The sequence below is a fragment of the Halopseudomonas xinjiangensis genome, assembly GCF_900104945.1.
In the GTDB taxonomy this organism is placed as follows: domain Bacteria; phylum Pseudomonadota; class Gammaproteobacteria; order Pseudomonadales; family Pseudomonadaceae; genus Halopseudomonas; species Halopseudomonas xinjiangensis.
Genome location: NZ_LT629736.1, coordinates 2,061,353 through 2,119,023 on the forward strand (window position 1 = coordinate 2,061,353; position 57,671 = coordinate 2,119,023).

Genomic DNA, 57,671 nt, shown 5'->3' on the forward strand with positions numbered 1-57,671 from the left:
GCCGGGCCTGCGCTCTGCCGCCGACGCCGACCTGCGCATCGCCGTTGCAGGTGAGCAATGGTGGTGGCGGGTGCGCTATCAGCCGGAGGGTTCAGAGGCGATAGAGCTGGCCAATGAAATCCGGCTACCGGTCGGCAGCAAGGTGGTGTTCGAGCTGAGTAGTCCCGACGTGATCCACTCGTTCTGGATTCCATCACTGGGCGGGAAGATGGACATGATCCCCGGTCGGGTCAACGAGCTGGTGCTGGAGCCAACCCGGACCGGCGTGTTCCGCGGCGTCTGTGCAGAATATTGCGGCAGCTCGCATGCGCTGATGGAATTCGAAGCCGTAGTCATGCCGGTGGAGGAGTTCGATGCCTGGCTCGCCGCGCAAGCTCAGCCAGCCCAGCCACCGCGGACCGAGAATGGCCGCAAGGGCGAGGCAGCGTTCGAGCGCAACGGCTGCGGCGCCTGCCACAGTATCCGCGGCACCGACGCCGACGGCATGCTTGGACCAGACCTCACTCATGTGGGAAGTCGACTGTCGCTGGCCGCGGGCACGCTCGGCGTGGACGTAGCCGACTTTGAACGCTGGATAGCCCAGACCCACCGAATCAAGCCGGACGCGCACATGCCGGCATTCGACATGCTGCCCGAAGCCGAACTGCGCAACATGGCGCACTATTTGAGCGAGCTGAAATGAGCGATCGCATCGAAGCCCTGCCTCCATACGACCCGGCGCGCGCCCGGGCTCAGGCGGCCCGACTGGCCGAAACCTGGAAAACGCCGACCGGCTGGCGCTACTGGTCTGCCGTGAATAATACTGAGGTCGGCCTCTGGTACACCGGTGTCGCCTTCATATTCTTCTTGTTCGCCGGGGTGCTCGCGCTGTTGATGCGCACCCAACTTGCTGTCCCCGATAACGACCTGCTGTCCGCGCAGACGTACAATCAGATGTTCACGCTGCATGGCTCAGTAATGATGTTTCTCTTCGGCGTGCCGATCTTCGAGGCGTTCTCGATCCTGGTCCTCCCGCAGATGCTCGGGGCACGCGATCTGCCCTTCCCGCGGCTATCGGCGTTCGGCTTCTGGTGTTTCCTGATTGGCGGCGTGTTCGTTTGTGGCTCGATCTTTTTCGGCGTGGCGCCGGATGGCGGCTGGTTCATGTATCCGCCATTGACGACCAAATACTCGGAAGGTCTCGGCCCCGACATATGGCTGCTGGGCCTGTCGTTCATCGAGGTGGCGTCCATTGCCGCGGCCGTCGAGCTGATCGTCGGTGTGCTCAAGACGCGCCCGCCGGGCATGCGCATCAACCTGATTCCGCTGTATTCCTGGTACATCCTCGTCGTCGCCGCGATGATTCTGTTCGCCTTCCCGCCGTTGATCGCGGGAGATCTGCTGTTCGAGATGGAGCGCGCCTTCGACTGGCCGTTTTTCGACGAGACCCGCGGCGGGGACCCGCTCCTGTGGCAGCACCTGTTCTGGATCTTTGGCCATCCCGAGGTGTACATCATCTTCCTTCCGGCGGTCGCGCTGGTAGCGATGATCGTGCCTACCGCGGCGCAGCGGCCGATCGTTGGCTATGGCTGGATCGTACTGGCTGCCGTCGGCACCGGGTTCATCAGTTTCGGGCTTTGGGTGCACCATATGTTCACCACGGGGATGCCGGCCATTTCGCTGGCGTTTTTCTCGGCTGCGTCCGAGGCCGTGGCCATCCCTACTGGCGTTCAGATCTTCTGTTTCCTGGCGACAGCGCTGGCCGGGCGCTTCGTCAGCTCGGTGCCGATGCTGTTCGTCTCCGGCGCGCTGGCGATATTCGTTCTCGGCGGTCTGACTGGCGTCATGGTTGCGCTGGCACCCTTCGATTTCCAGGCGCATGACACGTACTTCATCGTCGCCCACCTGCATTACGTACTCATCGGTGGCGTGCTGTTTCCAGTAGTCGCCGGCATGTACTACTTCTACCCGCTGATCAGCGACAAGCTGCTCTCCGATCGGCTCGGGCGGATCGGCTTCTGGCTGATGTTCATCGGCTTCAACGTGGGCTTTCTGCCGATGCACTTCACCGGCTTGCTGGGCATGCCACGACGCGTCTATACCTACGGCGCCGACCAGGGCTTCGATGTGCTGAACATGGTTTCTACCGTCGGTGCCTACATACTCGCGGCCGGGGTGGCATTTATCGTGTGGGACGTGATCAGGCCGAAAGGCAAGCAGCCGTACAGCCCGCGCAACCCGTGGAATGCCGGCACGCTCGAGTGGCTGGCTGAAGTCCCCGGAATGCCATGGGGCGCTCGTTCGATTCCGATCATTCGCAGCCGTTATCCGCTGTGGGACCAGCCGAACCTCATGCGCGAAGTCGACGAGGGTCGCTACTATCTGCCCGACGCTGAGGAAGGCAAGCGTGAAACCCTGATCACCAGCATCATCGACGCCGTCCCGATTCAGTGTCTGCGCGTGCCGGGGCCGACCTTCAAGGCGATCTGGGCAGCGATATTCACCGGCGGACTGTTCATCTTCGCAACCTATCACTGGTACGTTGCCGCGCTGATCAGCGGCGCGCTGGCGCTATGCACCATCCTTCTCTGGTTGTGGACCGACACCGCTGTCATCCACGAGAAGGACAGCAAGAACGTCGGCCTGGGCGTCACCCTGCCGGTCTACGCATCCGGGCCACAATCGGTCGGCTGGTGGGCGATGTTTATCACGATGATCGGCGACATGAGTGCGTTCGCCAGCCTGGTGTTCGGCTATTTCTTCTTCTGGACCAGCCATGGCGATTTCCCGCCAGCGGACGGGCCCGATCCCGGCACCGTCTGGCTGTTGGCGGGCCTTGCGCTGATCCTGGCGTCCTGGTCGCTGACGCTGCTCAGCCGCCGGCTCAACCGGACCGATCATCCAATCGGGTTCTACCTGAGCCTGGGGGTCGCCGCCCTGTGCACCGTGGCCGGTGCGGCGGCGCTGTGGGCCGGCCCGCACTTCGCCGGGCTTGACCCGACCCGGGATGTGTATCCGGCCACCGTCTGGGTATTGATTCTGTGGTGCCTGCTGCACCTTGGGGTTGGCCTGATCATGCAGCTGTACTGCCTCGCTCGCCGCCTGGCCGGACGCATGACCGCCCGGCATGACATCGATATCCAGAACGTCGGCCTGTATTGGCACTTCATGGCAATCACCGTGGGCGTGACCGTTGCGGTCATCGCCGGCTTCCCGGAGGTAGCATGACCGACCAGACCAATCTTCCAGCGGAGGATGTTCCCGAAGCGCCACCCGAGTCGCGTGAATCGCTATGGCTGATCACATTCGGACCTGGGATCTGGGCGCTGCACTTCGTGCTCTCCTACGTCACGGCCGCTATCTGGTGCGCAAAAATCGGACGCGCAGGCATGCTCGGCGACGTGCGGCTGATCATTGCCGGCTACACGGTCGTGGCTCTGATCGGCATCGCCCTCACCGGCCTGCGCGGCTGGAAATTGCACAGTTTTGGCACCGCTACCGCTCCGCATGACTTCGATACCCCCGAAGACCGGCACCGCTTCCTGGGCTTCGCCACGCTGTTGCTGTGCGGGCTGAGCTTCGTCTCGACCATCTTCGTCATGCTCTGTGTGGTATTCATAAGGAGCTGCGCGTGACAGGCCGTGCTGTGATCGGACTGGCTGGCCTGGGCGTGCTCGCGTTGTGCTGGCTCGGGCCGTTGCCGGAACTGGCAAACCAGTCGTTTTCCGCGCACATGCTTATGCACGTGCTGGTCATCGCCCTGGCCGCACCGTTGATAGCAGTAGGGCTCGCTGCGACCGGCTTCGATATCGGCAGCCGTATACCCTGGCTGGGTTCGCCGGTACTGGCCTCGCTGATCGAGCTGGTCGTGGTCTGGGCCTGGCACACGCCGCGCCTGCATCACCTGGCACGCATGCACGACAGCTTGATGGTGGCAGAACAGCTCAGTTATCTGCTGGTTGGGCTGCTGATCTGGCTATCGGCGTTCGGTGGCCCGAAGCAGGACAGCACGCGAATAGCTGCTGGCGTAGCCGGTCTGCTGCTGACCTCGATGCACATGACCCTGCTCGGGGTGCTGCTGGCCACCGCCGACCGGGCGCTGTTCGCGCACACTGCATCTCCCTGGTTCGGCTTGAGTGTGTTGCAGGATCAGCAGACTGGCGGTGTGATCATGCTGGTGTTCGGTGGTGTCGCCTATCTCGTCGGGGCGCTCTACCTGCTCACCCGTTTGCTGAAGGATGAAGGCCATGCTACGCAGCTTCCTTGAGCGCTTCTTCGACTGGCTCGGAGGCAGTCTGTTCAGGCGGCTGGCGCTCGGCGTTGCGCTGGTATTACTGATGCTGGGAGCTGGTGCGTTGGCACTGACTTCTGCCGGACTGGTCTCGATCAGCGCCAGCTCAGGGCACTGGCCGGTCACCAGCTGGTTTCTGCATTACAGCATGCGTCGCGCGGTTTCGACCCAGTCGCTGGGCATCGAGGTGCCCGAGAATCTGGCCGACCCGGCGTTGATCTTCAAAGGTGCGGGTCATTTCGAAACTGGCTGCCTGGTCTGCCACGGCGCGCCGGGACGCGGGCAATCGCTGATCGCTCAGCAGATGACCCCCGAGCCACCGTATCTTCCTTCGCGGATCAGCCGCTGGGAGCCACAGGAGCTGTTCTGGATAGTCCGGCATGGTATCAAGTTCACCGCCATGCCCGCCTGGCCCGCACTGAAACGCGATGACGAGGTATGGGCGGTTGTCGCGTTTCTGCAACAACTGCCGGAGATGTCGCCCGAACGCTATCGGCAACTGGCCTTCGGCGAACGAGCCGAGAACCCTGCGGCGGTCGCCCCAGAACACCTGCGTTCCCTGTCCGATCCCCTTGGCCCGGTGCTGGCAGACTGCGCGCGCTGCCATGGCCCTGACGGCGGAGGTCGGGCCACGGGCGCCTTCCCGATCCTCGCCGGGCAGAACCAGGCGTACCTGCTGGCCAGCCTGAAAGCCTACGCCAGCGGCAGCCGCGCCAGTGGCGTGATGCAACCCATAGCAGCCGGGCTGGACGATGAAGTGCTCGGACAGCTGGCCGAGTATTATGCCCAGCTACCTCCGGTCACCAGTCGCGACGAGGCACAACCTGACCTGGAAGCCGTCGCCCGCGGCAGCGAACTTGCTGCGATCGGTGCCAAGGAACAAAAGGTGCCATCGTGCATTCATTGCCATGGCCCGTCGGAGGCACAGCGCAATCGAATGTACCCGGTTTTGGCTGGTCAGTATCCGGACTACCTTGCATTGCAGTTGCAGTTGTTCGCAGCGGGCGAGCGCGGCGGTACCGAGTACGCTGAAATCATGCATAGCGCCGCGCAGCGCCTGACGCCCGATCAGATGCGTGACCTTGCTCAATTCTACGCTTCGCTCGAACGTGCGAACCGGCCCGAGCAAGGCAACAACGACGCGCAGGAGCCCTGACCACCGTGGTCGAAATCATCGTCGATATCGTCGCCAGCACCGGTTACATCGGGGTGTTTCTGCTGATGTTCGTCGAGAATAGTTTTCCGCCCCTCCCGTCGGAGCTGATCACGCCGCCGGCGGACTTCTCTGCCGCCAAGGGTGAATGGAATTTCTTCGGGGTCGTTGCGGCCGGCACGGCCGGCTTGATCGTTGGGGCGCTTCCCTGATACTACGCCGGAGCGCGTCTGGGCAAAGCTCGATTGATGCATTCGCCGAGCACCACGGCTACTGGTTGACCATGTGTCCGGCGGATACCGAAAAGGCCAACGACTGTTTCAGCCGCCACGGCAAGGCTGCCGTATGCTTTGGCCGGCTGCTCCCGACCATTCGCGCACTCATCTCAGTGCCGGCGGGCCTCGCCCGGATGCCAATGGTTGGCTTCATAGCCTATTCGACGGTCGGCTCGCTGCAGTGGACCGCCCTGCTCGCGCTCGGGGGCTACGTCCTTGAGGCGCAGTATGAAAAGGTCACCGATTATCTCGACCCGATATCCGTAGCCGTAATAGCTCTTATCGTCATCACCTACATCTACCGGCTGGTTCGTCTGAAGCGGCGTTAACGGAGTGACGTCCATATAGGCATTGGCGCGCTCGTTCATACCATCTCCAGAGAGTGCTTGCGGGTAGGTGGTGGATAGGCAGCGTCGATCAGCGCCAGATCGCCCTCGTCGAGCCGGATCCGGTCGGCCGCAGCATTCTGCCGCAAGTGCTCCAGGTTCACGGCCTTGGGAATGGTAATGACACCCGGATGGCGCAGTGCCCAGGCCAGGGCCACCTGAGCAGAGGTCGCAGCGTGTCGCTCGGCTATCTGTTGTAACGCCACCTCGTGCAGCAGCAACCCACCCTGCCCGATCGGACAGTAAGCCATGAGCGGCATAGTGTTGCGCGCTTGCCAGGGGAGCAGGTCATACTCGATACCGCGTGCCTCCGGGTTGTAGAGCACCTGATTGGTGGCGCATTCCGGCTCATCGAGCTCTTCGAAATCGGCGACGTCGAAGTTCGACACGCCCCAGCGGCGAATCTTGCCTTGCTCGCGCAGCCGCTCGAAGCCTTCCACCGTCTCGCTTAGAGGGTACTGGCCGCGCCAGTGCAGCAGATAGAGATCGATGGTGTCCGTGCCCAGGCGGCGCAGGCTTCGCTCGCACGCGGCCTGGACCCCATCGACACTCGCGTTGTGCGGATAGACCTTGCTGACCAGATAGACCTCGTCCCGCCGGCCGCGAATCGCTTCGCCGACCACCTCTTCGGCGCCACCCTCGGCATACATCTCAGCGGTATCGATCAGCGTCATGCCGAGGCCCAGGCCTTCACGCAGAGCTCTGACCTCGGCCTGACGCTGTGCCGGTTTTTCGCCCATGTACCAGGTGCCCTGGCCTATGCGAGGTACGCTTGCCCCGCCCAGTTCGATCGTCTGCATGACTGTGTTCCGCCGCTTGGATGCTGATGTGACAGCCTGCTGACCGCCGCGGTTCAGTCTGCCTGCTCAGCCCAGGGCCTGACGCAGCCCGGCCCGCTCGACAATGTCAGGCAGCCTGTCGAAGTCGAAGTTGGCTCCGGAGTTGATCGCTGCCAGCACCGCCCCCTTGCACTGCGTGCGCTGCACATAGCGTTTCAGCCCCGCTACGGCCAATGCGCCGGACGGCTCCACGAGCGATCGGGTGTCCTCGAATATGTCGCGAATCGCCTCGCATATCTCCGCGGTATCGACGGTAATGACGTCATCGACCAGGTGGCGGCACAGTTCGAAGTTGTGCTTGCCGATTTGCGCAACGGCGACCCCATCGGCAAAGCGGCCCACGCGAGGCAGGACGACGCGTTCGCCCGCGGCGAGAGCGGCTTGCAGGCAATTCGAATCGTCCGGCTCGACGCCGGCGATCTGTACCTCCGGTCGCAGATGCTTCAGGTACGCCGCCACACCGGCGATGAGGCTGCCGCCACCTACCGGAACGAACACCGCGTCGAGGCGTCCAGGTTGCTGGCGCAGCAACTCCATGCCTACCGTGCCCTGCCCGGCAATCACATCGGGGTCATCGTAAGGCGGGATGAACTCCAGCTGCTGCTCCGTAGCCAGCAACAGCGCATGGGCCAGGGCATCGGAAAACGCCTCGCCATGCAGAATGACCTGGGCCCCGCGAGCGCGTACAGCTTCTACCTTGATCCGCGCCGTCGTAAGCGGCATGACGATCTGCGCCCGTATCCCGAGGCGCTGCGCCGCCAGCGCCAGCCCCTGCGCATGATTGCCTGCAGACGCCGCGATCACGCCACGGTTACGGACAGCCGCATCCAGCCGAACGACACGGTTGTACGCGCCGCGGATCTTGAAGGAATACACCGGCTGCAGATCCTCGCGTTTGAGGAGGATCTGGTTGCCGAGGCGGGAGGACAGTCGCGCGGCGGGCTGAAGCGGCGTTTCAATGGCGACATCGTAGACCGGCGCAGCGAGGATACGGGTCACGTAGTCCTTGATCAGCTCATCGCGTGGAAGCGATGATGCCGACGGTGTCGCCTTCGCTCGGGTGGGAGGTCGGTCGGGTTCGTCGACCGTATCAACTGCTGGGGCTTGCATGTTCGGCTCTCCTGGCTCTGTTGTTCTGCCTGGAAGACGAAGCATGAAAAAACCCGCCTTCCAGGCGGGTTTGGGGACGTAGGCTAACCCGCCAAAGCTCGAATGGCGGTCATAATCATCGATGCGTGTAACGATGCCGGATTAGTCATACGTCCGACCTTACGGCCGTGCGCATCGGCGCGTCAAGCATGACGTCACACAGGAGTGGTCCATGAACAATGCCGATCCGGAACAGCTGGCCCAGCAGGTGCGGCATCGCTCATTGCGGGTAAGAATCATGCTTTTTCCGGAGGTCGAGATCCTCGACTTCGCCGGGCCCTATGAAGTGTTTTCCGTTGCGTCGCGCGTGGCACAGCGTGACGGGTTGCTGCCTCACCCCGCTTTCGTGGTCGAAGCCGTGTCGGGCAGCAGATCGACTGTCAGCGCCCGGCATGGCCTCGGCATGGTGCCGGACGTCGACTTCGACGATGCCGCGGCGGCCGATGTCTTGATCGTGCCGGGCGGAGTGGTCGCTCAGCCATTGAACGATCCCGCCTCACTCGGCTGGTTGCAGCGGGCCTGCAGCGAAGCGGGCATTGTCGCCTCGGTGTGTACCGGCGCCTTCCTGCTGGCGCGAATCGGCCTGCTGACCAACCAGCGGGTGACGACCCACTGGGAAGACATTCCCGGCCTGCGGTCGGCCTATCCCGAGCTGGACGTGGTGGAGTCCGTCCCCTTCGTCGACCTGGGCAATCTACTCACCTCGGCAGGCATCTCCGCCGGCATCGACATGAGCCTGCATCTGGTCGGTCGGATCCTCGGGCCGAAGGCGGCCAAGGCCACCGCACGGCAAATGCAGTATGCGTGGGAGGACAGCTAGCATGCCGGGCCCTGCACAATCTGCCGTCGAGGGGCACGGGCCCACACGAGTGATCCTCGCGGGGATCTGCGCCCTGATCCTGACCGTCGGGCTTGCTCGCTTCGCCTACACCCCTCTGCTGCCGGTCATGCGCGATGGGGCCGGGCTCAGCGACCTCGCTGGCGGCTGGCTGGCGACGTTCAATTACCTGGGCTATATCACCGGCGCCTTGATCGCAGCGACCACCAGCAGCCTGCAACGCAAGTTCGTGATGTATCGCATCGGGCTGGTGTTGGGGGTGCTGACCACTGCGGCTATGGGTCTGACCGATAACGTGTACTGGTGGACCCTTTGGCGTTACCTCGCCGGGTTGTCGAGCACGGCTGGGCTGCTGCTGGCATCCGGACTGGCACTCAATTGGCTGATCCGCCATCAGTACAAACCGGAGCTGGGTGTGCACTTCGCCGGGCTGGGCATCGGTATCGCCGTTTCCGGCGTCGCTGTCGGCCTGATGATCGGGCGGCTCGACTGGGCGGAGCAATGGCTGGGGCTGGGCTTGCTGGGCCTGGTGTTCGCCGTCCCGGCCTGGCTATGGCTGCCCGCGCCAGCTCCGGTGACTACCGACCAGCAGCAAGGCATCCCCATGGACCCGGTTCCTGACCGACGCTGGATGCGGCTGTTCATCGCGGCCTATTTCTGCGCAGGCGCCGGCTATGTGGTGAGCGCTACCTTCATCGTGGCCATTGTCGAACGGCTGCCGATCTTTTCCGGCTGGGGAAGCTGGATGTGGGTTCTGGTCGGCCTCGCCGCAGCGCCCTCGACCTTTCTCTGGGACCGTATCGCCACTCTCACAGGCGGGCTTCGCGCATTGATGCTGGCATACGCCCTGCAGATCGTGTCGATCGTGTTGCCGGCGGTGAGCGAAGGCAGCGCAGCCAACCTGCTCGCTGCAGTGCTGTACGGCAACACTTTCGTTGGCATCGTCAGCCTGACCCTGTCGATCATCGGTCGACGTTTTCCGGCCAATCCAGCCAAGGCCATGGCTCGACTGACGATCAGCTACGGGATCGCTCAGATCGTCGTCCCGGCCATCGCCGGATATATCGCCAGCGCGACAGGGAGCTACCACGGCGCCCTGTGGTTGGCGGCAGCGATGATGGTTCTCGGGATCGGGGCGCTGATGGCTGCCCAGCGTAGAGAGAATGCGCTTCAAAGGCATTAGCCCGGCCTGGTTGTGACCTGCTGGCGGAACTGTCGCGGCGTCACACCCAACCAGCGGCGAAAGGTGCGGCTGAAGTTGCTGGTGTCCTGATAACCGAGCCGTTCGGCGATCGACTCGATGCTGTGACTGGTCTGGCTGAGCAACCAGCACGCCTGATCGCTGCGCACCTCGTCCAGCAGCGACTGATACCGCACCCCTTCGGCCTGCAGATGCCTGATCAGCGTGCGCGGCGCCATGTGTTCGGCGCACGCCATCTCTTCCAGCGCAGGGAACCGCCGACCGCACTCGAGCAGCCGGCGTTTTATCCGCTCGCTCAGCGTGCCGCCGCGTGCCAGCCGCTCCAATTGATTGTCGCAGTCTCGCAGCGCCTGTCGGTGAGCCTCAACGTCGGCAGCCAGACACGGCGTGTTCAGGTAGCCCTCGGGAAGCACGATGCGCAGACAGGGACTGGCGAAGCGGACGTGGACGGCTACTGATGAGAAAGCCTCTGACCAGTCCGGCTGCGCCAACGGCCATTCCAGCGTGATCAGATCCCGTGGGGGCTGGCCAGTGATGGTTTCCAGCAGACGCAAAATGGCAGTAGTGAAGTGGCCGAGCAGATAGACCCGCGTCTCGGCGCTGATCAGGTATTCGTTAAGAATCAGGCTGGGCCGGGTAGAGGTATCGACACGAAACGCAGCCAGGTCCTGGCGCAGGGCCGCATAACGCTCGATCGTGGTGAAGGCGCCGCCCACATCGACCGCGCTGATCGCCGCGTACCCGGCGGCTCCGTGGGCGGAGACATCCGTGTGCCGACCGACATCGAAGCCCAGCCAGGGGCAGGCACTGAGTTGGACTGCGTGAACGATCAGACGCTGAATCTGCTCGGCACTCAAAAAGCTGTTGTCGTGATGCAGTGAATGCCAGTCCAGTCGCGTGTCAGCAATAGCCTGAGCCTCGCTGAAGCCACGCCGCCGCAGCTCGGCGCACACCAGCCGCGCATACACAGGATGAATGGACGGGCTCAGCCATCTCGGTTCGGGCAACATCGACTCACCTCGAGACACTTTCGCTGGCACATTATGACGATTATCTGCCCGTTGCAACGGTAGCTGCGCTGGCTACGCCGGCGCATCATCGGCTCGACGATGCCAAAAACAACAAAAGGGGTCGGCTATGACTACCACTGCGTCACCCATGCCTGAAGCGACCTACGTCGATCGCAAGCGCTATCTATGGCTGTTCTCACTACTGGTACCGATGACGGCCCTCACCGGCCCCCTGCTGTACATGTTCGTATCGCCAAAGATCCTCTGGCTGTGGTTACCCACGGTGTTCAGCTACGTAGTCATTCCTGTGCTGGACTTCATCATTGGTGAAGATCTGAGCAATCCTCCCGAAGAGGCAGTGCCCGCGCTCGAGGCCGATTCCTACTACCGATACGTTACCTATGCCCTGGTGCCCGTGCTGTGGGCAAGCTTCCTTGTGAGCGTGTATTTCCTCGGGACGCATGAGCTGCCCTGGTACGGCGTGCTCGCGGTGATCATGTCCGCCGGCGGCACCCTGGGCTACGGACTGAATCTGGGACACGAGCTGGGCCACAAGAAAAGCGGGCTGGAGCGCTGGCTGGCCAAGATCACCCTGGCGCTGGGCTTCTACGGTCATTTTTTCGTCGAACACAACCGCGGTCACCACCGCGATGTGGCGACGCCGGCAGACCCCGCCTCGGCGCGCATGGGCGAAAGCATCTACCGGTTCGTCTTCCGCGAGCTTCCGGGAGCCTTCTTTCGCGCGTGGGATCTGGAGGCCGAGCGCATGGAGCGCTGCGGCAAGTCGGTCTGGAGCCTGGATAACGAGGTAATCCAGCCGGCGTTGATAAGCATCGCTCTGTACGCTGCTCTGATCGCCATCTTCGGGCTGGAAATGCTCCCGATTCTTCTGCTGATCGCCTTCTGGGGCGCGTTTCAGCTGACACAAGCCAATTACATCGAGCACTACGGCCTGCTACGCAAGCAATTGGCCAACGGCCGGTTCGAGCGTTGCCAGCCCCACCACTCGTGGAACAGCAACCACCTATTCTCCAACTGGGCGCTGTTTCATCTGCAACGGCACTCTGATCACCATGCGCACCCTACCCGCCGCTACCAGTCCTTGCGCGATTTCCCCGATCTGCCGCGGCTACCCAACGGCTACTTCGGCATGTATCTGCTGGCCTATGTACCGCCGCTCTGGTTTCACGTCATGGATAAACGTTTGCTCGATGCGGTGGGTCGCGACCCATCGAGGATCAATTTCGAGCAGGCCAAGCGCCGCAAACTAATGCGTCGTTACCGGTTGGATGACACCTCAGCAGAGGCCTGAGCATGAGTCGCTATCGATGTCCGGAATGCGGGTATCAGTACGACGAGGCCGAAGGTGACTCCTTTCTTGGCTACCCGCCTGGGACAGCATGGGAAGCCTTGCCTGAAGACTTCGTCTGCCCGGATTGCGCGGTGACTAGTAAGGAGGGGTTCGAGCTTCCAGGGTAGCGTCATCCGCGTGTGCAACGGGCTGATCGAGCGCCTGCCCGTCGCCCAAGGCCTCGCTTAGACGGCTCGCGGCACCGGCGTCCGGCGGCGCGGGTAGAGATTTTCCGCAGAGAAGAACAGATCGACCAGTCTTGACCGATGGCGTAACCAGATGACACCCAGGCAGGCGGCGAACACCATCAGCAGATACAGCGGGAACACGTACAAGGGATTGAAGCCAGCGAAGCGCTCCAGCAGCAAGGGAAATGCAATACCCACCGGTACGTGGACCATGTACAACACCAGCGAGTTGCGGCCCAGATAGGCGAGGCTCGGAGCTACCGACCACCGCTGCGCATGGATCGCCAGATTGATCATCATCGGAATCGCCGCAGCAGTGATGATGCAATACGTCAGATTATGTTTGGCGATCGGGGCCAGCCCCAAGGCTACCGCCAGCAGACACAGACCAATGACTCCCAGCCCCATCCAGGTGAGCTGAATGCGGTGCGCAGCGATCCACCGCGGACAATCGGAAGTACGGTTGGCAAAAGCACCGGCCATGAAGAACATGAACAGCGCTGTAAAATATCCGTAATCGAAGGCGTAGCCGATCAGATACAGCGTGACGGAGAAGAGTGCAGCCACCAGCAGACCGCTCTTGAACAGAAAAAAGCCGACAGCGTAATAGATTGCCAGGTAGTGCAAGAACCACAGGTGATGCCAGGGGTCATGGACCAGCGCACTGAACAGGTCGATTTCGGACGGCAGGCCGAGCAAGGCTTCCCGCGCCTGGTACAGCAGATAGAGGATCAGGGTCCAGATCACGAAGGGATAAATCAGATTGTTCAGCTTGCCCCGGGCATAGCGGCCGAGGCCCTTGTCGATCGAACCGGCAAGCAACATTCCCGACAGGAAAAACAGCACGGGCATACGTATCGGCGCGATCAGCTCGCTGACCTCCTTCAGGAACGCGAAGGTTTCCGGGTACTTTTCGTACATGTACACCACGCAGTGGTGCACGACGACAAGCGATATCGCAAGACCACGCAGCATATCCATCCAGCGCAGTCGCGAATCCTGGTCTGCCTTCCCGGCAAAAGTCATCTCCTTGTCCATTACGCGCATCCTTCGATGAGTTTCTGACCCTGCGATCGACACCCGGCCTTTCTGCGGCGTTCCGACCGTTTATCGCGCCAAAACCGCTGAACCCTATGCTGCATGAGCTAGAGCCGTCGTGCCTTGGTGAATGGGCCTAGCTAAGCGACCAGTGGCAAAGTTGCAATCGACTAAACGGAACGGCACAACGGTGCTTTCCTGCGCGGCCAAGGGCACCATCGGCTCATCCTTTGCTAGTCTTCAGCGCAACAAACCGGCCAGCGATCGTCTAGTATCCCGCCGTACCGTCAACGACCAGAGATCATTCCATGACATCATCTCCTCTCGACCCCAAGGCCATCGACATCGACCTGGCGCCGCGTTACGACTTCGCCCGACGCATTGCCCTGAGCGCCGCCGAGCGTGCCATGGCCTATTACAACGGCCGGCGCGACTTGACGGTGGAAATCAAGAACGAGGATGAACAGGACGTGGTCAGCGTGGCGGACCGCGAACTCGAGGCGTTCATTCGCGCAGAGCTCGAACGTGAATTTCCCGAGGATGGATTTCTCGGGGAGGAAAGCGGACAGGCCAATCTCTCGGCACGTTGCGTCTGGGTGATTGATCCTATCGACGGCACCGCCTGCTTCGTCAACGGACTGCATAACTGGTGCGTATCGGTCGGCATGATGCTCGACGGCAAACCCTGTCTTGGCGCCATTGCCGACCCGAACCATTCCGAGCTGTTCCATGGTTGCATCGGTCGCGGCGCCTGGGTCAACGATACGCCGCTTAAAATCAGTCAGGCCGAACATGTGCGCGAGGGTCTGACCGGGACGGGTACCTTCCATCCAACCGGCAAGCAGTACTTCATGCCGTTCCTGCAGCAGTTGCTGGACGAAGGCGGCATGTTCATCCGCAACGGTTCCGGTGCTCTGATGACAGCCTACGTCGCAGCCGGACGGCTGATCGGATACTACGAGACGCAACTCAAGAGCTGGGATTGCCTGGCCGCGCTGGTATTGATCGACGAAGCCGGTGGCCGGCGAAACGATTTCTTCCGAGGAAACGGGCTGACCGAAGGCAACCCGTTTCTCGTAGCTGGTCCACATGTTTACGACCAGTTAGCAACGATGGTCGGCCCTTCCTTGGATGGCTGAAGGCCACACCCGGACAAGACCTAGCCGTTCAAACCCTTGACCACCGAGATAGCCTGATCGGCAAACCAAGCATGCGCTGCCAGCCGGAAGCGGCGTCTTCATCAGGGATCGCCAGCCAGTCGGCCACCGAAGCCGGTCGCTTCGCAGGGTCGGGGTAGGTCGCTGACTCAATGAGCAACTGATACCGCTGATCGCCTACGTCCGTTCGCCAGTCGCCCAACAGCGGCCTGCCGATATCCGCGCAACACAGCTGATAAAGGATGACCCCTAGTGCGTAGATGTCGCTGCGCTCAGTGCCGACCTGCCCCCGATAGAGCTCCGGTGCCCGATATGGATCGTGCAATGAAACGCTCCCGGGCGAAACGTCAACTGGTCGGCGCGCCAGCAGTACCAGACGTCCGTCTGCATACAGGTGCAGGTCGAGCCGAGAGATGGCGTTATAACCGAGGCCGCTGGAATGTCGGCGTGCAACGCTCTCGGCAAATTGGTGAAACGCCTCCAACCTCTTTTGCAGATTCACGCCCTGAAGCAGATCGCTCATGACTGGCTTGGCCTGCTCCAGCTTTGCCGCCGGCGAACGGTCCGTTATGGCAAGCTCGGCGACCAATGGCCCGGCGACGCGGATCGGCAGTACATCAAGGGCGGAGCAGCCCACGGGCGCGGCAGTTCCGGACGGAGCGAGCGGCGCATGGTTGGCCGTCGAGAATTCGGCGCTATCGAAACGCACCGGACCATTGAAGCGATATCCCACGCCGGGAATCGTGACGATCAATTTCGCGTCGCGATCCAGCGCCTTGCGCAGCTTGGTCATTGCGTTGGGCAAAACGTTTTTCACCGTCACCCGGCCGTCCCAGGCTTCACGCAGCAGCTCCTCATGCGAGACCACACGGTCGACGTGTTGCAGTAGTACATGCAGCAGGCGAAGCGGACGCCGCTCCAGCGAGATGGTCTCGCCAAGGACCGATAGCTCCAGGGTTTCTGGACAGAACTCGGCGCATCCGAAGTAGTAGCGCGACGGGGTGCGGCGGTAAGACTGAGAGAGTGTGTACATGGCTGACTTCCCTGTTCAGATGGGGCTTGGCGTCCGTTTCGAAGCTTCGTCATTTCAGAGGGCCATTAGTTCGACGTGAGCATTCCGTTAGCGACGAACGGTTCCCCTCCGTTAGCGATCCGTTAGATGTCAGACGCAACGATACACACGGCGTTACAGTCTGAACCGCAACTAGGTAGCCGCCTGTCGTCTGCCTGATTCACACCTATAAAAACGGAGCGCAACATGGCATTGAAAAGCCTTGTAGTCGGCCAGCAGGAAGCTCAGCCCCTCCTCCCTTCCGCGCCTGACCTGATCAACGATTTACGTGAAGCCGCCATGTATCAGTGGCAGTACTTCCGCATTCACCGCAGGTTCTGCAATTTCGAAAACCCGCGTGCATTCTCGGAAAAGATCTTTCACCGGATGCGCTACCCGTTACCGGAGTTTTCCCGCCTGGCCGACAAGGTGCTGGTGCGTGACTACATCCGCGACACCATTGGTGATCAATACAACGTCCCCATGTATGCCGTGGTCGACGAAGTGCGCCCCGAACATTTCGCCATGCTGCCTGATGCTTTCGTTATCAAGGCCAACCATAGCTGTGGGTCGCTGCGGATCATTCCGGATAAGTCCGTCTGCGATGTGGTGGAGCTGTCGAAGACCGCCAACGAGTGGCTCAAGGTGGATTTCTCCCAGTACAACCACGAGAAACACTACCACGACATCCGGCCGCGCATCCTGTTCGAGAAAGCGCTGCTGGTAAGCGGAAAACCGGCTCCAGACTACAAGATTCACGTATTCAACGACGCCAACGGACGCAGCTTCAGTTTCCTTCAGGTGATCGATGGCCGCTTCGGCGTAACGACCCAGAACCTGTACTCGACCGATTGGCTGGTGATGCCGTTCCGCATCGGCGGGCGTTTGCCCGGCAGCCTCAACCCGGAGATCACTGCTCCGCCGGAAGAACTGCCTGAGATGGTCAGGATTGCAAAAGGCCTGGCTCGGCCGTTCGGCTATTGCCGTGTAGACATGTATGTCTTCGAAGGGCAGATATACATCGGCGAGCTGACGCTTACCCCCGGCGCTGGCGGTTGCCGGTTCACGCCAGAGCAATGGGACTGGACGCTTGGCTCGCTGTTCCGTTGGCCCGAGGTGCCCTTGACCGCGCCTGCCCGAAACGCAGCAGAACCCGCCCACTCACCTGTGCAGACCACTGAATGCTCCTGTGGTCGGGACGAGCCCAAACGCGCCAACGTAGCATGATCGGCGCGGCAGTCATGCGCAGCTCTCTGGCCAGCCTCGGCGGCCGTTCCTTTCGGCACGTCGCGGTGCTGGCGGGAGGGACCGCAACCGCGCAAATCATCACGCTCGCGGCGACGCCGCTCATCACCAGGATGTTTGGCCCCCAAGCCTACGGCGCCGCAGGAAGCTTCCTGGCGCTGGTTTCCATGTTGGTTCCCATCGCCGCGTTGTGCTACCCACTGGCGATCGTGCTTCCCCGCGACGATCGGGATGCCCAACGCCTCAGCGTCCTGTCATTGGGCATTGCCCTGGCGTTGGCACTGCTTACCCTGGCCTGTGTCTGGCTGGGTCAGCCGTTGCTCGAGCGCACCGGCATGACCGCTTCCTGGTTGCTGCTTCTGCCGGGTTTCATGCTGCTGGGGTGCCTGCGCCAGGTGCTCGAACAATGGGCTCATCGTCTGGGCCGCTTCCCGATTTCCGCGCGGGTATCAATCGCTCAGTCGGTCACTGCCAACGGCGGCAAGATCGCTGGTGGCCTGGCCCTGCCTTTCTCGGCCACGCTGATAGGTATGACCCTACTTGCAGAACTGGTCGCCTGCACCTTGTATCTGGCGTCACTGCGCCGCGTAATAGCGCAGGCGGTCAATCAGCGAAACGAGCCGGCGACACCCATGCGGCAACTCGTCTCGCAGCATAAGGATTTTCCGTTCTACCGCGCCCCACAGATTCTGGTCAGCAGCTTCTCCCTTGGATTACCGGTACTCATCCTCGGCGCCTGGTATGGGGCTGCCGCAGCCGGCTTCTACGTCCTGGCTCGCGTGGTGGTAACCGCCCCAGTGACGCTGATCGGCAAGGCGATCACCGATGTGCTGACCCCTCGGCTGGCCGAGGCTGCTCGACGTGACCAGCCTTTGCGACCATTACTGCGCAAGGCGATGCTTGCGCTGCTTCCAGCTGCTGCGCCGCCGATGCTCGCGGTCATCATTGCAGGGCCCGTTCTTTTCGAATGGCTGTTCGGCAATGAGTGGCGTGAGGCCGGCGAGCAGGCTCGCTGGCTTGCGCTGTGGTTCTATGTGACGCTGCTGACCATGCCGTGCCTCGCGGCGCTCCCGGTTCTGCGCTTGCAACGCTTTCATCTGCAACTGACCTGCTGGAGCGCTGCGCTACGGCTGTCGCTATTGTTGGGTTGCGCAATGGCCGGAGCCGATGTGCTGGTCACTGTCGCCGCCTATTCCATCTCCGGGGCACTGATCAATCTGCTGCTTATCAGCAAAGTATTGCCCGCCTCCGCTTCGGCCACGCGCCCGGAGTAATCGACGAGGCGCCAATCTCTTGCGTGGACTACCTTTATGGTGCGTTGACCGTTCACGGACCGGGGCCTGTCGTCGCCTCGAGGCGGTATGAACCTTCGCTCGCATATCACGCTGGCATATGAAAGGAGGCTAAATGATCCGCACAGCATCCGTCCGGGCAGGTGCATGCCTTGTGGCCTGCAGCGTTTCCATACAGGCGCAGGCGCTCGAATTCACCGGCTATATACGCAGTGGTGTCGGCGAGTCGACCGCTGGCGGAAGCCAGGCGTGCTTCCAGCTACCTGGCGCTCTCACCAAATACCGGCTGGGTAACGAGTGTGAGCAGCTGATCGAGCTGAAGCTGTCGCAGGAGGTACTGAAGCTTGAGGACGGCTCGTCGTTTACGCTCGCCGGCATGCTCGAATTGCTCAACGCCTACGGTCATGCACCGACCTTCACTGGCGAACATGGCAGTGCCCGCATGGTGCAGCTGTACGGTCAGTGGAGCGATGTGCCGGCGCTGCGCGACGCATCGCTATGGTTCGGTCGCCGTTACTACAATCGCAACGATGTACACCTGACCGATTTCTATTACTGGGATCAACGCGCGCTCGGCGGTGGCATCGAAGAATTTCCGCTGGGCGAGTTCGAGCTGAGCTACGCCTACCTGCGCGAAGACAGCATCCTCAATCAGCGTTATCACTATCGGCACGACTTTCGCCTCGGCGCTATCGAAGCGGGCCCACAGGGCGAGCTAGAGCTAGGCGTCAGTTATGTCGACGAACCCGACGAGGGCAACGCAAGTAGTGGCTGGGCTTTCACCGTTCAGCATCTGCAGGATGGAACATTCGGCGGAAGCAATACCTTTGCGGTGCAGTATGGACGCGTGCCTGGGAATGCCCTGGGATACACCGGCAGCGAAGACGTAGGACCTCAGGCACGTACCTGGCGGATCCTGGAATATTTGCAGTGGCAGACCACCCCTCGCTTTGGCGGCGCCGTGAAACTGCTCTATCAAAGGGACAAACGCCGGGACGGCGGAGATCAGGACTGGTGGTCGGTGGGCGTACGGCCAACCTATGCCCTGACCGAACAGTTCAAGCTGGTGGTCGAACTCGGTCACGATCAGGTCGATGCCGAAGACGGCACCCGCAAGCTCAACAAGATCACCTTTGCGCCCACCTGGTCGCCCAGCGGACCGGGATTCACCGATCGACCGGAAATCCGTCTGTACTACACCTATGCATCATGGAACCGTGAAGCACAACGGGCGGCAGACGAACTCGCTGCCGGCTCTGCGCTTTCCACCACCGGCGCGTTCGCGAATGCCCGACACGGCTCAAATATTGGCGTCCAGATCGAACATTGGTGGTAAGCCTGAACCAGACGACACGCGCATAAAAAGCCTGCCGGCGCAGGCCGGCAGGCTTGGTCGGAACTTCTTTATTGCGTGATCGTAGCTACGTTCGCGCTGCCGGTCTGAGTAACCACTGCATCGTTGTAGTTGCCCGACTGACCGACCGCGGCAACCTGGCCGTAACCCGCTTGGTGGACGTCGGGCAGAACATCCTTTTCCAGCCAGGCTGCTAGATGGTGGCATCGTTGAAGTAATCTCGCTGCACCACTAGCGCATCGTTGTTCCAATTGCTCTGGCAGACCTTCAAAGCGTTGCCCGCTGCGGCCTCGACACCGCTTTGCGAGATTGCGAGCCGTCAAGGAGCGTCGAGAACCGCAGCACAGGCAGCCGGTAACGTCCGGCTCGGACGCGACTCCAACGCTGTGCGAGGTGTTGGGGTCAGGTTCGCGCAACCTTCACCAGCCGGTGGTTCGGGCTGGTCGACGCAGGCCATCGAGCCTGGCGGACAGCGCAGCCGGACATGCAGATGCTCGTCGTGGGCCGACCACGGGCGAATCCGGCGCAGCCAGGACCGGTCTTCCCATTCGCGCTCACACAGGTCACGTTTGATTGCCGCATCGACGAATATGCGCGAGACGCGAGCGTCATCGGCAGCCATGCGGATCATCTCTGCGTGCGTATCGGTCCAGCGCTGCCGGTCGATCTCCCCGGTTTCGGGGTCGACCACGATTGGCTGCTCAAGCCCTTCTCGTTCGCTGCGCTTGAGCTGTGGCAAGTCGAGGCGAAACCAGATATCCACGTCCAGGCCGCTCTGGTGGCTGACGTGTCCGTACGACATCGGACCGCCGCGAGGCTGCGCCATGTCGCCGATCAACATCGGGCCATGGCCTGCGGCGGCGAAACGCTCGCCAAGCGTTTGAACATAGTCGAGCAGCTCGGGGTGACCGTAGTGCCTGTTTCGCTGAAGATCGACCGCCTGGTAGCCGTCTCCTTCCGGCGGGAGCTGCATGGCTCCGATAATGCAGGCCCCGCCGTGATGGCCGATTATCTGGGGCTCGCCTTCGAGTGGCTCGGCCACTGTGGACCAGTCAGGCGTTGCGGACGCCCGCTCTGGCCATACCATGAACAGCAGCGCCACGGTGAGCAGTGACAGAAGCGCCAGAGCGGCACGAATCGGGTTCAACGTATGACGCATGCTTCGTTCCTCGGATACCGATCAATCACGACGCTGGCGAGCCAGCCACTCCAGGCCGGGGCGATACAGCATGTCGTGCTCGCCTTCGAACAGAACCAGCTCCGCCGGTCCGGATTTGAGATGCAGGAGGACGTCGGCGTCGGCTTGCTCGAAGCCAACGAGTCCGCCGTCGTTGACGTGTCGCGAGCGCAGCGACTCGGGAATTTGCCGTTTCGAGCGCAACTGATCGAATAGCGCCGGATCGATGGCATCACCCTTTTCGGCCAGATCACTGAATGCACGCAGGGCATAGTCAGGCGGTACCGTTTCGTCGTCGATCCCGTGGGCAATAAGGATCGGCACATCGCCAGCCACCTTCGACATGTGGGTGCTTGGGCTGCGCTTGCGGCACTCTTCCTTCGCAGCCTCGTCCGCCGTCGGCTTGCCACCGCAGGCTCCTTCGATCTCGCCAGCGTACTTTTCCCCACGCTGGGCGTTCCACTCGTACCAGTCGACCAGATCGTAGACCGGGACCCAGATCGACGTGCCGGCGAACACGTCAGGGTTCAGGCGCGCCAGGTGCAGCGCATTCATCGCGCCACCGGAATAACCCATTAGATAGATTCGCGACTCGTCGACGTTGGCATTTTCACGGGCGTAGCGCAGCGCATCCTGCATGTCCGAAAGGACCAGCTGCGACGCGGTGGTTTGCGGATCGCCATCATTGGCGCCACGGAAGTTCGGATGCATGAACACCCAGTCGTTGGCCTTGGCGAACTCCGCGATTGGGATGTCGATGTTTTGCAGGTAACCGGTACTCCAGCTGTGCAATACCACCAACAACGGCTTGGCCTGCTCGGAGCCGGAATCGAAATACAGGGCCTTTTGCGGAGAAGCACCAGCCGAAGATGGAATCTCGATGTCCTCGATTTCCGGGACGGCGTCGCGCCAGCTTTCTCGATCCGCGCCGACGAAGCCGCCGGGATAATTGGTGACGCGAAGATAATCGCTGGGGTGTTCGAGCTCGCCGGCACCGTCTTGCGCCACTGCCTGCGCAGCGCAAAGCGCAGCGGCAGCCAGCCACGCCGATGCATGAAAAATGCTGAATCGTTTCATGGTCGTCTCCGAGGTCGAAGCGCTCCTTGCCGTGGTGCCTGACGGATGCGCGCCAGGCCGCTAATGTTGCGACTATGGGCGACGCCGCGGGTTCCTCACTTTCCGGTGATTGAACGCTTGCCATACCACTGGGCCATTCAGCCGGTAAATGGCGGTTGTGAGCCTGGCACCGCCGTGCCACCGTTGACCGTACCTTTCGCAGGACCAACGAGGACTTCTCGATGAACGAAGAACACATCCGCCAAGGTCTCGAACTACGTTCGCTGATCACCTCCGAGGGAAAACTGGAGCTATCGCTCGTCGAGGTGGACGTGCCATCGCCCCGCCCCGACCAGGTGGTCATCGAAGTCCGCGCCACACCGATCAACCCGTCGGACCTCGGATTGCTGACCGGTCCAGCCGACCTCTCCAGCGCTCGCTTCGGCGGCTCGGCTGAGCGACCGACTGTTACCGCAGAGGTGGCCGATTCCCGGCTGGATGGGCTCAAGGCGAGGCTCGACCAGTCGATGCCGGTGGGTAACGAAGGCGCTGGCGTGGTGGTCGCGGCAGGCAGCGACGCTCAACATCTGATGGGCAAAACCGTCGCCGTGCTCGGCGGCTCCATGTACGCTCAGTATCGCGTCATTCGCGCGTCGGAATGTCTCGTGCTACCCGAGGGAGCCGACCCGGCGGATGGCGCGTCGTGCTTCGTCAATCCCATGACTGCGTTGAGCATGGTCGAAAACATGCGACTCGATGGCCACAGCGCGCTGGTACATACCGCCGCTGCGTCCAACCTCGGACAGATGCTGAACCGAATCTGCCTCGCCGACGGGGTCGGGCTGGTGAACATAGTACGCAGCCAGGAGCAGGCCGAGATCCTGCGCAAGATTGGCGCCGAGTTTGTCTGCGACAGCACCAGTGCGTCTTTCGAGTCGGAGCTGACCGACGCCATCCATGCTACCGGCGCAACGCTGGCGTTCGATGCGATTGGCGGCGGCAAGCTACCATCGCAAATTCTGGCCAGCATGGAAGTCGCGGCCAATCGTAGCGCGACCGCCTATAGCCGCTATGGCTCCGCCACTCACAAACAGGTGTACCTGTACGGTAATCTCGATACCCGCCCGACCGAGCTGCACCGTACCTTCGGGATGGCCTGGGGCGTGGGCGGATGGTTGTTGACCAGCTTCCTGCAGCGTGCCGGTGGAGACGTCGCGCAACGGATGAAGCAGCGAATCGCTGCTGAGCTGAACACGACCTTCAAGAGCCATTACACCGCCGAAATCGGGCTTGCCGATGCACTGAAGGAAGAAACTCTGCGGGCCTACACACGGCGAGCCACAGGCGAAAAATATCTGATCAACCCGGCACGCGGTCATTCCGACTGAGCCGATCGTGTTTTCGATACGACGCGGTGACGTCCGGGCGTGGGTGCGGTCTGACAGAGCAGCCCTGCAACCCGAACCCAAGCGAGATAAGCATTGACGCAACAGCTTTCGACTCCAACTCTGCAAACCATCCTGGCCGGTCCGGTACTGCGCCGTATCGCCCCGGACCGCTTGCTCATCTGGCTGGTGACGTCGCGGCCCGTTGAGTTGTCGCTGCGGCTGTATTCATCCGGGATCGATAGCCAGCATCTCAGCTGTGACTCAGCCACGTCGCGCAGCGTTCCGGTGGGCAGGCAGGCTTTCGTCCAGTTGCTGGACTTCGTTCCGACCGCGCCCCTGCCAGTCGATACCCTGATTGGCTACGACCTGGTCTGGAGCGAGAATTCGGCCGAATGCACCCTGGTAGAGGCGCTGCCCTATCTATGTCATGACGGCCAGCCTCGCCCCAGCTTCGTCATCGCTTCGCACAATCGTCGTCTGCTGCACGGTTCCTGCCGCAAACCTCATTTCGATGCGGCCGATGGGCTGGTCCGCGCAGATAGCTGGCTGGCAGAACGCATTGAGGATGCGGCCCAGCGACCGTCCTGGCTGCTGATGAGCGGTGACCAGATCTATGCGGACGATGTCGCCGGGCCCATGCTCGTAGCGATTCACCGCCTCATCGAGCGTCTGGGCCTGTTCGGCGAAACCCTCGACGGTGCCACCGTCGGCGACAGCGACGAGCTGTACCGCGACGTCAATACCTATTATCGACGCGAAGAACTGCTGCCCGACATGCAGCCCAACGCGGCGCTGCGCGAGCGCTTCTTCGGCGGCGTGAAGAAGCCAGTCTTCACCACAGCACATGCGCACAACCATCTGATCACGTTCTCCGAGATCATCGCCATGTATCTACTGGTCTGGTCACCGGAGTGCTGGGCACTGGTCGACGATGAGCCGCCCGCTCTGGATGCCGACTGGCAGGATACCTACCAGCGTGAACAGCGCATCCTCGCCGAGTTCGTCGCAGGCCTGCCGCAGGCAGCCCGTCTGATGGCGCATCTGCCGAGTCTGATGATCTTCGACGATCACGATATAACCGATGACTGGAATCTGACCGCCGAGTGGGAGCAAACCGCGTACGGACATCCATTCTCCCGCCGCATCATCGGCAACGCCCTGCTCGGCTATCTGCTATGCCAGGGCTGGGGTAACGCGCCTGGCGCGATTGCTGGACCCATGGCTGCGCTTGCCGACCTGCTCGGCAGCGGCGAAGCCGATCCTGACGACAAGCTCGATGCACACCTGCATAACGGCTGCATCGATCAGGTGCTGGCGTTCCACCGCTGGAGTTATGAGCTGCCTGGAGAGCCTGCAATCCTGGTGCTGGATACCCGTACCCGCCGCTGGCGCAGCGAGGATCGCCCCGGGCGTCCGTCGGGTCTGATGGATTGGGAATCGCTCACCGATATGCAGCAGAAGCTGCTCGATCGCAAAAGCGTGGTGATTGTGTCCTCTGCCCCCATGTTCGGCGTGAAGCTGATCGAGGCAGTTCAGAAGCTCTTCACGCTAACCGGCAATCCACTATTGGTCGACGCAGAGAACTGGATGGCGCACCGGGGCGCAGCCCAGGTCATGCTGAACATCTTCCGCCACACACGCACGCCCGCCAACTACGTGATTCTGTCCGGCGATGTGCATTACTCGTTCGTATACGAGGTTCGCATCCGCCAACGTTCGCGCGGACCGCATATCTGGCAGATCACCAGCAGCGGCCTGAAGAACAGCTTTCCCCGCTCCTTGCTCGACTGGTTCGATCGACTCAACCGCTGGCTCTATTCGCCGCGCTCGCCGCTCAACTGGCTCACCAAGCGCCGCGCGATGCAAGTCACCCCACGCGCTCCGGATCAGGCGAGCGCCGGCGAGCGACTCTGGAATGGCAGCGGCATCGGCCTGGTTTGCCTGGATGGTGAGGGCCGGCCGGTAGAGATCATCCAGCTCGATACCAGCGGCATTGATGTCCGCTTCCCCCCAGCTCCCAAAGCTGACGAACGCGCCTGAGTCGGCGGCATCAAGAGGGGAGTGCTTCTGGCGAGCAATTGGGTAATATGGTTGTACACGGACAAGAACAAGGAACCACTGCCATGCGGCAGTATCGACGCGGCCCTCACAGCAATCCGCAGTTACCTCACCTTCCCGCTCACGCGTCCGTTGCCCAGTTGATCGTCGGCAGGCCGGCGTGAGTCAATCATCAGGTTCCAGCCGGCGGATCGTCCCCCTTCGCCGGAGGTTGCTGGCAATCGCACTGGCCGGCATCCTGCCGCTGGCAACCATAGCCGGCATCGGCTTATGGCGATTGGTAAATTACGAAGAAGCCCAGGTCGAGCTGCGCAACCTGGACATCACGCGCCTTGCCGCTACCGCAATCGAAACGGAAGTCGGCCGGTCGCTGGACGTTCTTGAAGCGCTATCGCTCGCCCCTGCGCTAGCCGAGGACGATCTGGAGCCCTTCGGCAGGCTTGTTCAGCGCGTATTACCACTGGTGCCTGATTGGCATTCGCTGCTGATTGCCAACGTCGACGGCGAGGTGCTCCACCGCATCACGGTCGAGGGGATAGAACCGGGCGGCGCCATTGCCGACTGGGCCAGTTTCAGCTCGGTCATCGCTACCGAAAGGCGGCAGGCCGGCAATATCGCTCAAGGCCCTGAGGGTACCTGGGGTGTACCGCTGCGTGTCCCGGTCGTTCGAGACGGAACCACAGAATATGTGTTGACCGCCGTACTCAAGCCCTCGGCGATTCTCAAGGTGGTGAGCACTCGCGCGCTACCCGAGGGAGCAGTGATGACCGTGCTCGATCGGAACGGCCGGCGCATCGCCAGGACCAGCCAGCATGAACAAACCCTGGGGCAGCCCGCCTCGCCGACTCTGGTTGACATGTTGGCGGAACGGCCCGAGGCAGAAGGTACCGGCCGCACCACGACCATCGAAGGTATGAATGCCTACACCTCGTTCGTCCGGCTGCAGCGAGAAGCCGGCTGGACGGTAGCTGTCGGCATGCCGACGGCAGCAGTCCAAGCCTCCGCAGCGCGGGCGTTCAGTATTTATGGTGGCGGGCTGACGCTCTCGCTGCTGCTGGCCATCGTCGCCGCCTTGATTGCCAGCCGCCGTATCAGCACGCCCATGACCGAATTGCGTCAGGCCGCTCTGGCCATAGGTACCAGTGAAATGCCGGTTGCGCCGAAGACCGATATCGAAGAGATCAGCGAGGTCGGGCACGCTCTGGAAGCCTCCGGGCGGGCCCGACTGGAAAGCGAAGCGGAGCGCAGCCGTACCCTGCTTCGCCTCAGGCAGGCGCAGCAGGAACTGACGCTGCAAGTGACAGGACTCGAGCGGCTTCACGGCCTGAGCAACAGACTGATCGAACTCCCCGATTTGTCAGCACAACTGACCGCCATCGTCGACCTGCTCTGTGAGCTCCAGGATACCGATCATGCACTGATACTGTCGCGCCAGGGCTCCGGTCCGCTGCGCATCGTCGCCGCTGGCGGCTTCAGTTCGGACAACGTGGCGCAGCTGAACAGGTCCGACAGTTTGAAAGGCGACGTTGGCGCCCGGTTGCTGCGTGGCGGGCAGATATCGCTGGAAGACGGGATATGCGATCTGGACGGCTTCCGCTCGCTGCACAGCACACCGTTTCGAAGCAGCGACGGCTCGGTTTCCGGCGCGATCGTGCTACTGCAAATGCATCCTCACGAACCCAGCGCTCTGGATCGTCACCTCGCCGATCTGTGCGCAGGCCTGGCAGCAGTGTTGATTGACCGCGCTCACATGCAGACCCGCGCAGGCGAGTCGCAAAGAACCCTGCAAGTAGCCCTTGAATCGTCCTCAGTGCCCTTCTGTGTTCTGGCTCCAGACCGCGGTGATGATGGCCAGGTGCGCGACTTCTGCTGGGAATTCATCAACCCCCAGGGGGCCCGGGCTTTTCAGCGCTCGGTCGAGGAGCTCATCGGCTCGCCGCTCAGTCAGGTGCTCACCGGCTGGCAGGCGCGCCGGACCTTCGCCGAGTTGTTGCGCGTGGTCAATGATGGCGAGTCCAGAGATGTCGAGCTCGCCGCGGCGGAGCATCGGCAAGAGCGCTGGGTGCATATCATTGCGACGCCATTCGAAGGCCGCGTGGCCGTCTGGTTTGCGGATATCACCGAACGCAAGCGACAGGAATCGCTGTTACGGCAGGCAGATCGACGCAAGGATGAATTCCTCGCTACGCTGGCCCACGAACTCCGAAATCCGCTTGCGCCCATCCGAATGGCAGCAAGCCTGTTCGGCTCGCCGCGTGCTACCGAAGCACAGAAGCAGCGCAGCCAGCACATCATCGAGCGTCAGGTGGCACACATGGCTCTGCTGCTTGACGATCTGTTCGATATATCCAGGATCACGCTGGGGAAACTGACGCTGCGAAAGCAACCGACCGATCTTCGTGACGTGGCTCGCGCGGCGCTGGAGACCGCTCGCCCGAAGCTTGAACTCCGGCGCCACGAGATGTCTCTCGACCTTGCGGAATATCCGGTACCGGTCGAGGCGGACCCGATGCGTCTGGAGCAGATCATCACCAACCTGTTGACCAATGCGGCGAAATTCACCCCGGAAGCAGGCCGGGTTTGCGTTCAGGTGTTGATCGCTGATGGTCAGGCGGTAGTCAGCGTGACGGATAACGGCTTGGGTCTGGAGGCGGAGCAGATTCCGACGATTTTCGAAAAGTTCGCCCAGATCCCGATCCAGGGCGGCGCTGTCAGCGCCGGGCTGGGGATCGGCCTGGCGCTTGCGCGCGAGCTGGCGCGACTGCATGGAGGCGAAGTGCAGGCCTTCAGTCAGGGGCTTGGGCTCGGCTCCGAATTTCGTGTCAGGTTGCCACTGGGCAACGCCTCGACCGCAACAGACGGCTCCACGCAACCCACGACTGCCAAACTGACCCGCCAGCGCCGGGTGCTGGTTGCCGACGACAATCCGGACATTGCCGGGACGGTCGCCGATATCCTGCGGCTCAACGGCCATGAGGTCATCGTGGCGCATGATGGGACCGAGGCACTGACAGCGTTCGAGCGCGAGCTACCCGACGCGGCCGTATTGGATATCGGCATGCCGGGAATGCGCGGAGATGAGCTGGCCAGGACCATTCGGGCCCGTGCAGGCGGCGACCGCGTCCTGTTGATCGCCATGACCGGCTGGGGCCAGCCGACCGACAAACAGAACGCACTGGACGCCGGCTTCAACGTACATCTGACCAAACCGGTCGATGCCCGCAGCCTGCTTGAGCTGGTTGGCGCCGACTAGCCGCAGTCGGCCGCCAGCCCTAACTGCTCAGGTACCGGCTGATGAAGCCGGTCACGGACCCGCTGGCGGGTCGCGGAAAATCGATTCGGCCGGTTTGTTCTGCACGGTGAAGTCGGTGTCGTTCTCTCCGCCCGCGTCCGGGTTGGTATACCAGCACCAGATCCCCATGCCTTCGATACCCGGGCGGTCCAACACGGTCTTCCATTTCTCGAGAATGGTCTTCTGCAACTCGAGGTCAACCGGCAACTCCACTTCCTCGGGACTCTTCCACGGTGCCGCGAGCACATCATCAGCCGACCGCAAACCTACCTCGGCCACCCATACGGGCTTCTGATGGCGTTCGCCCAGCAGCACCAGCCGGTCGGCTGCCTCGCGCATCTGCGTATCGCGCTGCATCGGCTCGCTGGGCAGCGCCGGATAGAGGCTGCTGCCGACCACGTCGAACACGCCCCAGTGCGGAAACTCTTCGGCTCGTTGCAAGCTATCGGTTACGTACAACACCTTGCCGGAGTACACCTCGCGCACCGCAGCGACCAGACCAGGCCATTTGCCGGATTGCTCGAGATTACGCAGTTCCGTTCCGACCACCAGCGCCGGTACCTGCTCCTGCTCGGCGACCCTTGCCAATGGCAGGACCGCTTCGCGGTAGGCGTCGAACCAGGCGTCCGGATCGGTTGGCTGCGCATCGCCAGCCCAGCGGTCGGGTATCCACAGGTGAATCTTCAATACCGGCACCAGGCCCACCTGCTTCATCTGTCTCAGGCCCGCCTGGATCATTTCCGGACTGCTGTCGCTGCCAATGACCGGATCGTTGGAGTCTGTCTGGGCCTGCCAGGTGAACGCCACCAGCAATGCGCGATCAGCCCCGCTGTCGGCCAATTGTTGCAATGAACGCTTGGCCTCCTCGCTGTCCCAACCGGCATCTCCAGCGACTTTGACATTGGCGCCAATCCAGAACTCCGGTTGTTGCGTGCACCCGACAAGGGGCAACAGCAACACTGCCAGAAACATCAGGGTTCTCTTTGCCATACCCGCCATACCTCTCCTTCGAATACCAATTGATAACCCGGCATGCCGCTTTCCCATAGCTGCGGGAACCGTTGCGAAATGCTGTCCTGAGCGCCTTCCAGCGAACCCGGCCGTGCGACCACGAGCTGCGCCGGCATGCCGCCGCGTGTCGAAAGCGCCAGCTTGAAGCGGTCGTCGAACGGCAGTATCAGCTGCTCGGCGTCGCGTCGTGCGGCAATGACCCGGTATGCCGCCTGGTCATCGATTAATGTCGGCAGACGCACATCAGCCAGCCATGCGCCGAGACGAATGTCTTCGCTCGCGCGCTGCTCCAGCGGAGTGCGGAATGCTGTGGACCACTGCTGCACCTCCGGGAGCGGATCACGCAATAGCACCAGCCAACCGAGCGGTATCGCCAGCAATAGCAGCACCGTCGCAGGAATCCGTTGCCAGGGCAGCAACGTGCGCAATCCAAGCGCTGCCGGCACCAGCAACAGCGAGAGAAAATCCAGCGCCTGGGTAGCGAACCAGGCCAGCGTCGCCATGGCGCCAGCGCAGACCAGCGTACCGGCCACGGCCAGGGTGCCGGCCCAACCACGCTGAAGACTCCAGAAAGCCAGAAGCAGCGACGGGAACGACAGCGCGCCTGTCACGACCAGCCACAGCAGCGGCTGCCACCACTGCCCGCCAAACTCGAGCAACCAGGGGAGATACGGCGCATCGGCGTAACCGCCACGGAAAGCTGAATCAGCACGGGTAATAAACATCAGACTGTCGCCGAAGAACAGCCAGTTCATGTACATCCAGCCAAGCAGAGCAAACAGAAATGGCAGATAACATATGAGATAGAACGCCAGAGGCGCACGCTGAAGGATGGTGCGCGGCGCAACCAGGGCTAGCCAGGGCAGCATGGCAAGCGCGATGAAGGACACCCGCTCGTCAATGAAGAACAACAGGCACAACCAGCCGGCAAACCGCAGATAGGCGCGCGGTTCCGGATCCCCGCGAAAGCTGCGCAGCGTGCGAAACAGGCCGTATACCGCGAGCGTTCCGAGTCCGAGATTGTGCCCGGAAGTGGCCACCCACAGAAAATACGGATGGCAGACCAGCAACACCGTCCACAGCCAGCCCCAGAGCGCGCCATGGTCCCGCGTGATGTCGCGCCAGGCCAGCGACGCGAACAGGGTCATCGCACCGATATCCAGCAGGTACGGCACCAGCACCCCAGGCAAGCCGGGCATCCAGCTGAACAAGAGACCCAGATAGACCGACATCTGCGTCGACAGGAACCCGGCAAACTCCAGACGCAGGCCTGCCGCGTCGCGCATCACCAGTAGCTTGGCGTAGCGCGCCAGTGCATCGCTGCTCATGTAGCCGTTGGCGAGCAGGTGGTAACACAGGGCGGCCAGCGCAAGCAGTACGACGATGAGTACCGGAGCGCTATGACGGCGGCGCCGCCGGGATCTACTCCCGGAGCGCGGCCTTGCGTTCGGCCGGTACGTACTTGCTAATGCCATGATTGGTCTTTTCCCAGTAGAACGGTCTGCTGATCAATTGCCAGAGGCCCTTGTATGCGGCAAATGACTGCAACAGCCAATACAGCGGAACGGTGAGCGCGTAAGGTGCCAGCTTGAAATAGTCGCGTTTGAAGCCTGCGACCAAGGTCATGTAGATGAAGAAGCCGTTGGCCAACAGCAGATTGAGCAGACTCAGATACACCAGCGCCGGTGGAAACAGGAAGTCGAAGGCGCGGGTCCCGGCTGCCAGCCAGAGGGCATAGATCAGCCAGAGCAAAGGCGCTGCCAGTGCGGTCAGCACACCACCGCCAATGAAGAACTGGAACCCCCAGAAGCCCCGAAAGCCGGTCGAGCGATACAGATGCACCGGATCGCGCATGTGTACCAGCCAGGTCTGCATGTAGCCCTTGAACCAGCGCGAACGCTGCCGGATCCAGTTGGGAATGCTCACGTTGGCTTCTTCGAAGGTAGTCGAATTGACCACGCTTACCCGATAACCCTGCTGGACCAGACGCACTCCGAGATCGGCGTCTTCGGTAACGTTGTAAGGGTCCCAGGCATAAACGCTGCGTAGCGCCTGAATACGGAAGTGATTGGATGTGCCGCCGAGCGGAATCGGAATGCGCAGGTACTCGAGTGCCGGCAGGTAGAAGTCGAACCAGAGCGTGTACTCCAGCGTGAACATCCGCGTCAGCCAGTTTTCATCGGCGTTGTAGTAATTCAGCCGTGCCTGCACGCATACCACCTCGGGTGCCGACTTGGCAAAAGCCGCCACCACGCGCTTGAGCTGACCCGGCTCGGGCTTGTCTTCGGCATCGTAGATGGTCACGAACTGGCCGCGGGCGAAACGCAGGGCGTAGTTGCAGGCCTTCGGCTTGGTACGCGGCGATGATGGCGGGACACGGATGATCTCGAAGATCGCTTCGAGCCCCAAACGTTTGGCCGCCTCGATGGTTTCCCGGTCGTCCGATTCGAGCACCAGCTTGATATCCAGCTTGGAGGCCGGATAGTCGAGCTTGCGCAACGCATTGGCGAGTATCGGCAGAATCTCCGGCTCGCGGTACATGGGCACCAGAACCGTATAGACCGGAAGATCTTCCTCGCGCAGGCTGGCAACGTCGTCCTCGGTGACCTTGATGTCGATCCGCCGTCTCGATCCGTACCATACCAGCACCAGCTTCAACGCAAAGGTGGCGAGAAAGCCCAGCGTAATCAACACGTTCAGCCCGATCAGCGCATTGACAGGAGACAAGGCCAGCGCCACCAGAAGCACGGTGAGCAGCCCATACAGGGTAAGCAACTGCGGGCGAGTGATTACTTCACGCGCCGAATGCTCCGGCGCGCGGTCCGCCAGTAACGTCAGCGCGTCGTGAGTCAGACGGAAATCCGAGTCGAGCTGAAGGCTCCAGAGAATGTCGAACTTCGATGTACCGACAAACAGCACCTCTGGTCCGAAGGTGCGCCTCGCCCAGGTGAACGTCTCGGGGCCAGGGTCGGCCACTGCCAGCACCAGACGGTTATTCTCATAGCGCCAGGGAATGACCTGTCGCTCAGCACAGGCGGAAAAAAGATCGGGGTTGAGCGGCGCTTCCGGCGGATTCTCCACCAGATCGACGAAATCAAGCCCGAAGTGCTCGGATAGCGCCTGGTACAACCGCAGGGCGGTCATCCAGCGATGCGCGAGTACGATCTCGCCGAGGCGCGAGCGCCAGCGCTTTTGCAGTGACAATGCGGTGTCGCGATGCTCCGGACGCAGCAAACCCTTCTCGACCAGCATCTCACCGAGACGCTCGCGATCGGCGAGCGGGTTGGGTTGCCGTCCGTATGCGACGGCGGTACCGGTCATACCACTTTGCTGCATGTCAGAAGCGCCACCAGGCAGCTACGAAGGGGCCGTCCGCTCCGCCGGTATTGCGACCGAGTACCGGCTTGGTGTAACCCACCTGAAAATGTACATTGCCCGCACCGGGCGTGAACAACAGCGAAGCCTGTAGCTTGGTGAGGTCGTAATCGGTACTGTCGATGAACGCCAGGCGGTTGCGCTCTTCACCGTTACCCAAGCCTTCGATGACGTTCACCTCGCCCATCAACATCCAGTGCGGGTTCAACGCGATGCCGCTGGCAATGTCGAAGCGAAACTCATCGGCCGGATCGTCACTGCGCAGCCGAATCGCGGCCCCCGCGTCGATGTAACCGTTGCGCCCACCGAGCACATAGCCACGTCCGACGCTATAGCGCAGCTCGAATGCATAATCGCCCAGGCCCAGCGCCGGCATCTCGTCGTCATCGTACGTCGGGATACTCACCAAGCCTTGCAGTGCGCCGACCCAGGTGTCGCCCGACCCTGGGTTCAAGCGGTAGCGCAAGGCAAGCTCCTGGTCACCGAAACCACGCGTGCTGCCGCTGAAGGTGTCGCTGTCGTAGCTCACATCGTTGTAATAGAAGTTGCCGATGGCAGTCAGGTCCGGGGTCAGTCCGTGCTCAATGTACAGGTTGATCTGGTCCTGGCGACTGTTGCCTCGATCGGGGAAGCGGGTCCTCTCGCTCGACGCGTCGAATGCGGTGGCATCTTCAGTGTGCGCCAGCTTCAGAATCGTCAGGGTGCGCCCCTGTTCCTGTACCCAGGCGCCTGCCGAAACGGGCATGGCGACCCCAAACGAGAGCGCAGAAACAGCTGTCAGCAGGATGGCGCCCGGCGAAGGGACACGGCGCGCAGAGCGATGAAGCATCGAAGGTCGGTTCATAGTGAGTTCTTCCTCATTTTGCGGGCTACCAGCACGGCGATGATGGTCAGAAGCAACCAGGCGGCAGCGAATATCCAGCCGCGGTAACGGGCCAAGGTGTCGAGCCAGGTGGTTCGTTCAGGATAGGCGACACTGGCAACAGCGTCGTTTCGCGTATCGATGGCTACCAGCACGCCCCGGGAGTCGCCAAAAATCAGATCGCCTGTGGCACTTTCTGCGCCGGGCGGAAAGCCCGGCACACCTTCTGCAACGGTTCTCAGCCAGAGACCGCGCTGGCTGCCACTGCGTACCAGACTGACCGTCTGGATGCCCGGCAGCTCGCCGGAGTCGAGCAACACCGAGCCGAACCGGTCCTGCACCTGAATTCGGCCATGGTCGAAGATGATCGGCGCGCTGAAGCCTTCGGGAGGTTGCGGACCAAGCCAGATGAACGGGCGGTCTGCCACCGGTGGCAGCGATACACTGCTGAACTCGGCGCCGCGCGGGTCTACGCCAAGACTGTTGCCGATGCTGCCGAGCACCCTGACCCAGGCCGACGGATCGCCGAAGGCATCCGCGGGCAGGTGCACGGAAAAGGCGCCGCCGACCCCGCGAGCGAACTCGGCCACGGTTTCGGGGGTGCGCTGCGACTCGACAGTTTCAAGCACCGACGAATCGAGCAGCTGCGCGTAGCCGGAGCCCACTTCGGAATCGCAAGGCTGGTTGTCTTGGCCCTTGAGCACGATGCGCACCGGGTCCTTGGCGTACAGCCCGGCTTCATTCAGCGGCAGCGACAGCGAATGCCGCCCTCCCTCGCTGGGCAAGGATTGCAGTCCGCGAACCACGTTGTTCTGCAGGATATACAGCACCAGGGGTGCGTCGTCCGGGCTCGGGGGCACGACCATATCCAGACGTAACGCAGCCGGCGCGCGCCCGGTAGGGAGAATGTCCGTGCGAAAGGTCCATTCGGTCGGGTCACGGAAGACTCGCGCGCTGACATCCGCGCCCAGACGCTCCAGGGCGAAGCGCTCGGAGGACCCGCTTTCCAGAGGAGCACCGAGACTCTCGCCATAGCCATCGTCCGCCAGCAGCAGCGCCCAAGGACCGGCAAGTGAATCGATGTGATAAGGCTCGACGATAGCCATCTGTTGTCTCGCCGACGCTTCGGCCGGCTCAATGAGCTGGATGTCGTTTTCCGCTTCGAGAAGAACACCTTGCTGGGCTAGCGCGTCGCGGGTGGAGATGACGATGTCCGCTTCCTCGCCCGGATCCGCGTGACTGACGGTGTGTCCGCGTGCTTGAAGCTCGCGGGTGAGCAGCCAGGCAGCACGAATCGCTTCGGCCCCGAGCCAGGGGTCCATCGCCAGGGAAACACTATCGGGGAGCGTAGTGAGAAAGCTGCGAATGCTGGTACGGGGCTCGTCATCAAGCTCGTAGACGATGGCGGTTTCCGGAAGAACCCGGAAAAAGCGCTGGCGACCCGGCGCGCTGCAACTGTTGACCGTCGAGTACCAGTTGGCACTGACTTCTACCTCGACGAAGGGCCTGTTCAGGTCCGCTTCGCTCAGCGGCAATATGATCTGTGAACGGCGCAGCGAGCCACCCCCAGGCGCGTCGGGCAGCTCGCCGACATCGTCCATGGAGATCAATTCACGGGGCGTGCCGTTGACGGTAACTTGCAGCGTGGCCCCCGCCTCGGCAAGCATCGGAACCGCGTAACGAAGATCCAGGCGCGGATCGCCCAGTTCGGCGTCGAGCGGCAACGGCAGGCGAAAGCTGACGACATCTTCTGCGTGAAGCGGATGCAGCCCTTGGCCATGACCAATGTCGGCCAGGTTTCGCCAGGCGGTACTCAGCTCTTCGGAGGGCGCTTCGGCCTCCGATTGTTCATCTGCTGTCTGCGCATGAGTGAGCTGCGAAAGTAGAAGTGCGCAGCAATAGAACAACATCGGCATCCCGCCGAAACTGAATCGCATTGTTGAACGTGCCCTGGGTGGAAGCCCGTCCAATGGGCGTGTACTGGTTGAATCCGACCATGCCTTTAGGTGCTTCGTGCTGGCCTTTGTTCCGGAGAAACCGAAGCTTTTTGATGGCGAGATCGCGGCTAGCCGCTATCAACCGAGCCAGAGCGCTCGGAGGATTTTGCCCTGCGCGGGAAGACAGTCAGAGCCGTGCCCGATAGAACGCCAATTCCTCTTCCAGGACACGAATCTGGTTATGCGGCTGACGGAAACCGTGCCCTTCGCCCTCGAAGTTCAGGCAGCGAACCGGCACCCCGTTCTCCTCCAGCGCGGTGTACATCTGCTGTGTCTGTTCGGGAAGTACGACGGCGTCGTCCAGGCCCTGAAAGAAGATGACGGGCGTGCAAATGCGCTGGGCCCGCTGCAGTGGCGAACGCTCGACGTAGCGCTGGGGATCGCGCTGCGGATCGCCTATCAGCCAGTCGATATAATCCGCCTCGAACTTGTGCGTAACCGCCCGCAACTGTAACGGATCGCTGACCCCATACAGGCTCGCCCCGGCACGAAACAGGCTCCCTCCGGCAACAAGACTTGCCAGCGTGGTATACCCACCAGCGCTCGATCCGCGAATGAACACGCGATCGGGATCGATCAGTTGCGCGCGGCTGAGGTGCTCGACCGCGTGCAGAACGTCTTCGACATCGACTATGCCCCAACTGTCCTGCAGGCGATTGCGGTAGGCCCGGCCGTAGCCGCTACTACCTCGGTAGTTCAGGTCGGCAACGGCGAAGCCGCGCTGTGTCCAGAACTGGATGCGTTGATCGAGCACGGCATAGGTAGCCGAGGTGGGTCCACCGTGAGTGAAGATCAGCAACGGTGGCGTCGAACCCTCTTCGCCTCGTACACGCGATTGATGTGGCGCGTAGAAGAAACCGTGCGCGGTCTCGCCATCGCCGGATCGATAACGCAGCTGTTGCGGCCGGGCAATTTCCTCTTCGCCTAACGCGCTATGGGTGCGGTGCAGCACGGTGACGTCATCGCTTTGCAGATCTACCCGCAGAATCGCCGCCGTGCAGTCAGGCGAACCCGCGACGCAAAACAGCCAGCGGCTGTTCGCGGCCAACGACCGGAAGCGGGTGTACTCGGGTGCCAGGTGGCGCTCTTCGGCGGAGTCGACGTGTCGGAAAGCGAGTTGCCCGTAGCCTGAATCGAGCCAGCTCAGCGCCAGCCATCCTTTAGCGAGCGCCATGACATGACGCGGGCCAAGCGTCCAGGGCGCCGGCGCATGATCACCCGGCTGGCTGGGGAGTCGGCGAAAGTCGCCGGCGGCGGTCACCAGCCAGGGCTGCCAATAGCCGTTACGGTCACACAGACACATGAGCGTGCCATCGGCATCGAAGAACGGCTGTTGGTAGGCTTCGTTCTGCCCGGTGCCAAAGGTCGTGGTCCGCTGCAACCCGCCGGCGGTATTCAGTCGCGCCCGACACAGACGAGTACGCGTCCATGGCAGGTTCGGCCGGTTCCATTCAATCCAGACGAGCTCGCGACCATTGTCGCTCACGGTAGGGCTATTGTAGAAATCCGACCCTTCAACCAGCACCTGACGGTGACCGATCAGATCGATGGATACGATTCGATGCAGCACCTCGGCCGCTTCGCGCGTCTCCTCGACGGCAATGATTCGATTGCGGAGCGCGTCATACACCAGCCCTCCATAACGACTCCCAGGCCGGGCGGTCAATGGTTGAGCGCGTCGAGTCGCAGGGCAGAAGGAATGGATCTGCTGATCCGCTGCGCTGACGAAGGCGAAGGTATCGCCGCACAGGCACAGCGCACCACCACCGTACTCGTACACCCGACTGCGGACATTGATCTCGGGCGTAAGGCATTCGACACCGCTTCCCTCGGTCCACTGCATGACCACGCTGCGTCCGGTGGCGGGCAGCAACTCGATCCACAGCAAACGCGATTCATCGCAGCACAGATCGACATAATCACCGCCGCCGGCCACTGCATGTTCGGCGGAAAAATCGCTATTCCAGAACCCGTAGGATTCGACGACTGCGGATGGCTTGGTAATGGCGTTCATTGCGCGGATCTACTCCTCGGAACAGGGCTTGGTACGTCGCGCTTCTCCGGCGCGCGACCAGTCTCAGCAGCATAGTGCAGAACCGTGCCGGCCGGCCCAGCTGCTGCCCGCGAATCGATTGCAGCTAGCTCTGGCCTGCGACGATTCGCCCCGAGCAGGTGGCGGGCCAGCGCTATGCCGATCGAACCGCAGGGGATACCATGGGGTCTTACGATTACCCGTAGCGGGAAAAAGAGGTAGCACCATGAAGAGTCGTTATAGCTTAGTACTGGCATGTGCATTGGGCCTGGCTTCGGTCCCGGCCTTGGCCTGCACGCCGGAAGATGCATTGGCCAAAGCTGAAGAAGCCGCGGAAACCATCCATCGTCTGGCTGACGGTGATCCGGAAAAAGCGCTTGCCTTGCATGAAGAACTGCTGCGCCTGCAGGCACGCGATCCCACCAACGATCGCCACACCGCCTGCGAAGCCTACGAGCGTGTGATTCAGGAGCTTGAGCAGAAGCACGGCACAGAGTCCGCCAGCTGATCCCATCGATTCATTCGATGTCTTTAGTGGGTTTTTTGCATTATCAAATCTCAAAACCCACTCATACACTAGGCGCAATCTCTCTTGGAGGTGCGCAACATGTCTTCTCCCAACAAACGCGACGTCATCGAAACACTCAGTGGCCGCGCTGCGTCGGATGGCGACGGGGTAAAGCTGACCCGGATCTTTGGCGGAGTGCAGCCCGAACGTTTCGATCCCTTTCTCATGCTTGATGAATTCGGCTCGGATGAAGCAGCCGACTACGTCGGGGGATTTCCGTCGCATCCACATCGAGGTTTCGAAACCGTCACCTATATGCTCGACGGCCGGATGCTGCACGAAGATCACCTAGGCAACCGAGGCCTCCTGGAGCCAGGCGGTGTGCAGTGGATGACTGCCGGACGCGGCATTATTCATTCGGAAATGCCGCAGCAGGACTCGGGACGGATGCGTGGGTTTCAGCTCTGGCTCAATCTGCCCGCTGATGAAAAGATGCAGCCGGCTGCCTACCGTGACCTGCAGCCCGGCGAGGTGCCCTTCGTCACCCTGGCAAGCGGCGGGAAGGTCAAGGTTATTGCCGGAAGTCCAACGCTTGAAGGTCGTACGCTGTCAGGTGCGGTAACCGGCAAGACCACCCGGCCGCTTTATCTCGACGTGCTGTTACAGCCGGGCGAGCGCCTGGATCTGCCGGTGGCCGATGAACTGAACGTGCTGCTGTACTGCTACGAAGGTGCCGTGCAGGTGGACGGAAACAAAAGCCAGACGCGCCTGCAGAAAGCGCAGCTCGGACGGCTTGGCAGCGGCGATGTCGTGCAATTGACTACCGGAGAAGAAGGATCGAAGTTTCTGGTTATCGCCGGCAAACCCTTGCGTGAACCCATCGTCCAGTACGGACCTTTTGTGATGAACCGGCGCGAGGAAATCGAGCAGGCATTGAGCGATTTCCGGGAAGGACGCTTCGGCCAGTAATCAGAGTATCGGCGTGCGCCCTGCCAGTGCATGGGCCAGGGTGCCGCCGTCGATGAATTCCAGCTCCCCGCCGAGCGGCACGCCATGCGCGATGCGCGAGACCTTGATTCCGCGCGGCTTGAGCAGATTGGCGATGTAATGTGCTGTCGCCTCCCCTTCCACCGTCGGGTTCGTCGCCAGGATCACCTCGGCGACCTCACGCCCGGTCAGACTGTCCAGAAGCGCAGGAATGCCGATCTCGTCGGGGCCCCGTCCGTCGATTGGCGACAGATGCCCCTTGAGCACGAAATACCGACCGCGGAATCCCCCCGCCTGCTCCACCGCCCAGACATCGGCGGGGCTCTGCAGGATGCAGATCACATTGTCGTCGCGCCGCGGATCCGAGCAGATGTTGCAGATATCCGTCTCGCTAAGCGTTCGACACCGCTGGCAATAGCCAACCCCGTCCATCGCCGATTCCAGCACCTGAGCTAGGTGCCTCGCCACGTCACGATCGCGCTCGAGCAGGTTGAGCGCCATGCGCTGCGCGGTCTTCGGCCCAACGCCGGGGAGACCTCGCAACGCATCGATCAACTGACGAATCAGCGGACTGAAGCTCATCTCGTTCAGCTCAGAACGGCATCTTGAAGCCGTCGGGCAAGTTCATGCCCGCGGTCAGACCAGACATCTTTTCCTTGCTGTTGGTTTCGATCTTGCGCACTGCATCGTTGACCGCGGCGGCAATCAGATCTTCCAGCACTTCCTTGTCTTCGCTCATCAGACTGTCGTCGATCGAGACCCGACGCACATCGTGCCGGCCGGTCATCAGCACGGAGACCAGACCCGCGCCTGACTGCCCTGTCACCTCCGCGTTGGCCAGCTCTTCCTGCATCTTCTGCATCTTTTCCTGCATCTGCTGTGCCTGCTTCATCAGGCCTGACATGCCACCTTTCATCATGATGCTGTCCTCATTCAACTGGTTGATGCATCCAGGGGGCGGATGCTGTCGTCACAAATCTGTGCTGCAAATTCGTCGCGTAGCCGTTGTACCAGCGGGTCAGCCTGGATACTCGCCTCTGCTTCGCGCTGGCGAGCCACCCGCCGACGCGCAGCCGCCACGGCCGGCGTTTCCTGATCGGGCGCGGCGATATCGACGTCGATATGCACTTCGCGCCCGAGATGCTCGGCCAGCGCACGTTCGATGCGCTGGCGGTGATTCTCGTTGTACAGCGCGCTATGACCCGGGTCCAACCGCAGACGCCAGGCGTCGCCCTGATTGTCGATCAGCTGACAATGGGCGGCAATGCTTTGCGTCAGTCCGCTCAGCACCAGGCGGGGAAACAAGTCCAGCCACTGCGCTGCCAGGCCGGTGGCGACCGGCAGGTCACTGACCTCGTCACCCTTGTCGATAACCGGGGCCTCCGGCTCGACCGCGCCTGCCACGTCCCATTCATTCAGATAGGCGCTCAGGTCCAGCGGTTCCTCTTCGTCATCATCCGGCCCCTCTGGGGCTTCGATGGGGGCGGTCTGCAACCACTCCTGCGGCGGTTCGTTTACCGGAGGTTTGACAGGGGTGCTGACATTCAACGGGCGATTGGACGTGCCCTTCGCGGGGGCAGCCGTTGCCGTTGCAGCGGGAGCAGGTTCCTCCGATGCCCGGGTGGGCTCCACAGGTGCTGTCGGCTTTCCCACAGGCTTCGGTGGAGCGGCTTGTCGCGTCTGCGGCTGAATGTCCCGCTGCGGCTCGCGCGAAGGCTGGTTCAGATTCTTGCGTAACTGTGCCAGGGCGCCATCGGCCGCCTGGGATGGTACGGACTCGGACGACACAGATGACACGGAAGACGGCGGCTCGCTCGCTGGCCGGGTCTCCTGGGGTTCAGCCTTGGCCTGGCTGAGCCCCACTGGCTTTCCCGAGCCGGGACTCGTCTGACCTACCGCTGGAAGCGCACCCCCGTTGTCCGTCGCCGGGCGAAACGCGAGCATGCGCAGAAGTGCCATTTCGAAGCCACCGCGCGGATCCGGAGACAACGGCAGGTCCCGGCGGCCATGCAGAGCCATCTGGTAGAACAACTGAACATCTTCGGCGCTGATTCGTCCTGCCAGATCGACTACCCGTTCACGATCGCCCTGGCTGTTATCCACACCATCCGGCAACACCTGGGCGATAGCCAGTCGCTGCAAGGTAGAAATCAACTCGGCCAGAACACCGGCGAAATCCGCGCCCTGCTCCGCCAGCTCCCCCACCGCGGCAAGCAGGGCTCGGGCATCATGCACGGCGAGCGCCTCCAGCAAGCCGAACACCTGGCCATGATCGATGGTGCCGAGCATCGTCCGGACCTGACTGGCCTCGAGCGTACCGTTGCCGAAAGCGATAGCCTGGTCGGTCAGACTGAGACCGTCACGCATGGACCCGTCAGCAGCGCGGCCGAGCAACCAGAGCGATTCATCGTCGAAGCGAATCGTCTCCTCGGTCAACACGTGACGAAGATGGTCGACTACCCGCTCCGGCGGCATGTTCTTCAGGGAAAACTGCAGGCAGCGAGACAGAATGGTCACCGGAAGCTTCTGCGGATCGGTGGTGGCGAGCAGAAACTTCACATGTTCCGGTGGCTCTTCCAGCGTTTTCAACAAGGCGTTGAAGCTATGGCTGGACAGCATGTGCACTTCGTCGATCAGGTAAACCTTGAAGCGACCCCGAGAGGGAGCGTATTGCACGTTATCCAGCAGCTCCCGAGTGTCTTCCACCTTGGTGCGACTGGCCGCGTCCACTTCGATCAGGTCGACGAAGCGCCCCTCATCGATTTCGCGACAGGCCGAACAGGTACCGCACGGCTCCGAGCTGATACCCACCTCGCAATTCAGGCATTTCGCCAGGATTCGCGCGATGGTGGTCTTGCCCACACCCCGCGTGCCAGTGAACAGGTAAGCGTGGTGGAGGCGATTATGGTCCAGTGCGTTGATGAGAGCCTGCAGGACATGGGTCTGCCCGACCATTTCACGAAACAGACGGGGACGCCATTTGCGGGCTAATACCTGATAACTCATCGGCGTGTTCTGCATTCCGGTCGGCTTTGGGGCAAGCGGCTACTGTAACCAAAGCCGTCCGACAATGCGAGATGCGCCAGGCGCTCAGTCCGGCCTGGCGCGAGCAAGCAGCGCCGGGTGACGTGTCCGCTCAATGAACTCGCGATAAGCGTTGGATTCACGAAAGGCCTCGGCCGCTTTTCGCGAGCCATAGATACTGATATGCCCCGACTGGTCCAACCCGAAGGGCACATTTTCTGCCGTCACATCCGAGGGTACGCCGGCGACATGAAACATCGACTCCCGGCTGAAATACATGACGTTGGGGTATCTATCGGCAATCGCCTTGAGCTGCTCGTTGGCTGCCCGGACGGGGTCGTCCCGGGTCTTTTCGAACCGCGTGATGTCGAACTGACGGCCGAACATCAGACTGCGTTCGTACATGTCCTTCACGCTGATGTCGTAGTTAGTCGGCGCGGCCATGAGCACGACCAACCCGGTGCGCTGAGCAGCCAATTCGATAGCCCGAACGACACCGGCCATCTGATCCTTGTCGTACACCGCGCCCCACTGGCCGGCGTAGATGACCAAGTCGTAACGTCCGATCTCATCCTCCAGGAAGCTACGATTGATCAAGCATTGTTCGTATCCGGGACCAGAGGTATAGCCAGTGAAATCGTCGGTCACGCTCGGGTAACACCAATTGCTGGACACCGCATTGATGCGCAGTCCGTTCTCGCGGCCGAGATCATCCCAGAAGGGACCATAGTGGCCGGCGAAGGAATCACCGAAGAGCAGTGCATCGAGCTTGCCGTCACGCGCGCCGAGATGACAGGCAAGGCCATCCTCTCCAATTTCATTGTCTGGATTCGTCTCGACGTTATAGAAGCACCATCCATTTGATTTTCGCGGGAGCACCAGTTCGGCAGTGGCGTTGCGAAACTCTTCACTGAGGCGATTGGGATAGCCTTGCGATGCCATGGTAACGCTGGCCAGGGCACCTACAGCCAGCATTGAGCCGCCGATACGAACCAGCGGCCGCGGCTTTGGACGGGTCACCGATGGCCCCCTCTCTACCTGGGCAATGCTCTCGATATAGACGTAGGACAACCACCCGCAGAGAACCGACGCGGCCATGCCGGCGATGACCCAGACGGGCTCCCGCTCAACACCGAAGTAGTAGATCCACACTGCAAATGGCCAGTGCCACAGATACACCGAGTAAGAGATCTTGCCGAGGAACTGCGAGGCGCGGTTGCCCGTAAGCAGCGATTCATGCCGCGCCGAGTAGATCACCATCATGGTTCCGACCACCGGGACCAGGGCCAGCCAGCCGGGCCAGACGCTGTTTGCCGTGAACGCCAGCACCGATAGGGCGATAAGTGCTATACCGCCGAGCTCCAGCCAGCGGCTGCCGTGTCGGCTGGCTGCAAACGGGAACAGAAATACCAGACCTCCCGCAAGCATCTCCCACATGCGAGTCGGCAGCAGGAAAAACGCAGACGTCGGCCAACGGGATGAGGCGTAGACCGACAGCGCCAGCGACGCCAACGCGACGCCAGCGAGGACCCAGCGGGTACGGCGCAGCGGCATCACGCGTTGCAGAATGAGGATCAGCAAGGGATAAGCGAGGTAGAATTGCCACTCCACCGACAGCGACCAGGTATGCAACAGCCAGTTATCATGCGAGGCCTGCTCGAAGTAACCAGCCTCTTTCCAATACATCAGATTGGAGACGAAACCGAGGCTGCCAAGAACATGCTCGGATAGCTCGGCGTAATCTTTCGGCAGCAGCAATACCCAGCCGACGACCAGAAGACACAGACACAGGAAGGCGAGGGCCGGAATAATGCGACGGGCGCGGTCCTTGTAAAACTCGATCGCAGAAAAAGCATTCTTTTCCAGGCGACTGTAGATGATCGCGGTCATCAGGAAACCCGAGATGACAAAGAAAACATCTACCCCGACATACCCGCCTTGGGTACCGGCAACACCAAAATGGAAAAGCACGACCGCTATGACTGCAATGGCTCGCAAGCCATTGATATCTCCGCGAAAGCGCATTCAAAAATCTCCCACAGGACAAGCTGTTCAGCGGACACTCGTGTCAGCCGATTCGTTCGTCGAGATTTCGTCCTGCGCTACGGTGGAGTTACAGCCATTTGAGTGAACCTTCGCTCGCGATGTCAGATTAATATGAACCCGTGGGGCTCATGCTTCAGACCGCCTCTGGCGAGCTTCGTTCGACTTTCGTTGACTCAAACAGCATCTTCCGACGCTCTAGGGTGCTCATGAGGGGCTTGCGGCCAGGATCATGGATGTTGAACCGTAGCATTGGAACGAGCACATGGAGGCTATCAGCGAGGCGGTAGCGCAGGAACAAGCGAACGACAGGGGAAACCGAGGAATTGGGTGGCAGCCCTGCCAGCCACACCCCGGCACACGACAAAGCCGCTGCGGCTGCTCCCTTCCGGGCCTGACCGGGTTAACGGCGGATCGTTGCGAGGGGACCGACAGGGCCACCATAACGCGCCTGATTGACAGGCCGCGCTATTGTAGCGGCTTGACGCCAAGTTACAACCGGTAAATCGGCAGCCCGACGGCGGCGCCCCTCGGGGTCGGATGCCTGGTGGTGTACACAGGCCCAAGGTGTCTTGATCAAAGCTTAGAGTTGTGGTCGCCGCCCGATGACGAAGGACACGACGAACATGACGAGAAAAACCAGGAACAGCAGCTTGGCTATTCCGGCGGCGGTGCCGACTATCCCACCGAACCCCAGCACTGCGGCGACGATGGCAATGACCAGAAAAGTGATGGCCCAGCTCAGCATTGCGACCTCCTCAATTCCATTTCGACATCTTCCGTCCAGACAAGGAAGCTATATGCCTTCCAGGTCGGCCCGCCGCGGCGCTCAGAACACCCAGCTTTGCCGATGGCGATTGGCTACCTGATCAGGGGTAAGGGTACCGTCGACACCCGAGGCTGGCAAACCCGCCGGCTGCAGATTGATGGAGTGAATCGTACGGATGGTCACCGAGGTCTGCTCCTGTGCAACGGGCGCTGCGTCAACGCTTTGCCCTCCTTGCAGAACGATCGCTAGCGCCGCACCGGCGAAAAGTCCTTTGCCCATCATTGCAAGACCAAACAAACGGTGGCTCATCCTGAATCTCCTTAGCTACCGACCGATGTTTACAGTCGGCTGAATGTTGTACTGATTCGTGTGGATTACGATTTCGTCGCATCTCGAGCCTTGTGGGCTCTGCATGTCTGACCAGCAGTCAAAAACGAGACGTCTCATGTGTCGGTGCGGTCTTTTAGTCGCCCCCGCGGCCGCTCCTGACACCGGTCTTCAGCCCTCAAACCACTAGGCCCGACGCGCCTTTAGTCCTATACTCGCAACACCCGTGCCAAGTCGTAGGCGTACTAATACCCCTGCATTTCAAGGGCTTGCGAGTGCCACTACACCGATGCCAGCATGCACTTTGCAAGGTGCGGCGCCGAGCGCCGTGCAACTTGCACGAAACTGCGCTGACTAACGGGGATAACTTTTCGCTGGAGTGGGGTCGATGGACGAAGCGGGAACAAAAAACGGACGGATTCTTCTGGTCGATGACGAGTCGGCGATTTTGCGTACCTTTCGCTATTGTCTCGAAGATGAAGGATACGAGGTCGCGACGGCCAACAGCGCGGCGCAGGCAGAAGCCGTGCTGCAACAACAGGTGTTTGATCTCTGTTTCCTTGATCTGCGCCTCGGCGATGACAATGGTCTCGATGTGCTGGCGCAGATGCGCATCCAGGCGCCCTGGATGCGGGTCGTCATCGTAACCGCTCACTCCGCCGTGGATACGGCCGTGGACGCCATGCAGGCAGGCGCCATGGATTACCTGGTCAAACCCTGTACGCCTGATCAACTCCGCCTCGCCGCCTCCAAGCAACTGGAGGTTCGTCGACTGGCAGCTCGTTTGGAAGCGCTGGAAGGCGAGGTACGCAGGCCGCATGACGGCCTCGATTCGCGCAGCCCGTCGATGATGGGGGTTCTGGAAACGGCGCGTCAGGTGGCGGGCACCGACGCCAATGTCCTCATTCTCGGCGAGTCAGGTACCGGCAAGGGAGAGCTGGCCCGAGCCATTCACCGTTGGAGCAAGCGCGCCAAGAAAGAATGCGTGACGATCAACTGCCCCTCGCTCACCGGCGAGTTGATGGAAAGCGAGTTGTTCGGTCATACGCGCGGGGCTTTCACCGGAGCCAACGAGAGTACGCTGGGGCGGGTGAGCCAGGCCGATGGCGGCACGTTGTTTCTGGATGAGATCGGCGACTTCCCGATGTCGTTGCAGCCCAAACTCCTGCGCTTCATCCAGGACAAGGAATACGAGCGGATTGGCGACCCCGTCACCCGTCATGCGAATGTCCGGATTCTCGCCGCCACGAACCTCGACCTCGCCGAAATGGTCAAGGCGGGTAAATTCCGCGAAGACCTGTTCTACCGGCTCAACGTGATCACGGTCAACCTGCCGCCTTTGCGCGAGCGGACCGAAGATATTCTCGACCTTGCGGATCGTTTCCTCGCTCACTTCGTCAAGGAGTATGGCCGCCCTGCCCGCGCCTTCTCGGCCGAAGCGCGCGATGCCATGCTCAAGTATCACTGGCCCGGCAACATCCGAGAATTACGCAACGTCATCGAACGCGCCAGCATTATCTGCCCGCTCGAAAGCGTACAGATAACTCATCTCGGTTTTGGCGAAGCGGCGCCGAGCAATTCTCCGAAGATCGGCGCAGAAATGAGCCTCCTGGAGCTGGAAAAAGCGCATATCGCTGCAGTCCTGGCCAATAGCGAAACGCTGGACCAGGCCGCACGCACCTTGGGAATTGACGCCTCCACGCTATATCGAAAGCGCAAGCAGCTCGGCTTATGAACCTCAGAAACCGGCTATTCGTCAGCACCAGTGCCCTGTTGACGGTAGCCCTCCTCGGCCTGCTCCTTGGCATCTTCAGCGTACTTCAGCTGACGAAGACCCAGAGCCAAGTGATGTCGCGCAACATTAACCTGATCGACGCGACCATGGGCATGCGCAAGGAAATCGGTACGCAATTCGTACTCATCATCGGCGAGCGACTCGATCGGGAGGCACTCAACGCTTCCGATTACCGATTCCGTGGATGGCTGGTGCGCGCCCGCGCAGCGGCAATGACCGAAGAAGACGAGCGCGCGCTCGACGAGATCGAACACGCGTATACGGTGTTCAGCGATGTGTTGAGCCGTCCCTATGATGTCCGTCGACAACTGCTGCATACCGATGAGCTCGGCGAAGCGCTGACGACAATGCGCGATCGCATCAACGACGTGCAGATGCATTATCTGTCCGAGGTCCAGGCGGCAGACGCCGAATCGCGCGAACGCGCCTGGCTCATGGCCGCGCTCCTGGGCCTGATCGGCATCGCCGTTCTACTGATCGGCTTCATCACCGCCCACAGCATCGCCCAGCGCTTCGGACGACCGATCGAAGCGCTCGCCCGAGCGGCCGACCAGATAGGCCGAGGTGACTTCAAAGTGATCCTCCCGCTGTCACCTGTCGCCGAGCTCTCGGCGCTGAGCCGTCGTTTCGGCCTGATGGCCGAAGCATTGCGCGAATTCAAGAACAGCGATGTCGAGGCGTTGCAAGCTGAGCAGCGGCGCCTGCAGGCGGTACTCGACAGTATCAATGATGGGCTGTTGATCTTCGACCGGGAAGGCTGCCTCGAGCACTTCAATCCGGTAGCACAACGGCAACTCGGCTGGGATGAGGGCGCTATCGGGCTACGTCCGGGCGAGGTGCTTGCCCGGCCGGAGCTCGACGAGCAACTAACCCAGGTGCTCGTCCACGGGTCGTTGCAACAGGCTGTGGAGGACCTGGATATCGAGGCGAACGGTGAAAGCCGATTGCTTACGTACAGCCTGACACCGGTCAGCAACGATGTAGACCGTATCGTCGGTGCGGTGATGGTGGTTCGCGACGTTACCGAAGACCGCGCCTTCGAGCGTGTCCGAAGCGAGTTCGTGTTGCGCGCATCGCATGAGCTGCGCACTCCGGTCACTGGCATGCATATGGCGTTCAGCCTGCTGCAGGAACAGCTTGCCTCGCTCGGCCCGCGACAGCAGGATCTGCTGCGCACGGTTGACGAAGAAATGCGTCGACTGGTCAAGCTGATCAATGACCTCTTGAACTTCTCCCGCTATCAGAACGGCTTGCAGAAAATCGACGTGACTCCCTGCGATGTGCGCGAACTGCTGATTCATACGCAGCAGCGCTTCATTGCCCAGGCCGAAGAAAAAGGTGTGGCACTGGAGGTTGAGCTGCATGAGGAGTTGCCGATCGTCTCGCTCGACCGACTGCAGATCGAGCGTGTGCTGGACAACCTGATCGGCAATGCGCTCCGTCATTGCAAGGAAGCCTGCCACATACGCCTGCAGGCCTGGCGACAGGGCGAACGGGTGATCATCAGCGTGAAGGATAACGGGGAAGGTATCCCGTACAGCCAGCAGGCTCGCGTATTCGAACCCTTCGTGCAGATAGGGCGCAAGAAAGGTGGGGCCGGGCTGGGGCTGGCGTTATGCAAGGAGATCGTGCAGCTGCACGGGGGCCACATCGGCGTGCATTCGCGCCCGGACCAGGGCGCCCAGTTCTATCTGGCGTTGCCGCTTTGATCCGGCCCGCTAGCTGACGAACAGCGACACCATTAGGGGTATGTACAGCAAGGCGAATACCGTGCTCAGCAAGGCCGTTCCGGCAACCTGCCGCGGCGAGGTGTCCAGCAGCGTGGCGATAACCACTGTATTGGCTGCGATAGGGGTGATCGACACCAGAAACAGTGAACGGTGAATCGCCGGGTCATAAACGCCCAGCCAACGGCTGTCCACCCACCAGAAGGCAAACGCCAGCAGTGGCCATGCCATGAACTTGCCGATAAAGGCCAGCAGGGTGAAACGCAGATCCCCAGCCAGACCCTGCAAGGACAGGATACTCATCCCGATGATCATCATGCCGAGGATGCTGTAGGTGCCCCTGAGGTTGTCGAACAGCGGCTGCATGATCGCGGGAATGCCGATCTCGGCAAAATTCAGCGTGACGCCGAGGAAGAAAGCGTAAAGCGATGGCAGTCTGATGACCTTGAGCAGGCAATCGCGCACGCCGAAGCGGCCCCGCGCTGCGAGATAGAAACCCAACGAGTTCTCGAACAGTGTCGTCCCGAGCATGCAGACGATATACAGGCCGACGCCTTCTTCTCCAAAGAGCAGTAGCGCGACAGGAATGCCGAAATACCCGGTGTTGCCCGTGCCGACGGTGAGCGGGATCATGTTCGCTGCTTCGCTCAACCAGCGTCGCGCAATCCACAGGTGCACCAGCGCAACGATGGTACAGAAGCCGTACACCAGCAGCGGGAGCAGGACGACGCTCGGACTCAGCGGTGCGTTCATCACCCCGGCGAAGATGACCGCCGGCGTCACCATGTACAGCATGATTCCCGCTATATGCTTGCCGCTCGCCTGAAGATAGCGCCCGGCCAGCCAGCCCAGACCCACAGTGATGTATAGCGGTAGCAGCTTGCTGAGCAGGGCCAGGGCAGCAGCCATGTAACGATCGCTCCGTTTGCGCAATGCCCTGACTATACAGCTTTTTCTGGTGCGCTACGCACGCACGGCAGCGCCCGCGTTATAGTAAACCGCATCGGCAGCTCGACAACGGACAACCCTCGATGGATTACATCAATACCTTCTTTCTCATCGGCGCGGTCCTGCTTTGCGCGAGCATTCTGGCCAGCTCGCTGTCGTCGAAGCTGGGCATACCCTTGCTGTTGATCTTCCTGATCATTGGAATGCTCGCTGGCGAAGACGGCCCCGGGGGCATCGTCTTCCACAACGCCAGCATGGCCTACACCATCGGCAGCCTGGCCCTTGCCATCATCCTGCTCGACGGGGGCATGCGAACCCGCGTCGAGAACTTTCGCGTCGGCTTGTGGCCGGCAATGTCGCTGGCCAGCCTTGGCGTGCTGATCAGCGCCGTCCTCACCGGATTGCTCACGGCCTGGTTACTGGATCTGCACTGGATGCAGGGCTTGCTGCTTGGCGCGATCGTGGGTTCGACCGACGCGGCGGCAGTCTTTTCCCTGCTGCAGGGCAAGGGGCTGAATCTCAAACAGCGCGTCGGTGCCACCCTGGAGATCGAGTCAGGCTCCAACGATCCCATGGCCATCTTCCTGACGGTTACCCTGGTCGAGATGCTCGCGGCAGGTCAGTACAGCTTCAGCTGGAGTTTCCTGCTAACGCTGATCCAGCAGTTCGGTATCGGCGGGATCTGCGGTCTGGGCGGCGGCGTCTTCCTCGCCTGGCTGGTCAATCGCGTCCAGCTCGCGACCGGGCTTTATCCTCTGCTTATTACCAGCGGCGCCATCCTGGTATTCGCAGCCACCAACACCATCGGCGGCAGCGGCTTTCTCGCGATCTACGTGACCGGCCTGATCCTGGGTAACCGGCGGGTACGCAACCTGCAGAATATCTTGCACGTTCAGGACGGAATGGCCTGGCTGAGCCAGATCGGCATGTTCCTCATGCTCGGCCTGCTGGTGACGCCGAGCGCCATGTTGCCGCTTGCCCTGCCCGCGGTTGCCGTCGCGCTCTTCCTGATCTTCGTTGCACGACCGATCGCCGTGATGATCTGCCTGGCGCCTTTCGTGTTTTCCTGGCGGGAGCGTTTGTTCATTGCCTGGGTAGGACTGCGCGGCGCGGTGCCGATCATCCTGGCGATATTTCCGCTCATGGCCGGTCTCGATCAGGCACAGCTGTTGTTCAATATCGCCTTCGTCGTGGTGCTGGTGTCACTTCTGTTGCAGGGCTCAAGCCTGCCGCTCATGGCCCGCTGGTGTCGGGTGGAAATTCCACCGCAACCGGCGCCACTGCAACGCACCAGCCTCGACGTTGCCGTCGATGGCGAATTCGAGTTGATGATCTACCAGCTCGATAACGCCAACTGGTGCGTCGGCAGTTCTTTGCGCGATTTGAAAATGCCAACCGATACGCGCATCGCCGCGCTGTTCCGGGGCAGCAGCCTGCTGCACCCCACCGGTAGCACGCAACTGGCGCTCAACGACGTACTGTGCGTCGTGGGACGCTCTCGCGACCTGCCGGCCCTCTCCAAGCTGTTCAGCCGGGCTCAGGCGCCGCGTTATCTGGAGAATCGCAAGTTCTTCGGCGATTTCATCCTCGAGGGCGAGGCGCGACTTGGCGAGGTCGGCCGATTCTATGGCTTCGATGTGCCGCCGGAGCTGGCCGAGCTGACGCTCGCCAGCTTCTTCGGTCGGCAGTTCGGCGGGCACCCGGTGGTGGGCGACAGTGTCGAATGGGAAGGCCACACCTGGGTCGTTGCGGCGATGGATAACGACTGGATTCTCAAGGTTGGACTCAAGCTCGGCGAAGGCTCGAGCACGCCTCCCTTCGGATTCTGAAGCAGCCGCACTTGACCTTGACATGGTGTCAAAGCTGACGATGCAGGCATTATTCAGGATGGAAAGGCAATCATGAGCACCGTAACTCTGAATATCGGCGGCATGACCTGCGCCAGCTGTGTGCGCCGTGTGGAAAAGGCGCTCCAAGCGTCCCCCGGCGTTCGCTCCGCTGAAGTCAATCTGGCATCGGAAACCGCGCGGGTAGAACTCGAACGACCCGCAGACCTGGGCCCTGCTGCCGAAGCGTTAAGCGAGGCCGGTTACCCGATCGATGTGCACGAACGTCAGGTAGAGCTCCAGGGCATGACGTGTGCCAGCTGCGTACGACGGGCGGAGAAGGCACTGCTCAGCGTGGAGGGGGTAATCCGCGCCGAGGTGAACCTGGCCAGCGAACAGGCGCGCCTGACCATGCTGCCGAGCACGGATTCACACGCCGTGCTCGAGGCGCTGGATCGCGCCGGTTATCCCGGTCGCTGGGCGGACGAAAAACCCTCCGCAGGCGAGGACCCCGCCCGCCATCGCCTGAGGCTGGAACGTCGACACCTGATAGGTGCCGCCATTCTCAGCGCACCGCTGGCGTTGGGGATGATTCCGGAACTCGTCGGCGTGCATGGCTGGATGGTGCCCCCGCTCGCACAACTGCTGCTGGCTTCGATCGTACAGTTCTACTTCGGCGCGCGCTTCTATCGTGGCGCCTGGCACGCACTGCGCAACCGTACCGGCAACATGGATTTGCTTGTCGCGATAGGGACCTCTGCCGGTTGGACGTTGAGCACCTGGAACCTGATGAACACTGCGCCGGGTCAGATGCCTGCTCTGTATTACGAAGCCTCGGCCGTGATTATCACCTTCGTGCTGCTCGGCAAGTATCTGGAAAACCGTGCCAAGGGCCAGACACTCGAAGCAATCCGCGCCCTGACCGCGCTGCGACCGGATACCGCAAGGCTGCGCGGCCCCGAAGGCGACCGACTTGTGCCGCTGGAGGAGATCAGAACCAATGATGTGCTGGTCGTCCAGCCGGGTGAGCGCATCCCGGTGGACGCGGAGGTGGTCGATGGTGGCGGGCATGTCGACGAGTCGATGCTGACCGGCGAGAGCCTGCCGGTAAGTCGACAGCCCGGGGACAGAGTGAGCGCCGGGTCGATGAACCAGGATGGCGTACTGATCATTCGCACCCATGCCGTCGGGCAGGACACCATGCTCTCTCGGATCGTGCGCATGGTCGAAAGTGCGCAGGCTTCCAAGGCGCCTATTCAGCGACTCGTCGACCAAGTCAGCGCCATCTTCGTACCCGTTGTGCTGGGGATCGCCCTGCTCACCTGGCTTGTCGGCAGCGCTGTGCTCGGCGCCGAACAGGCGCTGCTCAACGCCATTGCCGTGCTGGTGATCGCCTGCCCCTGTGCGCTGGGCCTGGCAACGCCTACGGCGATCATGGTCGGCACCGGCATTGCTGCGCGCCATGGCATACTGATTCGGGACGCTCAGGCGCTCGAGCTGGCGCACCGGGTCGATACCGTCATTTTCGACAAGACAGGAACGTTGACCGTCGGCAAACCGGAAGTCAGCGCCTTCGACACGCTGCCCGGTGACAACGCCAACCAGGCACTCTCCTGGGCAGTCGCCATTCAGAAGCACGCCGAGCACCCGCTGGCAGCGGCACTGTTGCGTCATGCCGAATCGCAGCAGATCGATGCAGCACCAGCCGTCGATTTCAGGGTGCTTCCCGGCCGGGGTGCGAGCGGCACCGTCGGCGACCTCCGCTTGTGGCTCGGGAATCGAACCATGATGCGAGAAAAAGGTGTCGCATTGGAGGAATGGGATGAACTCGCTGCGAAACATGAAGCCCGCGGCAGAACGCTATCCTGGCTCGCCGTAGACGACGGATCGCACCACGCTGTTGCGATGATGGCCTTCGCCGACGCACTCAAACCTGGCGCCGCCGCAACCATCCGCCAGCTTTCTGCCCTGGGCATTGAAACCTGGCTGATCAGTGGCGACAGCCAGGCCGCCGCCGCCGCGGTGGGTGAAGAGCTGGGTATCAGTCACGTGGAAGCGCAGGTGCTGCCCGAAGACAAGGCCAGGCACGTCGAGGCTCTGCGCCAGCAGGGGCGGACGGTGGCGATGATTGGCGACGGGATCAATGATGCACCGGCCCTCGCCGCAGCCGACGTTGGCATGGCCATGGCCACCGGAACGGACGTCGCCATGCATAGCGCGGGCATAACGCTGATGCGCGGCGATCCGACACTGGTTCCGGCTGCGCTGGACATCTCTCGGCACACCTGGCGCAAGATCCGCCAGAATCTGTTCTGGGCGTTCATCTACAACAGTTTCGGCATTCCGCTGGCAGCAGTCGGCCTGCTGAGTCCGATGATGGCTGGCGCGATGATGGCGGCGAGCAGTGTGAGCGTGGTCGCCAATGCGCTGCTGTTGCGGCGCTGGAAACCGGGGGCGCCATGAATATAAGCCAGGCCGGCAAGGCCAGTGGGCTGACCGCACGAATGATTCGGCACTATGAGTCGATCGGCCTGTTACCGTCGGCTGATCGCAGCCCGGCGGGCTACCGACGTTATGATGAGCGCGATCTGCATACGTTGCGCTTCATCCAGCGTGCTCGCAGCCTGGGTTTCAGCATCGAACAGATTGGCCAGTTGTTGGCGCTATGGCAGAACCGCGAGCGCAGCAGCGCGCAGGTGAAGACGTTGGCCGAACGGCACTTGCAGGAACTCGACGAAAAAATTGCCGGGCTCCAGGAGATGCGAAACACGCTAGCTGAGCTGGCAACCTGCTGCCGGGGCGACCACCGCCCCGACTGCCCGATTCTGGATAACCTGGCCGAGCGGGACGAGGCGAAGGTCCGCGCCGCTAGCGAATGAGATTGAACAGGCTCAGGCCACTTATCTTGACGTAACTTTGTTGCGCCGCCTGTAGAACGACCGATTGCAGGCTTAGACGACTCAACGCTTCGGCGTAGTCCAGATCCTCTATTCCAGACTTAACGGTGGTGTTGATCAGCTCGGACTCGGCATGCTCATTGCCGGTGGACTCGATGATATTCATCCGCGCGCCGATTGATGTCTGCACCCCCAGCACCTTGTTCATCGCGTTATCGATGTTTTCGAGGCTGAGTGCTAGCGCCTCGCTACGCAGACGTTTGTCGTCGGTGCTGTCGCCACCGCTCTCCAGGGTTTTGCGTAGCTGGGAGATGGTATCGAGCACGCCACGCGTTTCCTTGTTTGCGATAGTGAAACTATCGCCTGCCGCGAGTTCACCATCGAGCGTGATCGATACGCCGGATACCGTGGCGCTATACGTCCCGTCTTCGTTGAGGGTTAGCGGGAAGGGCCCTGGTGCAGCCCCCCCTGGAAGCTCCGCACTCAGCGCTCCGTCAATATCGGCAGTCAGCGAGAAGGTCATGGAACGTTGGGTTGCAAACGCGGTGTCGAAAGCTGCCTGGTCGGTGATGTCGCCCAGCGATATCCTTGCTTGGCCACTGTCGACTTTCGTCTCGACGCGGCTCGCATGTGGAATATCAACAAACAGGTTTTTGCCACTGTCATTGATGGCAACGAGCTTGGAACTGGCAATCTGAATTGAGCGCTGCCCCTCGTCGCCATGATACTCATAGCTGCCATCGGGCTGTTTTTCGAAAGGCGCCTGGCCGCTGTTGTAGCCGCCAAACAGATACTCGCCTCGAGCATTCTTCGAATTCATCAGCCCGAACAATTCCTGCTCGCGCTCGGTCAGTTCCTGCGCGAGCGCTGTGCGTCCGCCCTGGTCCAACGCACCGTTACCTGCTTCGAGCGTGATCTCACGAACTCGCTGCAGGATGTTATTGACCGAATTGAGCGTCGCCTCTTCCTGGCTAAGGCTGTTGGTCGCAGCGGTCAGGTTCGACTGATACTGCTCGAGCTTGCTTGCTTGCTGCTCCAGTTGCAGCAGACGTACGCTCCCCACCGGATCATCGGCTGGCGTCATGATGCGCTTGCCGGAGCTGATCTGTTCCTGCGTCTGCGTCACGTTGCTGTAGTTGTTCTGAATACCCAGCACGCCGTTATTGAATGCCTGAATAGTCGAGATTCGCATGGATGTTTTCCTTAGCGCATGCTGCTTATCAGCGTATCGAACATGGAACGGGCGACCTGGATCACCTGCGCCGACGCATTGTAGTACTGCTCGAACTTGATCAGATTCGCGGCCTCTTCGTCGAGGTTGACTGCGGAAACCGAATCGCGGTTGTTCACGGCTTGCTTGAGCACCGCTCCGCTCGCTTCGCTTTCTGCCCGGGCCTGCGCTGTCTGGGTTCCGACGTGCTGGATAAGCGTGCCGTAGCCATCAGCAAGCGAAAAACCCTTCGGGTTGATCTCGCTTTTGCCCATCACCGCGTCTGTCTGAAGGCTGGAGAGTTGCAGTGCGTTGCGGTTGTCCGACGTACCCGAATTGAAGCTGACCTCGTACCGATCACCCGTCGACGGCTGGCCGGAAAGCTGCAGGGCAAAGTTATACCCTCCTACCTGAACGTTCGCCTTCTTAGTGTCGGCGGCGAAAGTGACCTCTACCCCACCTTGGGTTACCGGGTTACCGTTTCGGTCGAGCAGGCTATAGCCGGTCGCAGTGCGTTCCAGCACTACCGGGAGCCCGGCTTTCAAGTCGTTGACGTCAAGAGCCTGCCCCCGCTGCAGCTCCAGCGATACGACACCGGTTCCTCGGTTGTTCAGGTCAGCCGAGACTGCTACCGGCGCAGCAAACGCCAGGTCCTGCGGATTTTTCATCTGCACGTCTACGGACGCAGCACCCGAACGCGTCGGCATCAACAGGAACCGGTCCCCTTGGGCGGGGGTGTTTCCCGTCTGTATAGAGAAGCCATCATACTGGGCCGGTGAGGTTCCGGCTGTCGGCTCGACGAGCTTACCGTCCGATAGTCGCCGCACGGTGAACTCGGTGCTGCTCGAATACGATACTTCATAGTCCGAAGTGGTGAGCCTGGCGGTGTCGTCTATCGAAATTCTTAGCGAGCCGCTGGTCCCTTCGCCAATGGCCACGCTGCGCTGCTCCATCTGTTCGATGGTGTTGATCTCGGCAAACAGGCCAGCTCCCGCCTGGCCATTGAGATCGAGTCCTTGCGCCAGCTGCTGGTTGGTCTCGCTGACAAACGCCAGCGCCAAACGGCCTACCGAGTTGAGGGCGTTGTCCAGCTCGCCACGGTAGCGGAGCATCCCGCCAAGCTCGCCGCCGGAAACAAGCGAAGTGACGTCCTGTTCGCTATTGCCGCTTCGCAGCCGGACTTCGACCCGGTTCGGATCGGCGCGTCCCGGGCTGATCACCAGCGCAGAGGCGTCATTGCCGACCACCAGTGGCTGACCGGTACCAACGAACAGATTGACCGTGTTGTCATCCTGCGGCACGACGGTCACACCAACGTACTGACTCAACTCGCGGATGGCTTCGTCACGTGCATCGAGCAAGTCATTGGGTTGCGCGCCCTGGGCGGCTGCCGTTGCGATCGAATTGTTATACGCGGCGATGTTGCTCGCTAGCCGTGTGACTTGGTCAGTGACTGTGCCCATCTGCTGGGCTAGGAACCCGTTCTGGGAGGTCAAGCGTTCATGAACGGTATTGAACTTGCCTGCCAGCCCATCCGCTTCGGCCAGGAACAGCTGACGCGCCGG

Annotated in this window: 47 protein-coding genes, 1 other RNA gene and 1 pseudogene (2 of these 49 running past the window's edge); 25 read left to right on the forward strand and 24 right to left on the reverse strand. The window is 61.5% G+C overall.

Features of this window, described 5'->3' with window-relative positions:
- From coxB to BLT85_RS16890, 7 genes are all read left to right on the forward strand, one after another.
- Window positions 1–682: the 3' portion of a cytochrome c oxidase subunit II gene (coxB, locus tag BLT85_RS09435; RefSeq protein ID WP_093393721.1), read on the forward strand. Its footprint begins 317 nt before the window's first position; 682 of the gene's 999 nt are visible here — the last part of the coding sequence; its start codon lies beyond the left edge, outside the window; the stop codon is at window positions 680–682.
- Window positions 679–3,207 (forward strand): cytochrome c oxidase subunit I, encoded by a 2,529-nt coding sequence (gene ctaD / locus BLT85_RS09440; RefSeq protein WP_093393724.1) that lies wholly within the window; start codon window positions 679–681, stop codon window positions 3,205–3,207. Before coxB ends, ctaD begins: the two co-directional genes overlap by 4 nt.
- A complete protein-coding gene (locus tag BLT85_RS09445; protein WP_093393727.1) occupies window positions 3,204–3,614 on the forward strand; it encodes a hypothetical protein in 411 nt (136 codons plus the stop codon). The genes ctaD and BLT85_RS09445 overlap by 4 nt, the downstream gene beginning before the upstream one ends.
- Window positions 3,611–4,246 carry a cytochrome c oxidase assembly protein gene (locus BLT85_RS09450; protein ID WP_093393730.1) on the forward strand — a complete coding sequence of 212 codons (636 nt, stop codon included), beginning with the start codon at window positions 3,611–3,613 and terminating at the stop codon, window positions 4,244–4,246. The genes BLT85_RS09445 and BLT85_RS09450 overlap by 4 nt, the downstream gene beginning before the upstream one ends.
- On the forward strand, window positions 4,227–5,426 hold the full coding sequence (locus BLT85_RS09455) for a c-type cytochrome (protein ID WP_093393736.1): 1,200 nt from the start codon (window positions 4,227–4,229) through the stop codon (window positions 5,424–5,426). The genes BLT85_RS09450 and BLT85_RS09455 overlap by 20 nt, the downstream gene beginning before the upstream one ends.
- Window positions 5,427–5,431: 5 nt before the next feature.
- A complete protein-coding gene (locus BLT85_RS16885; RefSeq protein WP_231701458.1) occupies window positions 5,432–5,635 on the forward strand; it encodes a DedA family protein in 204 nt (67 codons plus the stop codon).
- A gap of 71 nt (window positions 5,636–5,706) precedes the next feature.
- On the forward strand, window positions 5,707–6,027 hold the full coding sequence (locus BLT85_RS16890) for a DedA family protein (RefSeq protein WP_231701459.1): 321 nt from the start codon (window positions 5,707–5,709) through the stop codon (window positions 6,025–6,027).
- Between the two features lie 35 nt (window positions 6,028–6,062).
- Here the strand turns inward: BLT85_RS16890 and BLT85_RS09465 are convergent, their stop codons facing one another.
- A complete protein-coding gene (locus tag BLT85_RS09465) occupies window positions 6,063–6,884 on the reverse strand; it encodes an aldo/keto reductase (RefSeq protein ID WP_093393739.1) in 822 nt (273 codons plus the stop codon).
- 84 nt (window positions 6,885–6,968) lie between these two features.
- A pseudogene (gene ilvA / locus BLT85_RS09470) lies at window positions 6,969–7,937 on the reverse strand (threonine ammonia-lyase, biosynthetic); the annotation flags it as partial.
- A gap of 307 nt (window positions 7,938–8,244) precedes the next feature.
- Between ilvA and BLT85_RS09475 the strand changes: the two are divergent.
- Window positions 8,245–8,892: a DJ-1/PfpI family protein gene (locus tag BLT85_RS09475; protein WP_093393746.1), complete on the forward strand. Its 648-nt coding sequence runs from the start codon at window positions 8,245–8,247 to the stop codon at window positions 8,890–8,892.
- Window position 8,893: 1 nt separating this feature from the next.
- On the forward strand, window positions 8,894–10,093 hold the full coding sequence (locus BLT85_RS09480) for a YbfB/YjiJ family MFS transporter (RefSeq protein ID WP_093393749.1): 1,200 nt from the start codon (window positions 8,894–8,896) through the stop codon (window positions 10,091–10,093).
- Here the strand turns inward: BLT85_RS09480 and BLT85_RS09485 are convergent.
- The gene (locus tag BLT85_RS09485; protein ID WP_093393752.1) at window positions 10,090–11,121 is read right to left on the reverse strand and encodes an AraC family transcriptional regulator; all 1,032 of its coding nucleotides are present in this window, start codon (window positions 11,119–11,121) and stop codon (window positions 10,090–10,092) included. The two genes, BLT85_RS09480 and BLT85_RS09485, sit on opposite strands and share 4 nt — an antisense overlap.
- A 127-nt stretch (window positions 11,122–11,248) precedes the next feature.
- On the opposite strand from BLT85_RS09485, the gene BLT85_RS09490 reads away from it, so the two are divergent.
- Window positions 11,249–12,433, forward strand: coding sequence for an alkane 1-monooxygenase (locus tag BLT85_RS09490; RefSeq protein WP_093393755.1), 1,185 nt, complete (start codon window positions 11,249–11,251; stop codon window positions 12,431–12,433).
- A 2-nt stretch (window positions 12,434–12,435) separates the two neighbouring features.
- Window positions 12,436–12,600 carry a rubredoxin gene (locus tag BLT85_RS09495; RefSeq protein ID WP_093393758.1) on the forward strand — a complete coding sequence of 55 codons (165 nt, stop codon included), beginning with the start codon at window positions 12,436–12,438 and terminating at the stop codon, window positions 12,598–12,600.
- A gap of 57 nt (window positions 12,601–12,657) precedes the next feature.
- Here the strand turns inward: BLT85_RS09495 and BLT85_RS09500 are convergent, their stop codons facing one another.
- Window positions 12,658–13,698: an acyltransferase family protein gene (locus tag BLT85_RS09500; RefSeq protein ID WP_157718160.1), complete on the reverse strand. Its 1,041-nt coding sequence runs from the start codon at window positions 13,696–13,698 to the stop codon at window positions 12,658–12,660.
- A 308-nt stretch (window positions 13,699–14,006) separates the two neighbouring features.
- Here BLT85_RS09500 and BLT85_RS09505 point away from each other — a divergent pair, with 308 nt between their 5' ends.
- A complete protein-coding gene (locus tag BLT85_RS09505) occupies window positions 14,007–14,837 on the forward strand; it encodes an inositol monophosphatase family protein (RefSeq protein WP_093393764.1) in 831 nt (276 codons plus the stop codon).
- Window positions 14,838–14,865: 28 nt separating this feature from the next.
- Here the strand turns inward: BLT85_RS09505 and BLT85_RS09510 are convergent, their stop codons facing one another.
- Window positions 14,866–15,888 carry a winged helix-turn-helix domain-containing protein gene (locus tag BLT85_RS09510; protein WP_093393767.1) on the reverse strand — a complete coding sequence of 341 codons (1,023 nt, stop codon included), beginning with the start codon at window positions 15,886–15,888 and terminating at the stop codon, window positions 14,866–14,868.
- A 225-nt stretch (window positions 15,889–16,113) separates the two neighbouring features.
- Here BLT85_RS09510 and BLT85_RS09515 point away from each other — a divergent pair, with 225 nt between their 5' ends.
- The 3 genes from BLT85_RS09515 to BLT85_RS09525 all read left to right on the forward strand — a co-directional run bounded on the left by BLT85_RS09515 (window position 16,114) and on the right by BLT85_RS09525 (window position 19,779).
- The gene (locus BLT85_RS09515; RefSeq protein ID WP_093393770.1) at window positions 16,114–17,133 is read left to right on the forward strand and encodes an ATP-grasp fold amidoligase family protein; all 1,020 of its coding nucleotides are present in this window, start codon (window positions 16,114–16,116) and stop codon (window positions 17,131–17,133) included.
- Window positions 17,134–17,147: 14 nt separating this feature from the next.
- On the forward strand, window positions 17,148–18,425 hold the full coding sequence (locus BLT85_RS09520) for a lipopolysaccharide biosynthesis protein (RefSeq protein ID WP_157718161.1): 1,278 nt from the start codon (window positions 17,148–17,150) through the stop codon (window positions 18,423–18,425).
- 133 nt (window positions 18,426–18,558) lie between these two features.
- Complete coding sequence (locus tag BLT85_RS09525) at window positions 18,559–19,779, forward strand: maltoporin (protein WP_093393776.1); 1,221 nt, start codon at window positions 18,559–18,561, stop codon at window positions 19,777–19,779.
- 68 nt (window positions 19,780–19,847) lie between these two features.
- Here the strand turns inward: BLT85_RS09525 and BLT85_RS17010 are convergent, their stop codons facing one another.
- The 3 genes from BLT85_RS17010 to BLT85_RS09540 are packed head-to-tail and all read right to left on the reverse strand — an operon-like array spanning window position 19,848 to window position 22,051.
- Window positions 19,848–20,213: a curlin repeat-containing protein gene (locus tag BLT85_RS17010; RefSeq protein ID WP_093393779.1), complete on the reverse strand. Its 366-nt coding sequence runs from the start codon at window positions 20,211–20,213 to the stop codon at window positions 19,848–19,850.
- On the reverse strand, window positions 20,117–20,956 hold the full coding sequence (gene mepA / locus BLT85_RS09535; protein ID WP_093393782.1) for a penicillin-insensitive murein endopeptidase: 840 nt from the start codon (window positions 20,954–20,956) through the stop codon (window positions 20,117–20,119). Before mepA ends, BLT85_RS17010 begins: the two co-directional genes overlap by 97 nt.
- A 21-nt stretch (window positions 20,957–20,977) precedes the next feature.
- Window positions 20,978–22,051: an alpha/beta hydrolase family protein gene (locus BLT85_RS09540; protein ID WP_093393785.1), complete on the reverse strand. Its 1,074-nt coding sequence runs from the start codon at window positions 22,049–22,051 to the stop codon at window positions 20,978–20,980.
- Window positions 22,052–22,272: 221 nt separating this feature from the next.
- Here BLT85_RS09540 and BLT85_RS09545 point away from each other — a divergent pair, with 221 nt between their 5' ends.
- From BLT85_RS09545 to BLT85_RS09555, 3 genes are all read left to right on the forward strand, one after another.
- A complete protein-coding gene (locus BLT85_RS09545) occupies window positions 22,273–23,418 on the forward strand; it encodes a zinc-binding dehydrogenase (protein ID WP_093393788.1) in 1,146 nt (381 codons plus the stop codon).
- A 93-nt stretch (window positions 23,419–23,511) separates the two neighbouring features.
- On the forward strand, window positions 23,512–25,458 hold the full coding sequence (locus BLT85_RS09550; protein WP_093393791.1) for an alkaline phosphatase D family protein: 1,947 nt from the start codon (window positions 23,512–23,514) through the stop codon (window positions 25,456–25,458).
- A 178-nt stretch (window positions 25,459–25,636) separates the two neighbouring features.
- Window positions 25,637–28,729 (forward strand): ATP-binding protein, encoded by a 3,093-nt coding sequence (locus BLT85_RS09555; protein ID WP_157718163.1) that lies wholly within the window; start codon window positions 25,637–25,639, stop codon window positions 28,727–28,729.
- A gap of 51 nt (window positions 28,730–28,780) precedes the next feature.
- Here the strand turns inward: BLT85_RS09555 and BLT85_RS09560 are convergent, their stop codons facing one another.
- From BLT85_RS09560 to BLT85_RS09585, 6 genes are all read right to left on the reverse strand, one after another.
- Window positions 28,781–29,758, reverse strand: a complete 978-nt coding sequence (locus BLT85_RS09560) for a glycoside hydrolase family 113 (RefSeq protein WP_197673842.1) — start codon at window positions 29,756–29,758, stop codon at window positions 28,781–28,783.
- Window positions 29,740–31,254, reverse strand: coding sequence for a hypothetical protein (locus BLT85_RS09565; protein WP_093393800.1), 1,515 nt, complete (start codon window positions 31,252–31,254; stop codon window positions 29,740–29,742). The genes BLT85_RS09560 and BLT85_RS09565 overlap by 19 nt, the downstream gene beginning before the upstream one ends.
- A complete protein-coding gene (locus BLT85_RS09570; RefSeq protein ID WP_093397603.1) occupies window positions 31,202–33,100 on the reverse strand; it encodes a glycosyltransferase family 2 protein in 1,899 nt (632 codons plus the stop codon). The genes BLT85_RS09565 and BLT85_RS09570 overlap by 53 nt, the downstream gene beginning before the upstream one ends.
- A 16-nt stretch (window positions 33,101–33,116) precedes the next feature.
- On the reverse strand, window positions 33,117–33,899 hold the full coding sequence (locus BLT85_RS09575) for a transporter family protein (RefSeq protein ID WP_093397605.1): 783 nt from the start codon (window positions 33,897–33,899) through the stop codon (window positions 33,117–33,119).
- A gap of 95 nt (window positions 33,900–33,994) precedes the next feature.
- Window positions 33,995–35,953, reverse strand: coding sequence for a hypothetical protein (locus tag BLT85_RS09580; protein ID WP_093393803.1), 1,959 nt, complete (start codon window positions 35,951–35,953; stop codon window positions 33,995–33,997).
- Between the two features lie 187 nt (window positions 35,954–36,140).
- Window positions 36,141–38,027 carry an alpha/beta hydrolase family protein gene (locus BLT85_RS09585; protein WP_093393807.1) on the reverse strand — a complete coding sequence of 629 codons (1,887 nt, stop codon included), beginning with the start codon at window positions 38,025–38,027 and terminating at the stop codon, window positions 36,141–36,143.
- A gap of 244 nt (window positions 38,028–38,271) precedes the next feature.
- On the opposite strand from BLT85_RS09585, the gene BLT85_RS09590 reads away from it, so the two are divergent.
- Window positions 38,272–38,553, forward strand: coding sequence for a hypothetical protein (locus tag BLT85_RS09590; RefSeq protein WP_093393810.1), 282 nt, complete (start codon window positions 38,272–38,274; stop codon window positions 38,551–38,553).
- Window positions 38,554–38,652: 99 nt separating this feature from the next.
- Window positions 38,653–39,522, forward strand: a complete 870-nt coding sequence (locus BLT85_RS09595; RefSeq protein WP_093393813.1) for a pirin family protein — start codon at window positions 38,653–38,655, stop codon at window positions 39,520–39,522.
- On the opposite strand, the gene recR is transcribed toward BLT85_RS09595, so the two are convergent.
- From recR to BLT85_RS09630, 7 genes are all read right to left on the reverse strand, one after another.
- A complete protein-coding gene (recR, locus tag BLT85_RS09600) occupies window positions 39,523–40,122 on the reverse strand; it encodes a recombination mediator RecR (RefSeq protein ID WP_093393816.1) in 600 nt (199 codons plus the stop codon).
- Window positions 40,123–40,132: 10 nt separating this feature from the next.
- Entirely contained in the window at window positions 40,133–40,459 is a 327-nt protein-coding gene (locus BLT85_RS09605) for a YbaB/EbfC family nucleoid-associated protein (RefSeq protein WP_093397608.1), read from the reverse strand.
- A gap of 14 nt (window positions 40,460–40,473) precedes the next feature.
- Window positions 40,474–42,546 (reverse strand): DNA polymerase III subunit gamma/tau, encoded by a 2,073-nt coding sequence (gene dnaX / locus BLT85_RS09610; RefSeq protein WP_093393819.1) that lies wholly within the window; start codon window positions 42,544–42,546, stop codon window positions 40,474–40,476.
- 84 nt (window positions 42,547–42,630) lie between these two features.
- Window positions 42,631–44,589: an acyltransferase family protein gene (locus tag BLT85_RS09615; protein WP_093393822.1), complete on the reverse strand. Its 1,959-nt coding sequence runs from the start codon at window positions 44,587–44,589 to the stop codon at window positions 42,631–42,633.
- Between the two features lie 355 nt (window positions 44,590–44,944).
- Window positions 44,945–45,041: signal recognition particle sRNA small type (gene ffs / locus BLT85_RS09620), an RNA gene on the reverse strand.
- A 149-nt stretch (window positions 45,042–45,190) separates the two neighbouring features.
- A complete protein-coding gene (locus tag BLT85_RS09625) occupies window positions 45,191–45,355 on the reverse strand; it encodes a DUF1328 domain-containing protein (RefSeq protein WP_093393824.1) in 165 nt (54 codons plus the stop codon).
- 81 nt (window positions 45,356–45,436) lie between these two features.
- Window positions 45,437–45,685, reverse strand: coding sequence for a hypothetical protein (locus BLT85_RS09630; RefSeq protein ID WP_093393827.1), 249 nt, complete (start codon window positions 45,683–45,685; stop codon window positions 45,437–45,439).
- A 406-nt stretch (window positions 45,686–46,091) separates the two neighbouring features.
- Here BLT85_RS09630 and algB point away from each other — a divergent pair, with 406 nt between their 5' ends.
- Together algB and BLT85_RS09640 are read left to right on the forward strand one after the other, a co-directional pair.
- On the forward strand, window positions 46,092–47,438 hold the full coding sequence (gene algB / locus BLT85_RS09635; protein WP_093393834.1) for a sigma-54-dependent response regulator transcription factor AlgB: 1,347 nt from the start codon (window positions 46,092–46,094) through the stop codon (window positions 47,436–47,438).
- A complete protein-coding gene (locus BLT85_RS09640) occupies window positions 47,435–49,207 on the forward strand; it encodes an ATP-binding protein (RefSeq protein ID WP_093393837.1) in 1,773 nt (590 codons plus the stop codon). Before algB ends, BLT85_RS09640 begins: the two co-directional genes overlap by 4 nt.
- Before the next feature lie 9 nt (window positions 49,208–49,216).
- Here the strand turns inward: BLT85_RS09640 and BLT85_RS09645 are convergent, their stop codons facing one another.
- Window positions 49,217–50,134, reverse strand: coding sequence for an AEC family transporter (locus tag BLT85_RS09645; protein ID WP_093393840.1), 918 nt, complete (start codon window positions 50,132–50,134; stop codon window positions 49,217–49,219).
- A gap of 122 nt (window positions 50,135–50,256) precedes the next feature.
- Between BLT85_RS09645 and BLT85_RS09650 the strand changes: the two genes are divergently transcribed.
- The 3 genes from BLT85_RS09650 to cueR all read left to right on the forward strand — a co-directional run bounded on the left by BLT85_RS09650 (window position 50,257) and on the right by cueR (window position 54,878).
- Complete coding sequence (locus tag BLT85_RS09650) at window positions 50,257–52,002, forward strand: potassium/proton antiporter (protein ID WP_093393843.1); 1,746 nt, start codon at window positions 50,257–50,259, stop codon at window positions 52,000–52,002.
- A 72-nt stretch (window positions 52,003–52,074) separates the two neighbouring features.
- Window positions 52,075–54,462, forward strand: a complete 2,388-nt coding sequence (locus BLT85_RS09655; protein ID WP_093393847.1) for a heavy metal translocating P-type ATPase — start codon at window positions 52,075–52,077, stop codon at window positions 54,460–54,462.
- On the forward strand, window positions 54,459–54,878 hold the full coding sequence (cueR, locus tag BLT85_RS09660; RefSeq protein ID WP_093393852.1) for a Cu(I)-responsive transcriptional regulator: 420 nt from the start codon (window positions 54,459–54,461) through the stop codon (window positions 54,876–54,878). Before BLT85_RS09655 ends, cueR begins: the two co-directional genes overlap by 4 nt.
- Here the strand turns inward: cueR and flgL are convergent.
- Entirely contained in the window at window positions 54,868–56,088 is a 1,221-nt protein-coding gene (gene flgL, locus BLT85_RS09665; RefSeq protein ID WP_093393855.1) for a flagellar hook-associated protein FlgL, read from the reverse strand. The two genes, cueR and flgL, sit on opposite strands and share 11 nt — an antisense overlap.
- Before the next feature lie 11 nt (window positions 56,089–56,099).
- Window positions 56,100–57,671, reverse strand: partial view of a flagellar hook-associated protein FlgK gene (gene flgK, locus BLT85_RS09670; protein ID WP_093393858.1) — the 3' portion only. It continues 381 nt past the right edge of the window; the window shows 1,572 of its 1,953 coding nt (coding positions 382–1,953); its start codon lies beyond the right edge, outside the window — the gene reads right to left on this strand; it ends in the stop codon at window positions 56,100–56,102.

Excerpts from the sequence above, each read along its gene's own strand:
- ctaD (WP_093393724.1), top strand. The coding sequence starts at position 679 with ATGAGCGATCGCATCGAAGCCCTGCCTCCATACGACCCGGCGCGCGCC.
- BLT85_RS09445 (WP_093393727.1), top strand. The coding sequence starts at position 3,204 with ATGACCGACCAGACCAATCTTCCAGCGGAGGATGTTCCCGAAGCGCCA.
- BLT85_RS09455 (WP_093393736.1), top strand. The coding sequence starts at position 4,227 with ATGCTACGCAGCTTCCTTGAGCGCTTCTTCGACTGGCTCGGAGGCAGT.
- BLT85_RS16890 (WP_231701459.1), top strand. The coding sequence starts at position 5,707 with ATGTGTCCGGCGGATACCGAAAAGGCCAACGACTGTTTCAGCCGCCAC.
- BLT85_RS09465 (WP_093393739.1), bottom strand. The coding sequence starts at position 6,884 with ATGCAGACGATCGAACTGGGCGGGGCAAGCGTACCTCGCATAGGCCAG.
- BLT85_RS09475 (WP_093393746.1), top strand. The coding sequence starts at position 8,245 with ATGAACAATGCCGATCCGGAACAGCTGGCCCAGCAGGTGCGGCATCGC.
- BLT85_RS09480 (WP_093393749.1), top strand. The coding sequence starts at position 8,894 with ATGCCGGGCCCTGCACAATCTGCCGTCGAGGGGCACGGGCCCACACGA.
- BLT85_RS09485 (WP_093393752.1), bottom strand. The coding sequence starts at position 11,121 with ATGTTGCCCGAACCGAGATGGCTGAGCCCGTCCATTCATCCTGTGTAT.
- BLT85_RS09490 (WP_093393755.1), top strand. The coding sequence starts at position 11,249 with ATGACTACCACTGCGTCACCCATGCCTGAAGCGACCTACGTCGATCGC.
- BLT85_RS09495 (WP_093393758.1), top strand. The coding sequence starts at position 12,436 with ATGAGTCGCTATCGATGTCCGGAATGCGGGTATCAGTACGACGAGGCC.
- BLT85_RS09500 (WP_157718160.1), bottom strand. The coding sequence starts at position 13,698 with ATGGACAAGGAGATGACTTTTGCCGGGAAGGCAGACCAGGATTCGCGA.
- BLT85_RS09505 (WP_093393764.1), top strand. The coding sequence starts at position 14,007 with ATGACATCATCTCCTCTCGACCCCAAGGCCATCGACATCGACCTGGCG.
- BLT85_RS09510 (WP_093393767.1), bottom strand. The coding sequence starts at position 15,888 with ATGTACACACTCTCTCAGTCTTACCGCCGCACCCCGTCGCGCTACTAC.
- BLT85_RS09515 (WP_093393770.1), top strand. The coding sequence starts at position 16,114 with ATGGCATTGAAAAGCCTTGTAGTCGGCCAGCAGGAAGCTCAGCCCCTC.
- BLT85_RS09520 (WP_157718161.1), top strand. The coding sequence starts at position 17,148 with ATGCGCAGCTCTCTGGCCAGCCTCGGCGGCCGTTCCTTTCGGCACGTC.
- BLT85_RS09525 (WP_093393776.1), top strand. The coding sequence starts at position 18,559 with ATGATCCGCACAGCATCCGTCCGGGCAGGTGCATGCCTTGTGGCCTGC.
- mepA (WP_093393782.1), bottom strand. The coding sequence starts at position 20,956 with ATGCGTCATACGTTGAACCCGATTCGTGCCGCTCTGGCGCTTCTGTCA.
- BLT85_RS09540 (WP_093393785.1), bottom strand. The coding sequence starts at position 22,051 with ATGAAACGATTCAGCATTTTTCATGCATCGGCGTGGCTGGCTGCCGCT.
- BLT85_RS09545 (WP_093393788.1), top strand. The coding sequence starts at position 22,273 with ATGAACGAAGAACACATCCGCCAAGGTCTCGAACTACGTTCGCTGATC.
- BLT85_RS09560 (WP_197673842.1), bottom strand. The coding sequence starts at position 29,758 with ATGGCAAAGAGAACCCTGATGTTTCTGGCAGTGTTGCTGTTGCCCCTT.
- BLT85_RS09565 (WP_093393800.1), bottom strand. The coding sequence starts at position 31,254 with ATGGCATTAGCAAGTACGTACCGGCCGAACGCAAGGCCGCGCTCCGGG.
- BLT85_RS09570 (WP_093397603.1), bottom strand. The coding sequence starts at position 33,100 with ATGACCGGTACCGCCGTCGCATACGGACGGCAACCCAACCCGCTCGCC.
- BLT85_RS09575 (WP_093397605.1), bottom strand. The coding sequence starts at position 33,899 with ATGCCCGTTTCGGCAGGCGCCTGGGTACAGGAACAGGGGCGCACCCTG.
- BLT85_RS09580 (WP_093393803.1), bottom strand. The coding sequence starts at position 35,953 with ATGCGATTCAGTTTCGGCGGGATGCCGATGTTGTTCTATTGCTGCGCA.
- BLT85_RS09585 (WP_093393807.1), bottom strand. The coding sequence starts at position 38,027 with ATGAACGCCATTACCAAGCCATCCGCAGTCGTCGAATCCTACGGGTTC.
- BLT85_RS09590 (WP_093393810.1), top strand. The coding sequence starts at position 38,272 with ATGAAGAGTCGTTATAGCTTAGTACTGGCATGTGCATTGGGCCTGGCT.
- BLT85_RS09595 (WP_093393813.1), top strand. The coding sequence starts at position 38,653 with ATGTCTTCTCCCAACAAACGCGACGTCATCGAAACACTCAGTGGCCGC.
- recR (WP_093393816.1), bottom strand. The coding sequence starts at position 40,122 with ATGAGCTTCAGTCCGCTGATTCGTCAGTTGATCGATGCGTTGCGAGGT.
- BLT85_RS09605 (WP_093397608.1), bottom strand. The coding sequence starts at position 40,459 with ATGATGAAAGGTGGCATGTCAGGCCTGATGAAGCAGGCACAGCAGATG.
- dnaX (WP_093393819.1), bottom strand. The coding sequence starts at position 42,546 with ATGAGTTATCAGGTATTAGCCCGCAAATGGCGTCCCCGTCTGTTTCGT.
- BLT85_RS09615 (WP_093393822.1), bottom strand. The coding sequence starts at position 44,589 with ATGCGCTTTCGCGGAGATATCAATGGCTTGCGAGCCATTGCAGTCATA.
- BLT85_RS09625 (WP_093393824.1), bottom strand. The coding sequence starts at position 45,355 with ATGCTGAGCTGGGCCATCACTTTTCTGGTCATTGCCATCGTCGCCGCA.
- BLT85_RS09630 (WP_093393827.1), bottom strand. The coding sequence starts at position 45,685 with ATGAGCCACCGTTTGTTTGGTCTTGCAATGATGGGCAAAGGACTTTTC.
- algB (WP_093393834.1), top strand. The coding sequence starts at position 46,092 with ATGGACGAAGCGGGAACAAAAAACGGACGGATTCTTCTGGTCGATGAC.
- BLT85_RS09640 (WP_093393837.1), top strand. The coding sequence starts at position 47,435 with ATGAACCTCAGAAACCGGCTATTCGTCAGCACCAGTGCCCTGTTGACG.
- BLT85_RS09645 (WP_093393840.1), bottom strand. The coding sequence starts at position 50,134 with ATGGCTGCTGCCCTGGCCCTGCTCAGCAAGCTGCTACCGCTATACATC.
- BLT85_RS09650 (WP_093393843.1), top strand. The coding sequence starts at position 50,257 with ATGGATTACATCAATACCTTCTTTCTCATCGGCGCGGTCCTGCTTTGC.
- BLT85_RS09655 (WP_093393847.1), top strand. The coding sequence starts at position 52,075 with ATGAGCACCGTAACTCTGAATATCGGCGGCATGACCTGCGCCAGCTGT.
- cueR (WP_093393852.1), top strand. The coding sequence starts at position 54,459 with ATGAATATAAGCCAGGCCGGCAAGGCCAGTGGGCTGACCGCACGAATG.
- flgL (WP_093393855.1), bottom strand. The coding sequence starts at position 56,088 with ATGCGAATCTCGACTATTCAGGCATTCAATAACGGCGTGCTGGGTATT.